Source organism: Fredinandcohnia onubensis, from assembly GCF_002734215.1.
Classification (GTDB): Bacteria; Bacillota; Bacilli; order Bacillales; family Bacillaceae_L; genus Ferdinandcohnia; species Ferdinandcohnia onubensis.
In genome coordinates, this window is sequence record NZ_NSEB01000028.1 from 289 (window position 1) to 57074 (window position 56786).

Consider the following 56786-nt stretch of genomic DNA (forward strand, 5'->3'; position numbering starts at 1 on the left):
ACGGTATATCGTCATATTGAAAAACAATAAGTGCTATACTGCAAACGTCCTAAACGGTATATCGCCATATTGAAAAACAATAAGTGCTATACCGCAAACAACCTAAACGGTAAATTGCCATATCGCAAAATGATAAAAGCTATACCGCAAACGGACTAAACGGTATATTGTCATATCGCAAAACAATAAGCGCTATACTGCAAACAGCCTAAACGGTATATTGCCATATCGCAAAACAATAAATGCTATACCGCAAACGTCCTAAACGGTATATCACCAACCCGAGAAACAATAAATGCTATACCGCAGATGTCTTAAACGGTATAGCAACATATCGCAAAACAATAAGTACTATACCGCAAACAGCCTAAACAGTATATCGCTAGCTCGCAAAACAATAAACGGTATATCGCAAACAGCATATAAACGATACACCAGCAGTACCGTCGAAGCCTCTATTGATTTACATTAAACATACTATCCAAAATACCTCAGCCCCCCCAAAAAAACACGCCCTTTTTAATCTTAACTCCCCATAACTATGTTAAATTTTACATGCAATATCATGAATTTGTATCAGATTGTTTATGATAAAAATGTCTTAGTTATAAGTATTAATTACTATTCTAAAAAAATGGGTCCTCAGAAATCATAATTTAATTGGTGAATCGTATACTTATAAAACACTAAATTTTTTTCTTGTTTAAAAAAGGGGATTTAGATTGCCTATCGAATACCTAATAAAAGGTTTTTGCATATATATAAAAGGGGAGGATGTAACATGATTGATTTTATTGCATCGTTCCAAACAGAAGAATTTTTAACGATGTCGATACGGATTTTTTTAGCGGCGTTATTGTGCGGGTTAGTTGGATTGGAGAGGGAAGTACATAAACACCCTGCTGGGTTTCGTACACATTTGCTAGTTGGGGTTGGCTCTTGTTTAATGATGTTAATGTCGATTTATGGGTTTCAGCCTTATTTAGAAATGAGTACAAATGTACGTTTTGATCCAGCACGGATTCCTTCCTATGTTATTAGTGGTATCGGATTTTTAGGTGCTGGTACCATTCTTGTTAGGGATGCAACGGTTCGGGGGTTAACGACTGCAGCTTCCATTTGGGTGGTTGCTGGTTTAGGTTTAATTATCGGATTAGGCATGTATGCTCCTGCCATATTAACAACAATAGTTGTTTTACTGAGCTTAATTTTCCTTAATCGGTTTGAGGAATTCTTCTTTAAATCCAGAAAAAGAAAAGTTATTCATATTATTATCAATGAAGATATATCGTCATTTTCTTCAATCTTACATCTATTTAAAGATAATGGTTTTCGGGTAAGGGATTTTAATATTAAGTACTCGAAGGATAAAATTAATAATAATTGCCAGTACACAATTGATGTTGAGGTCGGAAGTAAAAATGAACGTTTGCGATTGTATGAAGAAATGTCAAAACAAGAAATGGTGCAAAAAATTTTCTGATTTGGTGTTTAGAGGGGTACTAGAATTGGAAAGTATAGGATAGTAAATGCCTTAAAAATGATTGCCTAAATAATTTTGACGTTCAATTTGAAAAGCGAAACAGTTGAAAAATTAGTGCGGTCATTTTATATTATAGTTATAGTCAAATATAGTCAAAGTCAAGGTCAAGGTGAGGTGTGGTCATAATGAGGAATATATCTGATATCATCGAACACTATCTAAAAAGTGTTCTTGATACAAGTGATCGAGCTATAGTTGAAATTAAAAGAAGTGAGATTGCCGATAAATTTGAATGTGTCCCATCTCAAATTAACTATGTAATTAATACACGGTTTACGCTGGAGAGAGGATATTTAGTTGAAAGTAAACGAGGTGGTGGGGGTTATATTCGTATTATGAAGGTAAAGACGAATAATGATTCTCAGTTGATTAATCAACTCGTTCGCCTTATAGACAAACGGATCTCTCAAACGAGTGCGGAAGATGTGATTTTGCGCTTGGTTGAGGAGGAAGTAATCTCGAAAAGAGAGGCGAAGATCATGCTTAGTGTAATTGACCGTTCCGTCTTGTTTATTGAGCTTCCTCATCGGGATGAGTTGAGAGCACGAATGTTAAAGGCAATGCTAACATCCCTCATGTATAGATAATAAGGTTAGAAGTAGGAAGGTGCTTAACATGATATGCCAAGAATGCAATCAACGTCCTGCGACATTACATTTTACAAAGATTATTAACGGTGAAAAGACAGAGGTTCATATATGTGAACATTGTGCTCAAGAAAAAAGTGAGATGTTTATGTTTCCAGGCACATCTGGCTTTTCAATAGATAACTTATTAGCAGGACTTCTACAATTTGAACCACTTGCAGGTTCAAAACAAAATGCTTTTCAACAAGATGAGATTTTACAATGTAAAAACTGTAAAATGACTTTTCAACAATTTGCAAAGGTAGGTCGGTTTGGCTGCTCGCATTGCTATCCAACCTTTGAAAAACAACTTACCCCAATCTTAAAACGTCTGCATAGTGGTAATACACATCATACAGGGAAAATTCCAAAACGAATCGGAGGCTCCTTCCATATCCGGAAAGAGATTGAACAATTAAAGCAAAAGATGCAGGAATATATTTCCCTAGAGGAATTTGAAAAGGCTGCAGAAGTTCGTGACCACGTAAGGGCTTTAGAGAAAAAGCTAAGTGGTTACAAAGAGGGGGAGGTATAATCAATGTCACTTGAGCATTTTATCAATCAAGCCTTAAGCTCTTGGATGAGTCAAGAAGGGCCGGATTCGGATATTGTCTTAAGTTCAAGGATCAGGCTTGCTCGAAATTTGAAAAATGTCCCCTTTTCAACAGTGTATTCAAATGAAGAAGCTCAGCAAATTGTGGAAGTCTTCCAAAAGGGCTTTTCAGGGAAGAGTTTTCCGTCAATTGGAGAAATGGAATTATTAAAAATGATGGAGCTTCAACCAATTGAAAAGAGGGTGCTTGTTGAAAAACATTTGATAAGCCCGCATTTAGCTGAGGACTCTCCGTTTGGGGCTTGTCTTTTATCTGAAAATGAAGAAATTAGCATTATGATTAATGAAGAGGACCATATTCGAATACAATGTTTATTCCCAGGGTTACAATTATCTGAAGCGTTAAGGGTCGCAAACAATCTAGATGATTGGATTGAAGAGCATGTCGATTACGCATTTGATGAAACAAGAGGTTATTTAACCAGCTGCCCGACGAATGTAGGGACTGGGATACGTGCTTCTGTGATGATGCATCTGCCAGCACTTATCTTAACTCATCAAATGAGTCGAATTATCCCGGCAATCAATCAACTTGGCCTTGTTGTAAGAGGAATATATGGTGAGGGCAGTGAGGCGTTAGGAAATATTTTTCAAATTTCTAATCAGATTACGCTTGGAAAGACGGAAGAAGATATTGTTGAAGATTTAGAGAGTGTTGTTGCTCAGCTGATTGCGCAAGAACGTTCTGCACGAGAAGCTTTGGTAAAAACCTCTAATATTCAGTTAGAGGACCGAGTATTCCGTTCCTATGGGGTTTTAGCTAATAGTCGGATCATTGAATCGAAGGAAGCAGCAAAGTGTTTATCAGATGTCCGATTAGGTATAGATCTTGGCTATATAAAAGATATATCAAGAAGTATCCTTAATGAACTCATGGTTTTAACACAACCTGGATTCCTACAATCATATGCTGGTGGGGCATTAAGGCCAAATGAAAGAGACGTTAAAAGAGCGTCTATCATTCGAGAAAGATTGAAGCTAGAAAATAATAAGACTACTGACATGGAGGGTGATGGGTTATGATGTTTGGCAGATTTACTGAGCGTGCACAAAAGGTATTAGCTTTAGCTCAAGAGGAAGCTGTACGATTAGGGCATAACAATATTGGAACTGAACATGTATTATTAGGTCTTATTCGCGAAGGCGAAGGAATCGCTGCAAAGGCCTTACTTGCATTAGGATTAGGACCTGAAAAAATTCAAAAAGAGGTAGAAGCTTTAATCGGTCGTGGTCAAGAGGGGTCACAGACGATTCATTATACCCCACGTGCAAAAAAGGTAATCGAGTTATCCATGGATGAGGCTCGTAAGCTAGGTCACTCTTATGTGGGTACAGAGCATATCCTACTTGGATTAATTCGTGAAGGGGAAGGCGTCGCTGCACGAGTATTAAACAATCTTGGAGTGAGCTTAAATAAAGCCCGTCAGCAGGTTCTTCAGCTATTGGGAAGCAATGAGTCATCATCAGGACATCATGGTGGAGGCTCTACAAATGCCAATACCCCAACTCTTGATAGTTTAGCGCGTGATTTAACTTCGATTGCAAGAGAAGGTAGCCTTGATCCAGTTATTGGCCGTAGTAAAGAAATTCAACGTGTGATTGAGGTACTTAGCCGTCGTACGAAAAACAACCCAGTTCTAATCGGAGAGCCTGGTGTTGGTAAAACGGCAATTGCAGAAGGATTAGCCCAGCAAATTATCAATAATGAAGTACCAGAAACGCTTCGTGATAAGAGAGTAATGACCCTTGATATGGGTACTGTGGTTGCGGGTACTAAATACCGCGGGGAATTTGAAGACCGCCTAAAAAAGGTAATGGATGAAATTCGTCAAGCTGGCAATATCATTCTATTTATAGATGAACTTCACACCCTAATTGGAGCAGGTGGAGCAGAAGGGGCAATTGATGCGTCAAATATCTTAAAACCATCACTTGCTCGTGGTGAACTACAATGTATTGGTGCTACAACATTAGACGAATATCGAAAATATATTGAAAAGGATGCTGCTTTAGAGCGACGCTTCCAACCAATTCAAGTGGATGAACCAACTGTTGATGAATCTATTTTAATTTTAAAAGGATTACGCGATCGTTATGAAGCGCATCATAGAGTGTCAATCTCAGATGAGTCTATCGTTCAAGCTGTTAAACTGTCAGATCGCTATATTTCAGACCGCTTTCTGCCTGATAAAGCAATTGACTTGATTGATGAGGCTGGTTCAAAGGTTCGTCTTCGTTCATACACTGCACCACCAAATTTAAAGGAGCTTGAACAAAAGCTTGAAGAAGTTCGCAAGGAAAAGGATGCAGCGGTTCAAAGTCAAGAGTTTGAAAAAGCAGCATCATTACGTGATTCTGAGCAACGTCTTCGTGAGCAGTTAGAAGAAACGAAGAAAAACTGGAAGGAAAAGCAGGGGCAAGAGAACTCTGAGGTTACAGTGGATGATATCGCAATGGTCGTATCAAGCTGGACTGGGGTCCCTGTATCAAAGCTAGCACAAACAGAAGCGAATAAATTATTGAACATGGAAGAAATCCTCCATTCACGAGTAATCGGTCAGGAAGAGGCAGTTAAAGCCGTTTCCAAGGCAGTTAGACGTTCACGTGCAGGATTAAAAGATCCGAAGCGCCCAACAGGTTCATTTATTTTCCTCGGCCCAACGGGCGTAGGTAAAACAGAACTGGCTCGTGCTCTTGCTGAATCTATTTTCGGTGATGAAGATGCAATGATTCGTGTAGATATGTCTGAGTACATGGAGAAGCATTCCACATCTAGACTAGTGGGCTCACCTCCAGGGTATGTAGGCTATGAAGAGGGCGGCCAATTAACTGAGAAGGTACGTCGCAAACCATACTCCGTCATTTTATTAGATGAGATTGAAAAGGCACATCCAGATGTGTTTAATATATTACTTCAAGTACTTGAGGATGGTCGTTTGACAGATTCAAAAGGCCGCACCGTTGATTTTAGAAATACGATTTTAATTATGACTTCAAACGTCGGAGCTAGCACATTAAAGCGTAACAAATATGTTGGGTTTGCAATGGAAGATGAAAAGCAAGATTATAAGAACATGAAGGATAAGGTAATGGAGGAATTGAAGAAAGCATTCCGACCAGAATTCCTTAACCGTATTGATGAAATTATCGTCTTCCACTCACTAGAGAAGAAACATCTGAAGGAAATTGTAACACTCATGTCAGATCAGTTAACGAAACGTCTAAAAGAGCAAGACTTTGAGCTTGAGTTAACAGATGCGGCTAAAGACCGAATTGCTGAGGAAGGCTATGATCCTGAATATGGGGCACGTCCATTACGCCGTGCGATCCAAAAACAAATTGAAGACCGTTTGTCTGAAGAGCTATTACGCGGTAAAATAGAAAAAGGAAAGAAAATTGTTATGGACTTCGATAACGGAGAATTTGTTATTCAAACGAAGGAAGTCGAAGAAACAAAAGAAACAGTGAAATAACATGTAAATTGTAAAAGAGGTATACATTATATAGTCTGTGTATACCTCTTTTTTCTAAACAATGTCTAGCTCCTGGCGCCATCGGCTCGAGGTCACAAGCTAATCGCTTCTGAAGGCAAAAAGCGCCTTCTTTCAGCGCTTATCTTGTGCTTGTCGCCGATTAACGGGCGCCTTGCGCTTTTCTAATAAAGAAAGGATTAATGACGATGGCAAAAACAAAAACGAAATTCACCTGTCAATCCTGTGGCTATGAAACACCAAAATGGATGGGAAAATGTCCTGGATGTGGTGCGTGGAATTCATTAGTCGAGGAAACCTTGCATAAGCCAGCTAGAAAAGGTGCTTTTACTCATTCAAGTCCCACAGTTCAACGAACGCCTTCACCAATCACTTCAATCGAGTCAGAAAATGAACCAAGAATGTATACAGCAAACCAAGAATTTAATCGCGTACTTGGCGGCGGGATCGTCAGGGGTTCGCTTGTCCTAATTGGGGGAGACCCAGGTATAGGAAAGTCTACCTTACTGCTACAAGTATCCTCTCAATTAGCCAAACAAGACAAAGTTTTATATATTTCCGGAGAAGAATCGGTCAAGCAAACTAAGCTACGATCTGATCGCCTAGGTGTTTCCTCTGATCAATTGTATGTCTTAGCGGAAACGGACCTCGAATTTATTTCCCAGACAATTTCTGAGCTTAAACCTTCTTTTGTAGTCATTGACTCCATTCAGACGATTTATCACTCTGATATTGCCTCTGCTCCTGGTAGTGTGTCACAGGTGCGTGAATGTACAGCAGAGTTAATGCGAATTGCAAAAACAAATGGGATAGCTATTTTTATTGTTGGTCATGTTACGAAAGAGGGGAATATTGCAGGCCCACGTTTATTGGAACATATGGTTGATACGGTTCTTTACTTTGAGGGGGAACGTCATCATACATACCGAATACTACGTGCAGTGAAAAACCGTTTTGGTTCAACCAATGAAATGGGTATTTTTGAGATGAAGGAAACAGGCCTTGAAGAGGTTGCAAATCCATCTGAAATTTTTCTAGAAGAGCGTTCTGCAGGATCTGCAGGATCAACGGTTGTTGCCTCAATGGAAGGGACACGACCGGTTCTCGTTGAAATTCAGGCATTGATTTCACCAACTAGCTTTGGAAATCCACGACGAATGGCAACTGGGATTGACCATAACCGGGTATCGCTATTAATGGCTGTATTAGAAAAAAGAGCAGGTTTTCTTTTGCAAAACCAAGATGCCTATTTGAAGGTTGCAGGTGGAGTGAAATTAGATGAACCAGCAATTGATTTAGCTGTTGCTTTAAGTATTGCTTCAAGTTTCAGAGATCAAGCAACAAATCCGGCAGACGTTATTATTGGAGAGGTTGGTTTAACCGGTGAGGTAAGAAGAGTTTCTCGTATCGAGCAGCGGGTCCAAGAAGCAGCAAAGCTTGGTTTTAAGCGAGTAATCCTTCCTGAACGTAATCTTGGTGGATGGACCATTCCAAAGGGCATTGAAGTTATCGGCGTAAGTGATATAAGGCAGGCTATTCAACATACACTAGGATAGCTTAAATATTGGTATAAAAAAATCGAGTAAAAAATGAAACATCTTTGCTTCTTTTTACGTATAGTAAGTGTGAACAAATGGACATACCACTTTCTTGCCGTGTTGCGTATGCTTATAATATTTTTTTACAGGAGCAGTAATAATTTTAGTAGGATTTTAAAATAATATATAGGTATCGTTTACACGTCTATGTCATTCTGTTTACATTTTGAAAAAAGCTATTTATTGTAGGTTTCAATTATTATAAAGTGATTATAATGAATAGGAGGAGGTGAAGGAATGTTAAAACGTATTGTGCAGCTATTTTTTCTAATCGTCGGAGGTATGCTTGGAATTGTATATCTACCTGATTTACTTAAGCTGTTAAATATCGACAATATTCCATACTTAAATAACTCATATACGCTTGCGATTTTAGGTGCTATTATATTATTTATTGTTACTTTTTGGTTAGTAGATTATATCGTAGGTCTAATTAAATGGCTTGAAGAGTCATTGATCAAAGCTCCTGTTACAGATGTGTTATTTGGAAGCCTAGGTTTAATTTCAGGTTTAATTGTTGCATTTTTAATTGTGATTCCATTAGACCGGATTACATTTTCAGTTGTAAATACAGTGCTTCCTATTTTCATAACCCTGCTTTTGGGATACTTAGGATTCCAGGTTGGTTTCAAAAAGCGGGATGAGCTTGTGAACTTATTCTCTATTAACCGTGCTGGGAAGAAAAAAGGCTTAGAGGACGAGGAAGTTAACCAACAGGCCAAAAAGCTTAAAATTTTGGATACAAGTGTAATTATTGATGGACGTATTGCAGATATTTGCCAAACGGGATTTCTTGAAGGAACCATTGTCATTCCACGATTTGTTTTAGAGGAACTCCAGCATATTGCGGATTCTTCAGACGTGTTAAAGCGAAACCGTGGTAGAAGAGGTTTGGATATTTTAAACCGAATTCAAAAAGAACTATCAATCAAGGTAGATATTTACGAAGGTGACTTTGACGATATACAAGAGGTTGATAGTAAGTTAGTGAAACTTGCGAAATTAACGATGGGTGTAGTCGTGACAAATGACTTTAACCTTAACAAGGTTTGTGAGCTGCAAAATGTAGCAGTATTGAACATTAATGACTTAGCAAATGCTGTGAAACCAGTTGTGTTACCTGGTGAAGAATTGAGTGTGCAGGTCATTAAGGATGGAAAAGAACATAATCAGGGTGTTGCTTACTTAGATGACGGCACAATGATTGTCGTTGAAGAAGGTCGTGATTATATCGGAAAACGCATTGATGTACTTGTAACAAGTGTGTTACAAACATCAGCGGGTCGAATGATTTTCGCAAAGCCAAAGTTGCTTGAAAAAGCTTTATAATTGAATACTTAAACATCGATAGGGGCGCTACGTGGTGAATTATCAGGTTATAATTCCTGCTGCTGGTCAAGGAAAGAGAATGAATGCAGGAAAGAATAAACAATTCATCGAATTGCAATCAATACCAGTAATTGTTCATACATTAAGAGTTTTTGAACAGGATCCAATGTGTTCAGGAATCATTTTAGTGATCAATAAGGATGAACAGCTAATCTTTGAAGAATTGCTTCAAACATATCGCATTCAAAAGGTTGTTTCTTTGGTCCAGGGTGGCAGTGAGCGACAGTATAGTGTCTATAATGGCTTACTAGCAGCAAAAGATACAGATATTGTGTTGGTTCATGATGGTGCCAGACCTTTTCTGAAACAAAAGCATGTTCATGAATTAGTAAGTGTGGCAGCAGAAAAGGGAGCGGCTGTACTAGCAGTTCCCGTAAAGGATACAATTAAACGCGCCTCTAGTGATTTATATGTGGAAGAGACAGTTGAACGTTCTAGCTTGTGGGCAATCCAAACCCCACAAGCTTTTCATGTTTCTATCTTACAAGAAGCACATGAATTAGCTAGAAAAGAAGATTTTCTCGGGACGGATGAAGCGAGTCTCGTTGAAAGAATTCCGAAACAAGTTTATATTGTTAGAGGCGATTACTTAAATATTAAACTTACGACTCCAGATGACTTAATTTTTGCTGAAGCGATCTTACAAAACTGGACAAGCTAAATTATTTCTGGAGTAAACAACTTGATAAAAAGGGGGAGAACCCATGTTTCGTATTGGGCAGGGCTTTGATGTTCATCAATTGGTTGAAGGACGCCCGTTAATTATAGGTGGAATTACAATCCCATATGAAAAAGGATTATTAGGCCATTCTGATGCAGATGTATTGCTGCACACAGTATCTGATGCATGTCTTGGCGCGATTGGTGAAGGAGACATAGGCAAGCATTTTCCGGATACAGACCCGAATTTTAAGGATGCCGATTCTGCAAAACTTCAACAGCATGTATGGGGGCTGGTAAGGAGCAAAGGGTATAAGCTTGGAAATATCGACTGTACCATTATTGCTCAAAAGCCTAAAATGGCACCGTATATTGAACAAATCAGAGGACGAATTGCCGAATTGTTAGAAGCAGACCCTTCTCAGGTGAATGTAAAAGCCACAACAACTGAAAAATTAGGCTTTGCGGGTCGTGGTGAGGGAATTGCAGCACAAGCTACAGTGCTATTGTTAAAGGAAGATAACTAATTCTTTGACAGTAAACAAAGTGGTGTTAAAATATCAATGATACAAAGGTCGTAACGGAGGGTACATAAATGTCAAATAACGTTCGAGTGCGATATGCACCAAGTCCAACAGGACATTTACATATTGGAAATGCAAGAACGGCTTTATTTAATTATCTCTATGCTAGAAACCAAAATGGAAAATTCATTATCCGTATTGAAGATACAGATAAGAAAAGAAATATTGAAGGCGGAGAAGAGAGCCAGCTTAAATATTTAAAATGGCTTGGCATTGATTGGGACGAAGGACCAGATGTTGGTGGTGAGTATGGCCCATACCGTCAATCAGAGCGTAATGAGATTTATGAAAAGTATTATACAGAGTTACTAGATAAAGGACTCGCTTATAAATGCTATTGTACGGAAGAAGAGATTGAAAAAGAGCGTGAAGAGCAAATTGAACGTGGCGAGACTCCTCATTATTCAGGAAAATGTCGTCACTTAACAAAGGACCAACAACAAGCTTTAGAAAATGAAGGAAGACAACCAAGTATTCGTATCATCATTCCTGAAGGAAAGATGTTCACGTTTAATGACATGGTTAAAGGCGAGATTTCTTTTGAGTCTGAAGGCATGGGCGATTATGTTATCGTGAAAAAGGATGGAACACCTACTTATAATTTTGCCGTAGTAATTGATGATCACTTAATGGAAATTTCACATGTGTTACGTGGAGAAGATCATATTTCAAATACACCGAAGCAAATGGTGGTGTATGAGGCATTTAACTGGGATATTCCAACCTTTGGGCATATGACATTGATTGTAAACGAAAGCCGTAAAAAGCTTAGTAAGCGTGATGAGTCGATTATTCAATTTATTGAACAGTATGAAGAACTTGGATATCTTCCTGAAGCTTTATTTAACTTCATCACTCTATTAGGATGGTCACCGGTTGGAGAAGAAGAGCTTCATACAAAAGAGGAGTTTATTGAGATCTTTGATCCGGCACGTCTTTCAAAATCACCTGCTGTATTCGATACACAAAAGCTTACTTGGATGAACAACCAATATATGAAGAATATAGAATTAGATCGCTTAGTAGAACTATCATTGCCACACTTAATTAAAGCTGGTAGATTAAATGAGCCATTAAGTGACATTGACAAGCAATGGGCACAAGATTTAATTGCGCTTCATCAAGAAAAAATGAGCTACGGCGCTGAGATTGTTGAATTAACAGAGCTTTTCTTTAGAGAAGAGTTAACGATTGAAGAGGATGCGAAGGAAGTTCTTGCAGGTGAAACAGTTCCTGAAGTATTAAAGGCGTTTTTACAAGAGGTTGAAGGTCTTGAAACATTCGGCGCTGCTGAAATTAAGGCGGCGATTAAAGCTGTTCAAAAAGGAACTGGACAAAAAGGGAAGAATCTTTTCATGCCAATTCGTGCGGCCGCAACAGGTCAACTTCATGGACCTGATCTGCCACAAGCAATTCATCTACTAGGAAAAGAAAAAATAATTTCACGCCTAAATAGTTTAATTAGTTAACATCTTGTTGAAAATGTAATATAGTATAGTTAATCAATTATATAATCTAAAAGTGTTGATAAGGAGAGTAAATAAGTGGTTGACATTAAGTATTTGCACGACTCGGGCAAATATGAACAGAGAGAACCATCACCGGCTGAAAGTGGTTTATGGGAAACGCTTATTGAAATGCACCTTTGAGTCTTTTATCGAACCATTTATGTAGTAGATAAAAGCGGAGTCTCACCGTTACGAGATTAAGTTGAGGTAATGGATACCATTGATTGCCTAAACAGAGTGGAACCGCGCGATTGAGCGTCTCTGTGTTTTTACACAGGGGCGCTTTTTATTTTGACAAAAAGGTAATGTCTAGCTTCAGCGCCTAACCCCTCGAGGTTACAATCCAATCGCTTCTGAAGGCAAAGAGCGCCTTCTGTCAGCGCTTGACTTGTGCTTGGCGGGGCTGAGCAAGGCGCTCGCGCTTTTCTTATAAGGAGGGTTGATTGTGTTTAAGCGAATGAAAGAGGATATCGAAGTTGTGTTTGAACAGGACCCAGCTGCAAGAACTCATTTTGAGGTGATGCTGACTTACTCCGGATTGCATGCAATTTGGTCACACCGAGTGGCACATTTTCTTTTTAAACGGAAATTGTTTTTCTTAGCTAGAACTGTTTCGCAAATAAGTCGTTTCTTCACAGGAATTGAAATTCACCCTGGTGCTAAAATTGGCCGTCGATTTTTCATTGACCATGGGATGGGCGTAGTGATTGGTGAGACCTGTGAAATTGGGGACAATGTGACAGTGTTTCAGGGGGTAACCCTTGGTGGAACAGGGAAAGAAAAAGGAAAGCGGCATCCAACGATTAAGGATAATGCACTGATTGCAACAGGAGCCAAAGTATTAGGATCGATTACAATTGGAGAGAATTCAAAAGTAGGAGCGGGTTCGGTTGTTCTGCAAGATGTTCCTCCGAATTCCACCGTCGTCGGTATCCCCGGTAGGGTTGTAATCCAGGATGGTATTAAAGTAAGAAATAGCAAGGATTTAAATCACCGCGATTTACCAGATCCGGTTTTAGATAAAATTAGAGAACTAGAAAACGAAATTGAAAGCCTAAAAAAAGTAATCCAACATAAGGAAGGAGCAAAGGATAATGTCCATTCACCTTTATAATACGCTAACTCGTAAGAAGGAAGAGTTTAAACCACTTGAGGCAAATAAAGTAAAAATGTATGTGTGTGGTCCAACCGTTTATAACTATATCCATATTGGAAATGCACGGCCTGCCATAGTATTTGATACAGTTCGTCGTTATTTTGAATTTAGAGGCTATGATGTTCATTATGTATCTAATTTTACAGATGTTGACGATAAATTGATTAAAGCAGCAAATGAGTTAGGTGAAGAGGTGCCAACTATTGCGGAACGTTTTATCGATGCTTATTTTGAGGACGTGTCTGCATTAGGATGCAAAAAGGCGGATGTTCATCCAAGGGTTACAGAGAATATGGATATTATTATTGATTTTATCCAGGCTCTTATCGAGAAAGGCTTTGCCTATGAATCAGAAGGTGATGTTTACTATCGTACGAGGGAATTCAAGGAGTATGGAAAGCTTTCGCACCAGTCCATTGACGAACTACGCGTAGGTGCGAGGATTGAAGTGGGAGATAAGAAGCAGGATGCCCTTGACTTTGTCTTATGGAAAAGTGCGAAGCCTGGAGAGATCTATTGGGAAAGCCCGTGGGGTAATGGTCGCCCAGGTTGGCACATCGAGTGCTCGGCAATGGCTAAAAGATACTTAGGTGAAACAATTGATATTCACGCAGGTGGTCAAGACTTAGCGTTTCCACACCATGAAAATGAAATTGCACAATCCGAAGCTGTGAATGGAAAAACGTTTGCAAATTATTGGATGCACAACGGCTATATTAATATCGATAATGAAAAAATGTCAAAATCTCTTGGTAACTTTGTATTGGTTCACGATATTATCAAAGACGTGGACCCACAGGTATTACGCTTTTTCATGCTGTCTGTCCATTATCGACACCCAATTAACTATAGTGTTGAATTACTAGAAAGCACAAAAAATGCATTAGAACGATTACTCACTTCATACGCAAACTTAAATCATCGTCTTCAAAGCAGTACGAATCTAACGAATGATGATGAAACATGGCTAGAAAAAATCACAGCTTTTCGCAATGATTTCATTGAGGCAATGGATGATGATTTTAATACGGCAAATGCAATATCTGTTTTGTTTGAGTTGTCGAAACAGGCCAATTATTATTTACAGGAAAAAAATACGGCCGAAAAGGTGATCGAAGCCTTTATCCATGAATTCGAGGTATTATTTAATACACTAGGTCTTAAATTAGAAGATGAACAATTACTTGATGAGGAAATCGAAGAACTAATTGCAAAGCGAATCCAAGCACGAAAAGATCGCGACTTTGCTTTATCTGACCAAATTCGTGACCAATTAAAGGCAATGAATATTATTCTAGAAGACACTCCTCAAGGTACAAGATGGAAAAGAGGATAATGAATGAAGTTTTTATCAGACAACCAAATTGATAGTCATCAATTAAATAGTCTTGCCCTAGCTTATATGGGGGATGCCGTATACGAAATGTATGTACGGCATTACCTCTTACAAAAGGGGAGTGTTAGACCCAATCAACTCCATAATCAGGCGAAGCATTATGTATCGGCTAAAGCACAGTCGGCCGTAATCCATGAGATGCTTGATGAAGAGTTTTTTTCAGAGGAAGAAAAAGCAGTAATCAGAAGGGGTCGCAACGCAAAGAGTGGAACAGTTCCTAAAAATACAGATGTCCAGACATACCGATACAGTACAGCGTTTGAAGCGTTACTTGGTTTTCACTTTTTACAAAATGATACAGACAGAATCCATTCGATTATTGAAGAGGCTTTTCGAATCATCGAATCCTAAGAAAGGAGGAAAAAGAAATGGCTAGTGATTATATTATTGGAAAAAACCCCGTAATTGAAGCATTGAAATCTGAGCGTGATATCAATAAAATTTGGATTGCAGAGGGGTCCAACAGAGGGCAAATGAACCAGATTACTTCCCTTGCAAAAGAGGGTAACGTAATGGTTCAATTTGTTCCGAAAAAAAAGATTGACCAGATGGTTGAAGGCAACCACCAAGGCGTTGTTGCACAGGTAGCGGCGTATGAGTATGCAGAAGTTGATGATATTTTAGCAGCTGCCGAAAAGCGAAACGAAGCTCCTTTTATCATCTTGTTAGATGAATTAGAGGACCCTCATAACCTTGGTTCAATCCTTCGTACAGCTGATGCAGTTGGAGCACATGGTGTAATTATTCCCAAAAGAAGGGCAGTAGGATTAACAGCAACCGTTGCAAAGGCTTCAACAGGAGCGATTGAGTATATTCCAGTTGCACGAGTAACGAACTTAGCGAGAACGATTGATGAATTAAAGGACCGTGGGGTATGGATTGTTGGTACAGATGCGAAGGGAAAAGAGGATTATCGAAATGTCGACGGTAAAATGTCAATTGGCTTAGTTATTGGCAGTGAGGGTAGAGGCATGGGACGCCTTGTAAAAGAAAAATGTGATTTTCTTTTACATTTACCGATGCAGGGAAAAGTAACCTCTTTAAATGCTTCTGTTGCTGCTAGTCTACTTATGTATGAGGTTTATCGTAAGCGGAATCCGTTAGGAGAGTAAATCAAATGGATATCCTGCTGGTAGATGGCTACAACATTATAGGTGCATGGCCAGAACTACGTCATCTTAAAACAAAGGACTTTTCAGCAGCGCGTGATTTGTTAATCGAGAAGATGGCTGAATATCAGGCGTACACAGGATATAAGGTGATCGTTGTATTTGATGCACACCTCGTACCAGGAATTGAATCAAAAATGAAAAGTCGAAAAATCGAAGTTATTTTTACGCGTGAAAATGAGACGGCAGATGAACGGATAGAAAAGCTAGCACAACAATTAAATAATATTAAAACACAAATCCATGTAGCAACTTCTGATTTTACCGAGCAATGGCAGATATTTGGACAAGGGGCCTTAAGGAAATCGGCTCGAGAATTACTGACTGAGATGGAAGTAGTAGAGTCTGGAATTCAAAAGGACGTCAAGAAAACCTATCAAGAAAAAAGTGTTTCAAAAATTCCACTTTCTGACGAAATTGCAGAAATATTTGAAAAATGGCGTCGTGGACAGCAATGAGCGGGTTGACGCTTGGAAAAGCACTCCTGTATAATATTTCTAGATAAAGAATTTTACGAACATTACGTATTAACTTTATTCATTAGGGTTTTTGGTAGGAAACAACTTCTAAGGTAGGTCGGAGGGATCGGTGTGAGTTCAAGCTTCGATGATTATGGCAACAGATTATATTATGACCGACTAGAGGATGAGGAAGTCGTGGAGTTGGTCCATGCTGGTGAAAGTGAAGCATTGGACTATTTAATTAATAAGTATAGAAATTTTGTGCGTGCAAAAGCCAGATCATACTTTTTAATAGGAGCAGATCGCGAAGATATTGTTCAAGAAGGTATGATCGGGCTATACAAAGCAATTCGTGATTTTAAGGAGGACAAACTTTCCTCTTTTAAAGCGTTTGCAGAACTTTGTATTACACGTCAGATTATTACTGCGATTAAAACCGCGACAAGACAGAAGCACATACCTCTTAATTCTTATGTTTCGTTGGACAAGCCGATATATGATGAAGAATCTGACCGTACATTAATGGATGTTATTTCAGGTGCGAAGATTTTAGATCCTGAAGAATTAATCATCAACAGGGAAAAGTTTGATGACATTGAATTAAAAATGGCAGAGCTCCTAAGTGATTTAGAGCGTAAGGTGTTATCCTTATATCTAGACGGAAGGTCCTATCAGGAAATCTCAGAGGATTTAAATCGTCATGTGAAATCTATAGATAATGCGCTCCAACGTGTAAAACGTAAATTAGAACGGTATTTAGAAATTCAAGAGATTAAGTTATAAAAGAAACCGTTTTTAACCAATATTTACAGTCAGGGCCTAGTATTGACATATAAATCAAGCCTGTGTTACATTTTTAAGGAAATTGAGACATTTATCATAAATAAAGATGCAAGCTGCATTTTAACTTTATTCAGAAGGCCCTATCTTTTTAAGTTAAGGGACGATATAGTAATGATAATCAATGCAGTGGGATACACGTACCATGGCTGAATAAAGTTATGCCTCCGGCGGATGCCACGATTTTTCAAAGGTAACTTTTCGAGCGTAAGATCAAAGACTAAGAGCGCAACATCCTGTTGCAACGTCTTTGTGACCCACATCGTGTGGGCCTAAAAAATCGGGCGCAAATACGCCAAGGGTATTTGATAGTGTAGGTGATAAAATGCGTAAAAAGGTAATTTTAGCCTGTGTGGAATGTGGTAGTAGAAATTATACGACCATGAAGAATAGCTCTTCAGCTGAACGGCTTGAAATGAAGAAGTTTTGTAAGACCTGCAATTCTCACACGAATCATCGTGAAACGAAATAGATTAGGATTGTTCTGATAAAGTTGGAGGTTACATGGATGAAAAACATAACCAAGTTTTTTCGTGAAATAGTTCGAGAAATGAAGAAAACAAGCTGGCCGAAAAGAAAAGAACTTACACGTTATACAATTGTTACATTAACAACGGTAATTTTTGTATCTGTATTTTTCGCGGTGGTTGATCTTGGAATTTCTGAATTAATTCGTTTAGTACTTGAATAAACCCTGTTCACTCATGGTATAATGATGAATAGAGAACAAAGAGTGTTTACGAGAAAGCCCGGTTACGGGTTTTTTTAATTGCATAAAATATAGAATGTCAAGACGGTGTTAGAACCCAGTAAAGGGAGGGAAGGACAAGCAGTCCTAACTTATGGAAAAGAATTGGTATGTTGTTCATACGTACTCAGGGTATGAAAATAAAGTAAAAGCAAATTTAGAGAAACGTGTCGAAACAATGGGCATGCAAGATAAAATCTTCCGCGTTATTGTTCCGGAAGATGAAGAAACTGATATCAAGAACGGAAAAAAGAAAATCGTTAAGAAGAAGGTATTCCCTGGTTATGTTTTAGTTGAAATAATCATGACAGATGATTCTTGGTATGTAGTACGTAACACACCTGGAGTTACAGGTTTCGTTGGTTCAGCGGGTTCAGGCTCAAAACCAACACCACTTTTACCAGAAGAAGTAACATTCATCCTTAAGAGAATGGGAATGGATGAAAGACCTATTGATGTTGATTTTGAATTAAAAGAAACAGTTCGTGTGAAAGAAGGTCCATTCACAAACTTCACAGGTGCAATCGAAGATCTAGATCTCGATAAGCAAAAGGTAAAAGTTCTTGTCAACATGTTCGGGCGTGAAACCCCAGTTGAATTAGACTTTACACAAATTGAAAAAATCTAATGAAGAAAAACTTGATATTGTAAATCAAAAGTGGTAATATTGCATAGGTCAGTATGTCTCAAAATATTGAGACTAACTATGCTAACGTTCTTTATGGATTATAAAGAATAGATGAGTGGGAGGGTAAAACCCTATTACCACATCACGGACTTTAAGGAGGTGTGTCTCGTGGCTAAAAAAGTAATTAAAGAGGTTAAATTACAAATTCCAGCGGGTAAAGCAAACCCAGCGCCACCGGTTGGACCAGCATTAGGTCAAGCAGGTGTTAACATTATGGGATTCTGTAAAGAGTTCAACGCTCGTACAGCAGAACAAGCTGGTTTAATTATTCCTGTTGTAATCACAGTTTATGAAGATCGTTCATTTACATTTATTACAAAAACTCCTCCTGCTGCAGTTCTTTTAAAGAAAGCGGCTGGAATTGAGTCTGGTTCTGGTGAACCAAACCGTAATAAAGTTGCAACAGTTAAGCGTGATAAAGTACGCGAGATTGCAGAAACAAAAATGCCTGATTTAAATGCAGCAAATGTTGAATCTGCAATGCGTATGGTTGAAGGTACTGCTCGTAGCATGGGAATTGTCATCGAAGACTAATTCCAATTTGTTACAATTTGTTCGGGGTTGCGGATGGAACATCACTTTTCTTTCGTTCGCAACCTTTGTTCTGTCTAGCGTCAGTGCATAAATGTGCTGTCACGCTTGGCGTGGGAGGTTATTCCGTTAAAACCACAATTGAGGAGGAAATTAAAATGGCAAAAAGAGGTAAAAAGTACGTAGAAGCTGCTAAATTAGTAGAACGTACAAAAGCTTACTCAGTTGCAGAAGCAATTGAATTAGTAAAGAAAACAAGCACAGCTAAATTTGATGCGACTGTAGAAGTTGCATTCCGTTTAGGAGTTGACCCTAAGAAAGCTGACCAACAAATTCGTGGTGCAGTTGTTCTACCAAACGGTACTGGTAAAACTCAACGTGTATTAGTTTTCGCTAAAGGTGAAAAAGCAAAAGAAGCAGAAGCTGCTGGAGCTGATTATGTTGGCGATAGCGAGTTCATCAACAAAATCAACCAAGGTTGGTTTGATTTCGATGTAATCGTAGCTACTCCTGACATGATGGGTGAAGTTGGTAAGCTTGGTCGTGTATTAGGGCCAAAAGGTTTAATGCCAAACCCGAAAACAGGAACTGTTACTTTTGATGTAACAAAAGCAATTAATGAAATCAAAGCTGGTAAAGTTGAATACCGCATTGATAAATCTTCTAACATTCATGTTCCGATTGGTAAGATCTCATTCGATGATCAAAAACTAATTGAGAACTTCACTACAATTTATGAAACTATGCTTAAGGTTAAACCATCTGCAGCAAAAGGAACTTATATGAAAAACGTTGCTGTATCTTCTACAATGGGACCTGGCGTAAAAGTTGACGCTTCTACATTCTAATTAGAAAATAGTGGATATTGACTTTTACAAGAGCATTTCATATAATAGATTTTGTTGTTAACAAATGAATAGCATTTGTACCGTAGACAGTAGGTGCTTTGATAGCTTAATTTCCTACCGAGGTGTAGTATATATTACTTGATCATTACTACCTCTGTGTCTACTTGGCATAGAGGTTTTTTAATCTAGAAACGTGTTCTTCATGAACGCCATCTAACACCGAACGGTTTCAAGTGTTGCGAAATAACTCACAGGAGGTGTAAAAGAATGAGTCATGCAGTAGAACAAAAGAAACAAATCGTAACTGAAATTGCAGACAAATTACGTGAAAGTAAATCAACTATCGTTGTTGACTATCGCGGTCTATCTGTTGCAGAAGTAACAGAACTACGTAAGCAACTTCGTGATGCAGGCATTGAATTTAAAGTGTACAAAAACACATTAACTCGCCGCGCTGCAGAACAAGCTGAGCTTGCTGGTTTAAATGATGCATTAACAGGACCAAACGCAATTGCATTCAGTAATGAAGACGTAGTTGCTCCTGCTAAAATTCTTAATGATTTTGCGAAAAAGCATGAAGCATTAGAAATCAAAGCGGGTGTTATCGAAGGAAATGTTGCAACTCTTGAGGAAGTTAAAGCTCTTGCTGATCTACCATCACGCGAAGGTTTACTTTCTATGTTGCTTAGCGTACTTCAAGCTCCAATTCGTAACCTTGCACTTGCTACTAAAGCAGTTGCAGAACAAAAAGAAGAGCAAGGCGCTTAATCGTAATACAATTATACAATTCGAAATTCAAATAGGATAATTATTTAAGGAGGATTTTCTAATGACTAAAGAACAAATCATTGAAGCAGTTAAAAGTATGACTGTTTTAGAACTAAATGACCTAGTAAAAGCAATTGAAGAAGAATTTGGTGTAACTGCTGCTGCTCCTGTAGCTGTAGCTGCTGGTGGCGGAGCTGAAGCTGCTGCTGAGCAAACTGAATTTGATGTTGTATTAACAGACGCTGGTGCACAAAAAATTAAAGTTATCAAAGTTGTACGTGAAATCACTGGTCTTGGCTTGAAAGAAGCTAAAGAACTTGTTGACAACACTCCAAAAGCAATCAAAGAAGGCGTTTCTAAAGAGGATGCTGAAGAAGTTAAAGCTAAACTTGAAGAAGTTGGAGCTGGCGTAGAAGTTAAGTAATCTTAAGTAACGTATGAAAAAGCTCGCTATCAAGCGAGCTTTTTTTATCAAGTATGAATGAAATGGGTATACTGTTCATATACTCTTATGTTGGGAGATATATTGATGGCCGAACATTATTATACTAGTAAACCCACTGTGGCAAGTAATCAAAAAACTCAAGTATTTGTCTTAAAAGGAAATTCGTTTTCTTTTACAAGCGATAGTGGAGTTTTTTCAAAAAATGAAGTTGATTTTGGATCTCGGTTATTAGTGGAGGAGTTTGTAGCTCCAGAAGTTACTGGTCCATTTTTAGATGTTGGTTGTGGGTATGGGCCGATTGGTCTTGCACTCGCAAAAGTACATAATGAACGTCTTGTTGAAATGATCGACGTGAATGAACGGGCAATCGAGCTTTCGATAAAGAATGCGGAAATAAATAAGGTCACAAATGTTGATATACATCAAAGTGATTTATTTACAAATGTAGAAAAACGAGGCTTTGCGGCTATTATTTCAAATCCTCCAATTCGCGCAGGGAAAAAAGTGGTACATCATATTTTAGAAGAGAGCTATCAATATCTAGTTCCTGGCGGTGAATTGTGGGTTGTGATTCAAAAGAAGCAAGGAGCTCCGTCTGCGATTGAGAAGCTTGAGATGATTTTCGAAGAAGTAGAGATTGTCGAAAGAAAAAAAGGCTACCATATTATTAAAGCTAAGAAAGCGAAATAATTCAAAAGGAAATTTCCACTTGACAAATGAAAAAATGAGTTGACTGGGTATTTCGCGTGTGGTAGCATTATATAATGCCGATATATAATTTTTCCATGTATAACTAAAAAATTAAATATATGTATAAATATAGTATGTATGGAAAAACTGATAAAATCAATAGTTTGTTTTTAGAATTGTGGTTTTCATAGTAGAAACCCTTTTTCTTTTTGTCTATAAAAAAGGTTATTTTTCGGCTTAAAATAGCTTGTAAACATCTTTCTAGACAAAGAAGATCAGTATTTGTTTGGCTTGAAAAAGTCGGATTTGATAGGCTGCTATACGTGTCCTATCATTTTGATTTGCGGTTTACTTCTTACTATTTATATTGGTTTATAGGTAGGCTTTTATAATTAGTAAGTATTTATAAAATAGCAAGATTAATAACGCTTGATATGAGGGGTGAATGGGTTGATAGGTCAACTAGTTCAGTATGGACGACACCGCCAACGAAGAAGTTATGCTCGTATTAGTGAAGTTTTAGAATTACCAAATCTTATTGAGATTCAAACCTCTTCTTATCAGTGGTTTCTTGATGAGGGTCTTAGGGAAATGTTCCAAGATATTTCCCCGATTGAAGATTTTACAGGTAACCTATCTCTAGAGTTCATTGATTACAGTTTAGGTGAGCCAAAGTATTCTGTAGAGGAATCAAAGGAAAGAGATGTTACTTATTCGGCGCCACTTAGAGTAAAGGTGCGTTTGATCAATAAAGAAACTGGTGAAGTAAAAGACCAAGATGTATTTATGGGTGACTTCCCACTCATGACAGAAACAGGTACGTTTGTTATCAATGGTGCAGAACGTGTAATTGTTTCACAATTGGTTCGTTCACCGAGTGTTTATTTCAGTGGCAAAGTTGATAAGAATGGTAAACGCGGCTTTACAGCAACGGTAATACCAAACCGTGGTGCATGGTTAGAGTATGAAACAGATGCGAAGGATGTTGTGTACGTTCGTATCGACCGTACTCGTAAATTGCCGGTAACGGTCCTTTTGCGCGCGCTTGGGTTTGGCTCTGATCAAGAAATCATCGATTTATTTGGTGAAAATGAATATTTACGTAACACGCTTGAAAAAGACAACACAGAAAGCACAGAAAAAGCATTACTAGAAATATATGAACGTCTACGTCCTGGAGAACCGCCAACAGTCGAAAACGCAAAAAGTTTATTGGAATCACGCTTTTTTGATCCAAAGCGTTATGACCTTGCGAGTGTAGGACGCTACAAAATCAACAAAAAACTTCATATTAAGAACCGTTTGTTTAATCAGCGTATTGCAGAAACACTTGTTGATCCTGAAACTGGTGAGATTATCGTGGAAAAAGACACGCTTCTCGATCGCAGAACGCTAGACCGTATCATTCCATATTTAGAGAATGGTATTGGTTTTAAATCACTTCAGCCAGCAGCTGGCGTTATAGATGAAGAAATCACACTTCAGTCTATAAAGATTTATGCTCCAAATGACCCAGATGGCGAACAAGTCATTAATGTCATTGGTAATGCCTATATCGAAGAAGGCGTTAAGAATATAACACAAGCGGATATTCTTTCTTCAATTAGCTATTTCTTTAACTTGTTACATCAAGTTGGAGATACAGATGATATCGACCATTTAGGTAATCGTCGTCTGCGTTCAGTTGGTGAGCTTCTACAAAACCAATTCCGTATTGGATTATCAAGAATGGAACGTGTTGTTCGTGAGAGAATGTCAATTCAAGATACGAATACGATTACTCCACAACAATTAATCAATATCCGTCCAGTGATCGCTTCTATTAAAGAGTTCTTTGGTAGCTCTCAGCTTTCACAATTTATGGACCAGACAAATCCATTAGCAGAATTAACACATAAACGAAGATTATCAGCATTAGGACCTGGTGGTTTAACACGGGAACGTGCAGGATTTGAAGTTCGTGACGTTCATTACTCTCACTATGGTCGTATGTGTCCGATTGAAACACCAGAAGGTCCAAACATCGGTCTAATTAACTCATTATCATCTTATGCAAAGGTGAATCGATTTGGGTTTATCGAAACTCCGTATCGAAGAGTTGATCCTGAAACAGGCAAAGTTACAGATAGAATTGACTACTTAACAGCAGACGAAGAGGATAACTATGTTACTGCTCAGGCAAATTCTCGTTTAGGTGAAAATGGTGAATTTTTAGATGAAGATGTAGTTGCTCGTTTCAAGGGTGAGAACACTGTTGTACACCGTGACCGAATTGACTACATGGATGTATCGCCAAAGCAAGTTGTTTCTGCAGCGACTGCATGTATTCCTTTCTTAGAAAATGATGACTCAAACCGTGCACTAATGGGTGCGAACATGCAACGTCAGGCTGTTCCTCTAATGCAGCCGGAAGCGCCGTTCGTCGGTACAGGTATGGAGTATGTATCTGGAAAGGACTCAGGTGCCGCAGTAATTTGTAAACACCCTGGTATTGTTGAGCGAGTTGAAGCAAAACAAATCTGGGTACGTCGCTATCAAGAAGTTGATGGTCAAAAGGTGAAAGGCGACCTTGATAAATACCGTCTACTAAAATTTATTCGTTCGAATCAAGGCACATGTTATAACCAACGCCCGATTGTTACAGAAGGGGACGAAGTTGTTAAAGGAGAAATCCTTGCAGATGGTCCTTCTATGGAAAAGGGTGAACTAGCGTTAGGACGTAACGTTCTTGTTGGTTTTATTAACTGGGATGGATATAACTATGAAGATGCCATCATCATGAGTGAAAGACTTGTAAAAGATGATGTGTATACATCTATTCATATTGAAGAATATGAATCTGAATCACGTGATACAAAATTAGGACCAGAGGAAATCACACGTGATATTCCAAACGTTGGAGAAGACGCATTACGCAACCTCGACGAGCGTGGTATTATCCGTGTTGGTGCCGAGGTAAAAGACGGTGATTTACTTGTAGGTAAAGTTACACCAAAAGGGGTAACGGAACTTACAGCTGAAGAACGTCTATTACATGCAATCTTTGGTGAAAAAGCACGTGAAGTGCGCGATACTTCTCTTCGTGTACCACATGGTGGCGGAGGAATTGTTCTTGATGTGAAGGTATTCAATCGAGAAGATGGAGATGAATTACCACCAGGTGTAAACCAGCTTGTTCGTGTATATATCGTTCAAAAACGTAAAATACACGAAGGAGATAAGATGGCTGGTCGTCACGGAAACAAAGGGGTAATTTCAAGAATTCTTCCGGAAGAAGATATGCCATACCTTCCAGACGGAACGCCAATCGACATCATGTTAAACCCACTAGGGGTTCCTTCACGTATGAACATCGGTCAGGTTCTAGAGCTACACTTAGGTATGGCTGCTAGACAACTGGGTATTCACGTTGCGTCACCAGTATTTGACGGTGCAACTGAAGAAGATGTTTGGGATACTTTAGAAGAGGCTGGAATGTCTCGTGATGCGAAAACAGTTTTATATGATGGAAGAACGGGTGAACCGTTTGATAATCGAGTATCTGTTGGTATTATGTATATGATTAAACTAGCACATATGGTTGATGACAAACTTCATGCTCGTTCAACTGGACCTTATTCTCTTGTTACACAGCAACCACTTGGTGGTAAAGCTCAGTTCGGAGGACAACGTTTTGGTGAGATGGAAGTTTGGGCGCTTGAAGCTTATGGTGCTGCATACACGTTACAAGAGATCCTTACAGTTAAATCCGATGATGTTGTTGGTCGAGTGAAGACATATGAAGCGATTGTTAAGGGTGAAAACGTTCCTGAACCAGGTGTTCCTGAATCGTTCAAAGTATTAATTAAAGAACTACAGTCACTGGGATTAGATGTGAAGATTCTCTCGGGTGATGAAGAAGAGATTGAAATGCGTGATTTAGAAGATGACGAGGAAGCAAGTCAATCAGAGGGAATATCTCTTGATTCTGACAAACAAATCGACTCAGAACTAGAAAAGAACGCAGTAGTTAAGGAATAGAGCTAACAGTCATGAAAAGCAAAGGTCAATAAGGGTAATCCTGTAGATCAAAAGGGAGGTAGGCCCCTTGCTAGATGTTAATAATTTTGAATACATGAGCATTGGCCTCGCTTCTCCAGATAAGATCCGTTCATGGTCTTTCGGTGAAGTGAAGAAGCCAGAAACAATTAACTATCGTACATTAAAACCAGAAAAAGATGGGTTATTCTGTGAACGAATCTTTGGTCCACAAAAGGACTGGGAATGTCACTGTGGTAAATATAAACGTGTTCGCTACAAAGGTGTAGTCTGTGATCGATGCGGCGTAGAAGTTACTCGTGCAAAAGTTCGTCGTGAACGCATGGGGCATATTGAACTTGCAGCACCTGTATCACATATTTGGTACTTTAAAGGAATTCCAAGCCGAATGGGACTTGTCTTAGACATGTCCCCTCGGGCTCTTGAAGAAGTAATTTACTTTGCTTCTTACGTTGTAACAGAAACCGGAGATACTCCTTTAGATAAAAAGCAATTGCTTTCTGAAAAGGAATATCGTGCATACCGTGAAAAATACGGGAACACATTCCACGCTGCAATGGGAGCTGAAGCGATTAAAAAGCTTCTACTCGATATCGATCTAGAAAAAGAAGTAGACGGCTTAAAAGAAGAGTTGAAAACTTCTCAAGGACAAAGAAGAACTCGTGCAATTAAGCGACTTGAGGTACTAGAGGCATTCCGTAACTCAGGCAATGAGCCTTCATGGATGATTCTTGATGTACTACCAGTTATTCCTCCTGAACTACGACCAATGGTTCAGCTTGATGGTGGTCGTTTTGCTACTTCAGATTTAAACGACTTATACCGTCGTGTAATTAACCGTAACAATCGCTTAAAGCGTCTTTTAGATTTAGGCGCACCAAGCATCATTGTTCAGAATGAAAAGCGCATGCTTCAAGAAGCGGTTGATGCACTTATTGACAACGGACGTCGTGGCAGACCTGTTACAGGACCTGGTAACCGTCCACTAAAATCACTTTCACACATGTTGAAAGGTAAGCAAGGTCGTTTCCGTCAAAACCTATTAGGTAAACGTGTTGACTATTCTGGTCGTTCCGTAATTGTTGTAGGTCCGAACCTTAAGATGTATCAATGTGGTCTACCAAAGGAAATGGCGTTAGAACTATTCAAACCATTTGTGATGAAAGAGCTAGTTGAAAAAGGGCTTGCTCATAACATAAAGAGTGCGAAAAGAAAGATTGAACGTGTGCAACCTGAAGTTTGGGATGTGCTTGAGTCAGTAATTAAGGAGCATCCGGTCCTCTTAAACCGTGCCCCTACATTACACCGTTTAGGTATTCAAGCATTTGAACCTACATTAGTTGAAGGACGCGCAATCCGTCTTCACCCACTCGTATGTACTGCATATAATGCAGACTTTGACGGTGACCAAATGGCGGTTCACGTACCACTTTCTTCTGAGGCGCAAGCTGAAGCAAGACTATTAATGTTGGCAGCACAAAACATTCTAAATCCGAAAGATGGAAAGCCAGTAGTTACACCATCGCAGGACATGGTATTAGGTAACTATTACTTAACTATGGAGCGTCCTGGCGCTGTCGGAGAAGGAATGATTTTCAAGGACACAAATGAAGCTATTCTAGCTTATCAGAATGGATATGCGCATCTTCATACAAGAGTTGCGGTACATGCTAGTTCCTTAAAGAACCCAACATTTACAGAAGAACAAAATAGTATGTTGCTAATGACAACAGTAGGTAAGTTGATTTTTAATGAGATTTTACCAAGATCATTCCCATATATTAACGAACCTACAAAAACAAACTTAGAAGAGAAAACACCTGAAAAGTATTTCGTTCCTAAGGGTGCAAATGTTAAAGAACTAATTCAAAGTCAAGAACAGATAGATCCGTTCAAGAAGAAAATACTCGGTAATATTATTGCTGAGATCTTTAAACGTTTTAAAATTACTGAAACCTCTAAAATGCTTGATCGCATGAAGGATCTTGGATTTAAGTATTCAACAAAAGCTGGTATTACTGTTGGTGTAGCAGATATTGTTGTATTAGCTGAAAAAGAAGAGATTTTAGCGCAAGCTCAAGCAAAGGTTGATAACGTATTAAAACAATTTAGACGTGGTTTAATTACAGAAGATGAGCGTTATGACCGTGTTATCTCAATCTGGAGTGCGGCGAAAGATACCATTCAAGGCAAGCTAATGGCTTCACTTGATAAGCGAAACCCAATCTTCATGATGAGTGATTCTGGTGCCCGTGGTAACGCATCTAACTTTACACAGTTAGCTGGTATGCGTGGACTTATGGCGAACCCGGCTGGTCGTATCATTGAACTTCCAATTAAATCTAGTTTCCGTGAAGGTTTAACAGTATTAGAGTACTTCATTTCTACGCACGGTGCTCGTAAAGGTCTTGCAGATACTGCCCTTAAGACAGCTGACTCTGGTTACCTAACAAGACGTCTAGTTGACGTAGCTCAAGACGTAATTGTACGTGAGGACGACTGTGGTACAGATCGCGGCTTACTTGTTAGATCGTTAAAAGAGGGAACAGAAGTTATCGAACCTCTCGAAGAGCGCCTCGATGGCCGTTATGCGAGAAAGAAAGTTGTTCACCCTGAAACAAATGAAGTGTTAGTAGCAGAAAACGAACTAATAACAGAAGATATCGCAAAGATAATTGTTGATGCTGGTGTCGAAGAAGTTACAATTCGCTCTGCGTTCACATGTAACACACGCCACGGCGTATGTAAAAAATGTTATGGCCGTAACCTAGCAACTGGATCAGAGGTTGAAGTTGGTGAAGCAGTTGGTATCATCGCTGCTCAATCAATCGGTGAACCAGGAACTCAGCTTACAATGCGTACATTCCATACTGGTGGGGTTGCAGGAGACGATATAACTCAAGGTTTACCTCGTATTCAAGAATTATTTGAAGCGAGAAATCCAAAAGGTCAAGCCGTTATTACAGAAATCAACGGTGTTGTTACCGCAGTTAATGAAATAAAAGACAGACAGCAAGAAGTTGTAATCCAAGGTGACGTTGAATCTCGTTCTTACACTGCACCATATGGCGCTCGCTTGAAGGTCGCTGAAGGTCAACAAGTTGAGAGTGGTCAGGTGTTAACTGAAGGTTCTGTTGATCCAAAAGAATTATTAAAGGTTACTAATACTACTGCTGTTCAGGAATACCTCTTAAAAGAAGTTCAAAAAGTATATCGTATGCAGGGTGTTGAAATTGGTGATAAACACGTCGAAGTGATGGTAAGACAAATGCTTCGTAAGGTTAGAGTTACTGATGCGGGTGAAACAGATGTATTACCAGGTTCATTACTTGATATACATCAATTCACGGATGCTAACACGAAAGTATTACTTGAAGGTAAAGCTCCTGCTACTGGTAGACCGGTACTTCTAGGTATTACTAAAGCATCGCTAGAAACTGATTCATTCCTATCTGCTGCGTCATTCCAGGAGACAACTCGTGTCCTAACTGATGCTGCAATTAAAGGGAAACGTGATGAGTTACTAGGGCTAAAAGAGAATGTAATTATTGGGAAACTTGTTCCTGCAGGTACAGGTATGAATCGTTATCGACGAGCAGAACCAGTAGTTGTAGAGCAACAAGAAGACACTGTTGGTGTTGAATAAAGGTTAAAAGAGCATATCTAAGATAGTGGATGTCTACTACGAGCCTAAATAATTTTATTTACTTGTAGTTGACATCCTTCTCTTAGGGTGTTAATATATCTAAGGTGCTCCTTAATCCTGTTGCTTTGGAGGATATTTTAGATGTCTTATGAAAAAGTATCACAGGCAAAGAAGATAATTATAGGTACTAAGCAGGCAGTAAAGGCTATTCAAACCGATAAGGTAACGGAGATAGTTGTGGCAGAAGATGCCGATCGGCGTGTGATCAACAAAGTATTACAATTAGCCGAGGCACAACAAATTCCAATATCAAAGGTAGATTCGATGAAAAGGCTAGGTAAAGCTTGTGGAATCGAAGTAGGAGCTTCTGCTGTTGCGATAATTAATTAAAAACTGTTTTTGTGGAGAAGTGAATCTACAAGAACTTTGTTTTTTGTAAAAAGATGAACCACCTGGATATGTGGTCTTGATGAAAGAAGAAGGGAGGAAACAAATAATGCCTACTATTAACCAATTAATTCGTAAGGGTCGCGAAAGCAAAGTTCAAAAATCCGACTCTCCAGCATTAAATAAAGGTTACAACAGCTTCAAAAAGTCACAAACTAATGCTACTTCACCTCAAAAGCGTGGTGTTTGTACACGTGTTGGTACTATGACTCCTAAGAAGCCGAACTCAGCACTTCGTAAGTATGCTCGTGTACGTTTAACTAACGGAATTGAGGTTACTGCTTACATCCCAGGAATTGGTCACAACTTACAAGAGCACAGTGTTGTACTAATTCGTGGTGGACGTGTTAAGGACTTACCGGGGGTACGTTATCACATCGTTCGTGGTGCACTTGACACTGCTGGTGTTAATAACCGTGCGCAAAGTCGTTCTAAATATGGTACTAAGAGACCAAAAGCTGCTAAGAAATAATAGACTAACACATTTATGACCGAAAGGAGGAAATATCAATGCCTCGTAAAGGACCTATTACTAAAAGAGATGTATTACCAGATCCAATTTACAATTCAAAGCTTGTAACTCGTTTAATCAACAAAATGATGGTTGATGGAAAAAGAGGTAAATCTCAAGCGATTTTATATAATGCGTTTGATTTAGTTCAACAACGTTCAGGTAAAGATGCAATGGAAGTGTTTGAACAGGCACTTAAAAACATTATGCCTGTCCTAGAAGTAAGAGCACGTCGTGTAGGTGGTGCAAACTATCAAGTTCCTGTTGAAGTTCGCCCGGATCGTCGTTCTACTTTAGGATTACGTTGGTTAGTAAACTACGCTCGTCTTCGTGGTGAAAAAACAATGGAAGAGCGTTTAGCTAACGAGATTCTTGATGCAGCCAACAACTCTGGTGCATCTGTTAAGAAACGTGAAGATACTCACAAAATGGCAGAAGCAAACAAAGCATTTGCTCACTATCGTTGGTAATAATTTGATTCAGCTTTTTGCTGAATTAAATTATAACTACGAAGAAAGCTATTAAACTAAACAGCTCTGTTAAGTTGATTAACAGAGCCGTTCTTACAATAAAAAATTATACTTAACATTAGGAAGGAGAAAGACCCAAATGGCAAGAGAGTTCTCCTTAGAAAAGACTCGTAATATTGGTATCATGGCTCACATTGATGCTGGTAAAACAACAACAACTGAGCGTATCCTTTATTATACTGGTAAAATCCATAAAATCGGTGAAACACATGAAGGTGCTTCTCAAATGGACTGGATGGAGCAAGAACAAGAACGTGGTATTACGATCACTTCTGCAGCTACAACTGCATCTTGGAAGAATCACCGCGTTAACATCATCGACACTCCAGGACACGTAGACTTCACAGTTGAGGTTGAACGTTCACTTCGTGTACTTGATGGTGCAGTAACAGTTCTTGATGCACAGTCAGGTGTTGAGCCACAAACAGAAACAGTTTGGAGACAGGCTACTACTTATGGTGTTCCACGTATTGTATTCGTAAACAAAATGGACAAGATTGGTGCTGACTTCCTATACTCTGTAGGCACATTACACGATCGTCTACAAGCGAATGCACACCCGATTCAATTACCAATTGGTGCAGAAGATCAATTCAGAGGTATCATTGACCTCGTTGAAATGAATGCAACGTTATATGGTAATGACTTGGGTACTGATATCGAAGTAGTTGAAATTCCTGAGGAATTTCAAGACCTAGCAAATGAATATCGCGAAAAGCTTGTAGAAGCGGTAGCGGAATTAGATGAAGAATTGATGGAAAGATATCTTGGTGGAGAAGAAATCTCTAACGAGGAATTACGTGCAGCTATTCGTACAGCTACACTTAAGGTAGAATTCTACCCAGTAACATGTGGTACAGCATTCAAAAACAAAGGTGTTCAAAAAGTACTTGATGCGGTTATCGATTATCTACCAGCTCCAACAGATGTTGCATCTATTCAAGGTCACCTTCCAGAAACAGGTGAAGAAGTTGAACGTCATTCTGATGACAGCGAGCCATTCTCTGCTCTTGCGTTTAAAGTAATGACTGACCCATATGTTGGTAAATTAACTTTCTTCCGTGTATATTCAGGAACATTAAATTCTGGTTCATATGTACAAAACTCAACTAAAGGGAAGCGTGAACGTATCGGACGTATCCTTCAAATGCATGCGAATAGCCGTGCGGAAATCTCAACTGTTTATGCAGGGGACATCGCTGCAGCTGTAGGTTTAAAAGATACAACAACTGGTGATACATTATGTGATGAGAAAGAATTAGTAATTCTTGAATCTATGACATTCCCAGAACCAGTTATTCAACTTTCTGTTGAGCCAAAATCAAAAGCTGACCAAGACAAAATGTCTACAGCTTTACAAAAGCTTCAAGAAGAGGATCCGACATTTAGAGCACATACTGACCAAGAAACAGGTCAAACGATTATTGCAGGTATGGGTGAGTTACACTTAGACATCCTAGTAGATCGTATGAAGCGTGAGTTCAAAGTAGAAGCCAATGTTGGTGCACCACAAGTTGCGTATCGTGAAACTTTCCGTCAATCTGCACAGGTTGAAGGTAAATTCGCTCGTCAATCTGGTGGACGTGGACAATACGGTCACGTTTGGATTGAATTCTCACCAAACGAAGAAGGTAAAGGTTTCGAATTTGAAAACGGAATTGTTGGTGGGGTAGTTCCACGTGAATACATCCCTGCTGTACAAGCTGGTCTAGAAGACGCTCTAGATAGAGGGGTTCTAGCTGGTTATCCATTGGTTGATATTAAAGCTAGACTTTATGATGGTTCATACCATGATGTTGACTCAAGTGAAATGGCGTTTAAAATTGCCGCATCTATGGCACTTAAGAACGCTGCATCAAAATGTCAGCCTGTAATTCTTGAGCCTGTTATGAGGGTTGAAGTTGTTATTCCTGAGGAATACATGGGAGACATTATGGGTGGTATCACTTCTCGTCGTGGACGTGTTGAAGGTATGGAAGCACGCGGTAATGCGCAAGTAGTACGTTCGATGGTTCCACTATCTGAAATGTTTGGATATGCTACTTCTTTACGTTCTAACACACAAGGTCGTGGGGTATTCACAATGCACTTCGATCATTATGAAGAAGTACCAAAATCAATTTCTGAAGAAATTATCAAAAAAAATAAAGGTGAATAATTGATTTTCGCCTTTACATCAAGTATAACTACTTATGTAGGCTCTGAAAGTGGGACTAACCCACTTTCGGGATATCATACTTACTATAAAAATAACTAATACTTAAGGAGGCTTTTCAAATGGGAAAAGAGAAATTTGACCGTTCGAAACCACATGCTAATATTGGTACAATTGGACACGTTGACCATGGTAAAACAACTTTAACAGCAGCTATCACTTCTGTTCTTGCTAAAAGAAGCGGAAAAGGTACTGCAATGGGCTATGACCAAATCGATGGAGCGCCTGAAGAGCGTGAGCGTGGAATCACAATCTCAACTTCACACGTTGAGTATGAAACTGACAACCGTCACTATGCACACGTTGACTGCCCAGGACACGCTGACTATGTTAAGAACATGATCACTGGTGCTGCTCAAATGGATGGTGGGATCCTAGTAGTATCTGCTGCTGATGGCCCAATGCCACAAACTCGTGAACACATCCTTCTTTCTCGTCAAGTAGGTGTTCCATACCTAGTAGTATTCATGAACAAATGTGATATGGTTGACGATGAAGAATTATTAGAATTAGTAGAAATGGAAGTACGTGACCTTCTTTCTGAATATGAATTCCCTGGTGACGACATTCCTGTAATCAAAGGTTCTGCTCTAAAAGCTCTTGAAGGAGAAGCTGAGTGGGAAGAAAAAATCATCGAATTAATGGCGGCTGTTGACGAGTACGTTCCAACTCCAACTCGTGACACTGAAAAGCCATTCATGATGCCAGTTGAGGATGTATTCTCAATCACTGGTCGTGGTACAGTTGCTACAGGTCGTGTTGAGCGTGGACAAGTTAAAGTTGGTGATGTAGTTGAAATCATCGGTTTAACTGAAGAACCAAAATCAACTACTGTAACAGGTGTTGAAATGTTCCGTAAGCTTCTTGACTATGCTGAAGCTGGTGATAACATCGGTGCACTACTTCGTGGTGTTGCTCGTGAAGATATCCAACGTGGTCAAGTACTTGCTAAGCCAGGTACAATCAAGCCACACACTAAGTTTAAAGCAGAAGTTTATGTATTATCAAAAGAAGAAGGTGGACGTCACACTCCATTCTTCTCTAACTACCGTCCTCAGTTCTACTTCCGTACAACTGATGTAACTGGTATTTGTAACCTTCCAGAAGGTGTAGAAATGGTAATGCCTGGCGACAACATCGAAATGACTGTTGAACTAATCGCTCCAGTTGCAATCGAAGAAGGAACTAAGTTCTCTATTCGTGAAGGTGGACGTACAGTAGGCGCTGGCGTTGTTGCTACAATCCAAGAGTAATAATCCCAATATGTTTTCAAAACAGGCGGATCATACCGCCTGTTTTTTTATGAGATATTTTCTATATAGAATAGAAGAAAGATCACAATAAATTAGTTTCCAAAATCTAACGTAAAAATATATTAGGACTTTTGTTGAAATGTATACTGATGCTGTGTATAATTGAAAAAGTGCGAAAGACATGCATAAAACAAAGATTTATGTTGCATTTCGTATTTGGTTTCTGTATAATAGACAATGTTGGTCTTTGACTGCGATGATGTGGAAGGTTGCTGATACACCCGGCCGCTTTGCCATGGCGAGTGTAAGGAAATTTCCACGGAGAATGTCTATTTTAAAAGTAGGCGATAAAGGAGGGAAAATAATGGCAAAACAAAAAATTCGTATTCGTTTAAAAGCTTATGATCACAGAATTCTTGATCAATCTGCAGAAAAAATCGTAGAAACAGCAAAACGATCTGGGGCAGCTGTATCTGGTCCTATTCCACTTCCAACTGAGAAGTCTGTTTATACGATTCTTCGTGCTGTTCACAAGTATAAAGATTCTCGTGAACAATTCGAAATGCGTACACATAAACGCTTAATCGACATCGTTAACCCAACACCACAAACTGTTGATTCATTAATGCGTTTGGATTTACCATCTGGTGTTGACATTGAAATCAAACTTTAATTTTAAAATGAAATAAATTGTAAATATATTAGGAGGTGTGACTAATGACCAAAGGAATCTTAGGAAGAAAAATTGGTATGACTCAAGTTTTCGTAGGTAATGGTGAGCTTATCCCTGTAACTGTAATCGAAGCTGCTCCGAACGTAGTTCTTCAAAAGAAATCAGTTGAAACTGATGGCTATGAAGCAGTTCAAATCGGTTTTGACGATAAGAGAGAAAAGCTTTCAAACAAACCTGAAAAGGGTCATGCTGCAAAAGCAAACACTGCACCTAAGCGCTTCGTACGTGAATTACGTGGAGTTAACTTAGGTGAGTTTGAAGTTGGTCAGGAAGTCAAAGTTGATATCTTCGCAGAGGGAGATATTGTAGATGTAACAGGAATTTCAAAAGGTAAAGGATTCCAAGGTGCGATTAAGCGCCACGGACAATCTCGCGGACCTATGAGTCACGGTTCACGTTATCACCGTCGTCCTGGTTCAATGGGACCTGTAGCTCCAAACCGTGTATTCAAAAACAAACTTCTACCTGGTCGTATGGGTGGAGAACGTATCACAGTACAAAACTTAGAGATCGTGAAAGTAGATACAGAGCGTAATCTTCTTCTAGTAAAAGGTAATGTGCCTGGTGCGAGAAAATCTGTTATTACAGTAAAAAGTGCTGTAAAAGTAAAATAATTTGCTGGAAAGGAGGACATTTGAATGCCTAAAGTATCATTGTATAACCAATCTGGTTCAGCTGTAGGAGAAATTGAATTAAACGATTCTGTATTCGGTGTTGAACCAAACAAACAAGTATTATTCGATGCAGTAATTATGCAAAGAGCTTCCTTACGTCAAGGAACTCACAAAACAAAAATTCGTTCTGAAGTAGCTGGCGGAGGACGTAAACCATGGCGTCAAAAGGGTACTGGTCGTGCTCGTCAAGGTTCTATTCGTTCACCACAATGGCGTGGCGGTGGAACAGTATTTGGTCCAACTCCAAGAAGCTATAGCTATAAATTACCTAAAAAAGTACGCCGTTTAGCAATCAAATCAGCATTATCTACTAAGGTATTAGAGGAAAATATTCTAGTATTAGAAAATCTAGTATTAGAAACTCCTAAAACTAAAGAAATGGTTGCGGTACTGAAAGGATTAAACGTTGATCGTAAAGCGTTAATCGTAACTGCAGATGCAAATGAAGCAGTAGAACTTTCAGCACGTAATATTCCTGGAGTAACAGTTGTTGTTGCTAATGGAGTAAATGTTCTTGATGTTCTTAACCATGATAAGCTTGTGATTACTAAAGCTGCGGTGGAAAAAGTAGAGGAGGTGCTCGCATAATGAAAGATCCTCGTGATATTATTAAGAGCCCTGTTATTACTGAACGTTCATCAGACCTTATGGCTGAAAAAAAATACACATTTGATGTTGACGTGAAAGCTAATAAAACCGAAGTAAAAGATGCTATTCAGCAAATTTTCGGTGTGACAGTTGAAAAAGTAAACATCATGAACTACAAAGGTAAGTTCAAACGTGTAGGACGTTACAGTGGATATACAAATCGTCGCAGAAAAGCAATAGTTAAGTTAACTGCAGATAGCAAAGAAATCGAATTCTTTGAAGTTTAATTTTATAGAGAAGGAGGGAAATTGAGATGGCGATTAAAAAATATAAACCAACCTCTAACGGTCGTCGTGGTATGACAACATTAGACTTTGCTGAAATTACTACTGACAGACCAGAGAAATCGTTACTTGCGCCTTTACACAAAAAAGGTGGACGTAATAACCAAGGTAAAATCACAGTACGTCATCAAGCTGGCGGACACAAGCGTCAATATCGTGTGATTGACTTCAAACGCGATAAAGATGGTATACCAGGACGCGTTGCTACGATCGAATATGATCCAAACCGTTCAGCAAATATTGCTTTAATTAACTATGCAGATGGAGAAAAACGTTACATTCTTGCTCCTAAAAACCTACAAGTAGGTATGGAGGTGGTGTCAGGTTCAGACGCCGACATTAAAGTAGGTAACGCACTTCCATTAGTTAACATCCCAGTAGGTACAGTAATCCACAACATCGAATTAAAGCCTGGTAAAGGTGGACAATTAATTCGTTCAGCTGGAACTTCTGCACAAGTACTTGGTAAAGAAGGTAAATATGTTCTTGTTCGTTTAAATTCAGGTGAAGTTCGCATGATTCTAGCTACTTGCCGCGCGACAGTAGGTCAAGTAGGTAACGAACAACATGAACTAGTTAACATTGGTAAAGCAGGTCGTTCACGCTGGTTAGGTAAACGCCCAACAGTTCGTGGATCTGTAATGAACCCTAATGATCACCCACACGGTGGTGGTGAAGGTAAATCACCAATCGGACGTAAATCACCTATGACTCCATGGGGTAAACCAACTCTTGGATTCAAGACTCGTAAGAAGAAGAACAAATCAGATAAGTTTATCGTACGTCGTCGTAAAAAATAACGGGATTGTGCTACGGTTCATCGGAACCGTAGGTCAATCACGAAGGGAGGTTCACTTATGGGACGCAGTTTGAAAAAAGGACCTTTTGTAGATGATCACTTAATGAAAAAGGTAGAAAATCAAAATGGATCTGAGAAGAAACAAGTAATTAAAACTTGGTCACGTCGCTCAACGATTTTCCCTCAATTCATCGGTCATACAATTGCGGTATATGATGGTCGTAAACATGTACCAGTCTATGTTACTGAAGATATGGTAGGTCATAAACTTGGTGAATTCGCACCAAGCCGTACTTACAAAGGTCACGCAAATGACGATAAGAAAACAAGACGTTAATGAGAGGAGGATTATCTATGCAAGCTAAAGCTGTTGCGAGAACAGTTCGTATTGCTCCTCGTAAGGTTCGTTTAGTAGCAGATCTAATTCGAGGCAAGCAAGTAGGTGAAGCAATCGCGATCCTACGACACACACCAAAGGCTGCTTCTCCTGTTGTAGAAAAGGTATTAAATTCTGCGATTGCGAATGCAGAGCATAACTACGAAATGGACGCTAATAACCTAGTTATTACTGAAGCATATGTAAATGAAGGTCCAACATTAAAAAGATTCCGTCCAAGAGCTATGGGACGTGCAAGTCAGATTAATAAGCGTACTAGCCACATTACAATCGTGGTATCAGAAAAGAAGGAGGGATAAGTAGTGGGTCAAAAAGTTAATCCAGTCGGACTGCGTGTCGGCATCATTCGTGATTGGGAGTCAAAATGGTACGCAGGCAAAGACTATGCAGATTTATTACACGAAGACCTTAAAGTTCGCGAATACATCGCAAAGCGTTTAAGTGATGCTTCTGTATCAAAAATTGAAATCGAACGTGCAGCTAATCGTATTAACGTTACTGTCCATACTGCAAAACCAGGTATGGTTATTGGTAAAGGTGGTACGGAAGTTGAAGCACTTCGTAAAGCATTAAACCAATTAACTGGTAAGAGAGTACACATCAACATCCTTGAAATCAAGAGAGCTGATGTCGATGCAACTCTTGTAGCTGAAAATATTGCTCGTCAATTAGAAAATCGTGTTTCATTCCGTCGTGCACAAAAGCAAGCTATACAACGTGCTATGCGTGCTGGTGCTCAAGGTATTAAAACACAAACTTCAGGTCGTTTAGGCGGAGCTGATATCGCTCGTGCAGAACACTACAGTGAAGGTACAGTTCCACTTCATACACTTCGTGCAGATATCGACTATGGTACTGCAGAAGCTGATACAACTTATGGAAAGATCGGCGTAAAAGTATGGATCTATCGTGGAGAAGTCCTTCCTACTAAGAAGAAGACTGTGGAAGGAGGAAAATAATATGTTATTACCAAAACGTGTGAAATACCGCAGAGAACACCGTGGAAAGATGCGTGGTCAAGCAAAAGGTGGTACTGAAGTACATTTCGGAGAATACGGTTTACAAGCTCAAGAAGCATCTTGGATTACAAACCGTCAAATCGAAGCTGCTCGTATCGCAATGACACGTTATATGAAACGTGGCGGTAAAGTTTGGATTAAAATTTTCCCATCAAAACCATATACAGCAAAACCTCTTGAAGTACGTATGGGTTCCGGTAAAGGTGCTCCTGAAGGATGGGTAGCTGTTGTTAAGCCTGGAAAAGTTTTGTTTGAAATTGCTGGTGTATCTGAAGAGATCGCTCGTGAAGCTCTACGCCTAGCAGCTCATAAACTACCAGTTAAAACTAAGTTCGTAAAACGTGAAGAAATTGGTGGTGAATCAAATGAAAGCTAATGAAATTCGTGACCTTACCACTGCCGAAATAGAACAAAAAGTAAAATCATTAAAAGAAGAGTTATTTAACCTTCGCTTTCAATTAGCTACTGGCCAGCTTGAGAATACTGCACGTATTCGTGAAGTACGTAAATCAATCGCTCGTATGAAGACAGTAGTCCGCGAAAGAGAAATCGGTCGTAAATAATCGATAACCAGGAAGGAGGTCTACGATAGTGAGTGAACGTAACCAACGTAAAGTCTACACTGGACGTGTTGTATCTGACAAAATGGATAAAACAGTAACTGTTCTAGTAGAAACCTATAAGAAACATTCTCTTTACGGTAAACGCGTAAAGTATTCTAAAAAGTTCAAAGCACATGATGAAAACAATGTTGCAAAAATCGGCGACGTCGTTAGAATTATGGAGACACGCCCATTATCTGCTACAAAACGCTTCCGTCTTGTTGAAGTAGTAGAGAAAGCAGTTATTATCTAAATATATATTGTTCGGATCAATCAATAATCCGAAGGGAGGTTTCATGAATGATTCAACAAGAAACTCGTTTGAAAGTTGCTGACAATTCTGGAGCACGTGAAGTACTAACTATTAAAGTATTAGGTGGTTCAGGTCGTAAAACAGCAAATATCGGTGATGTTATCGTATGTACAGTAAAACAAGCAACACCAGGTGGCGTTGTCAAAAAAGGTGATGTTGTTAAAGCTGTAATCGTACGTACTAAACGTGGTGTACGTCGTAATGACGGTACTTACATCCGTTTTGATGAAAATGCCTGCGTTATTATCCGTGATGACAAGAGTCCACGTGGAACTCGTATCTTCGGTCCTGTGGCACGTGAATTACGTGATAGCAACTTTATGAAGATTGTTTCATTAGCTCCAGAAGTATTATAATTCGAAATCGATTAGCCTTTAAGGAGGTGCGAAATAGATGCATGTAAAAAAGGGTGACAAGGTACAGGTTATTTCAGGTAAAGATAAAGGTAAACAAGGTGTGATCCTTGAAAGCTTTCCAAAGAAAGACCGTGTTCTTGTAGAAGGCGTTAATATCGTAAAGAAACACTCAAAACCGTCTCAAGTGAATCCACAAGGTGGAATCATTAGCCAAGAGGCACCTATTCATGTATCAAATGTAATGCCATTAGATCCTAAATCTGGTACTCCAACACGTGTTGGTTACAAAGATGTTGATGGCAAAAAGGTACGTGTAGCAAAAAAATCTGGTGAAGTTTTAGATAAATAGTAAACAAAGAAAGGAGGTACTTACATGAACCGCCTAAAAGAAAAATTTCAAAAAGAAATCACACCTGCTCTAATGAGCAAGTTTAACTATAAGTCTGTTATGCAGGTTCCGAAAGTAGAAAAAATCGTGATCAACATGGGTGTTGGTGACGCAGTACAAAACTCTAAAGTTTTAGATAACGCAGTAGAGGAATTAGCTGCTCTAAGTGGTCAAAAGCCAGTTGTAACTAGAGCTAAGAAATCAATCGCTGGTTTCCGTCTTCGTGAGGGTATGCCAATCGGTGCGAAAGTTACATTACGTGGTGAACGTATGTATGATTTCCTAGATAAGCTTGTTTCTATCTCACTTCCGCGTGTACGTGACTTCCGTGGTGTATCAAAGAAATCTTTTGATGGTCGTGGTAACTACACTTTAGGTGTAAAAGAACAATTAATTTTCCCTGAAATTGATTACGATAAAGTAAGTAAAGTTCGTGGTATGGATATCGTTATCGTAACAACTGCAAATACTGACGAAGAAGCTCGTGAGTTATTAACAGCGTTCGGTATGCCGTTCCAAAAGTAAAGGAGGCGAAAACGTGGCTAAAAAATCAATGATTGCGAAACAAAAACGCACACAGAAATTTAAAGTACAAGAGTACACTCGTTGCGAACGTTGCGGCCGTCCACACTCTGTATTACGTAAATTTAAATTATGCCGTATTTGTTTCCGTGAACTAGCTTATAAGGGTCAAATTCCTGGTGTAAAAAAAGCAAGTTGGTAAACCCCGAATTGGGAAGGAGGTAAAAATACTATGGTGATGACAGATCCAATTGCAGATATGCTTACTCGCATCCGTAATGCGAACATGGTTCGTCATGAGAAGCTTGAAATCCCTGCATCAAATATCAAAAGGGAAATCGCTGAAATTTTAAAGCGTGAAGGTTTCGTTCGTGACGTTGAATATATTGAGGATGATAAACAAGGTATTATCCGTATCTTCTTAAAGTACGGTGCAAACAATGAGCGCGTAATTACTGGTCTTAAGCGTATTAGTAAGCCTGGACTACGTGTTTATGCAAAATCTAACGAAGTACCACGTGTGTTAAACGGTTTAGGAATCGCGATCGTTTCAACTTCACAAGGTGTATTAACTGATAAAGAAGCTCGTCAAAAGCAAGCCGGCGGAGAAGTATTAGCTTACGTTTGGTAATAGCTTGAAAAGAATGGAGGTGTAGTACATGTCACGTATTGGTAAAAAACCAATCGAAATACCATCAGGTGTTACTGTAACTTTCAACGGTAATACTGTTACTGTTAAGGGACCAAAGGGCGAATTAACTCGTGCTTTCCATCCTGATATGCAAATCAATGTTGAAGAGAACGTAATTAGCGTTACTCGTCCAACTGATAATAAAGAACACCGTGCTCTTCATGGCACAACTCGTAGTCTTTTAGGAAACATGGTTGAAGGTGTATCCAAAGGTTTTGAAAGAGGTTTAGAGCTAATCGGGGTCGGATACCGTGCTCAAAAATCTGGCAATAAACTTGTCCTAAACGTTGGATATTCTCATCCAGTAGAAATCGTTCCAGAGACTGGCGTAGAAATCGATGTACCATCTAACACAAAGATCATTGTTAAAGGTATCGACAAAGAACGCGTTGGAGCGTTAGCTGCTAATATTCGTGGTGTACGTCCGCCTGAGCCTTATAAAGGAAAAGGTATTCGCTACGAAGGTGAATTTGTTCGTCGTAAGGAAGGTAAAACTGCGAAGTAAGCCTTTTTAGGTAAAAGAAAGGAGAGACGTAAATGATTACGAAACAGGATAAAAATGCAGTTCGTAGAAAAAGACATGCTCGTGTTCGTTCTCGTGTTTCAGGAACTGCTACTCGTCCTCGCTTAAATGTGTTCCGCTCAAATAAACACATTTACGCTCAATTAATCGATGATGTGAACTCAGTAACAATCGCAAGTGCTTCTACATTAGATAAAGAACTTTCTGTTGAAGGTGCTGGAAATGTAGATGCAGCTACAAAGGTTGGCGAACTAGTTGCAAAACGTGGAATTGAAAAAGGAATCAAAGAGGTTGTATTCGACCGCGGAGGTTACTTATATCACGGACGTGTTAAAGCACTAGCAGATGCTGCTCGTGAAGCTGGACTACAATTTTAATAAAAAAGGAGGGACATTATAGATGCGTCGCATTGATCCAAACAAATTAGAACTTGAAGAACGCGTAGTTACCGTTAACCGTGTAGCTAAGGTTGTTAAAGGTGGTCGTCGTTTCCGCTTTGCAGCACTAGTTGTTGTCGGTGATAAGAACGGACATGTTGGTTTTGGAACTGGTAAAGCTCAAGAAGTTCCAGATGCAATTCGTAAAGCAATTGAAGATGCTAAAAAGAATCTTGTTTCTGTACCAATGGTCGGAACAACAATTCCACACCAAGTAATTGGTCAATTTGGAGCAGGTGAAGTACTATTAAAACCTGCATCTGAAGGTACTGGAGTTATCGCTGGTGGACCAGTTCGTGCGGTATTAGAACTTGCTGGTGTTGGTGATATCCTTTCTAAGTCATTAGGAACAAATACTCCTGTAAATATGATTCGTGCTACAATAGAAGGATTAACTCAATTAAAGCGTGCTGAAGAAGTAGCTAAGTTACGTGGTAAATCAGTAGAAGAACTGTTAGGATAGGAGGGAAAACACATGTCAAATAAATTAGAAATCACCCTCACTCGCAGTGTCATTGGACGTCCTGAAGACCAACGTGTAACTGTTCGTACTCTTGGATTGAAAAAATTACATCAAACTGTTGTTCATGATGATAATGCTGCGATTCGCGGTATGATTAATAAAGTTGCTCACCTAGTTACGGTTAAAGAACAATAATCGAATTTTTTTCTGAAATAAGGAGGTGCCCAAATGAAACTTCATGAATTACAACCGGCTGAAGGTTCACGTAAAACACGTAACCGTGTAGGACGTGGAACTGGTTCAGGTAATGGTAAAACATCTGGTAAAGGTCATAAAGGTCAAAAAGCGCGTTCTGGTGGCGGTGTTCGTCCTGGATTTGAAGGTGGTCAAACGCCTCTATTCCAACGCCTACCAAAACGTGGTTTTACAAACATCAATCGCAAAGACTTTGCAATTGTTAACCTTGAAACATTAAATCGTTTCGAAGACGGAACAGAAGTTACACCTGAACTTTTAATTGAAACTGGCGTTGTAAGTAAACTTAATGCTGGTGTTAAGATCCTTGGAAAAGGTACTCTTGACAAAAAGCTAACAGTTAGAGCTCACAAATTCTCCTCTACTGCTCAACAAGCTATTGAAGCTGCTGGCGGAAAAACTGAGGTGATTTAATGTTTCAAACAATCTCCAATTTTATGCGCGTTGGTGATATAAGAAACAAGATTATATTCACCTTACTAATGTTAGTAGTATTTCGAATCGGCACCTTTATTCCAGTACCAAATGTAAATGCCGATGTTTTAAAAGCGACTGACAGCAATACAGCGTTTGGCCTTTTAAATACATTTGGTGGTGGAGCACTGTTTAACTTCTCAATCCTTGCAATGGGGATCATGCCTTACATTACTGCTTCAATTATTATTCAATTGTTGCAAATGGACGTTGTTCCTAAATTTACGGAATGGTCTAAGCAAGGAGAAGTTGGACGTCGTAAATTGGCTCAATTTACTCGTTATGGCACGATCGTGCTTGGCTTTATCCAAGCATTAGGTATGTCAATCGGTTTTAACAACATGTCAAACGGGATGTTAATTGAAAATCCAAACATTGGTACTTACCTACTAATTGCTGTAGTTCTAACTGCCGGAACAGCATTTTTAATGTGGTTAGGTGAACAGATTACAGCTAAAGGTGTTGGTAACGGAATTTCAATTATTATCTTTGCTGGTATTGTTGCCGCAATTCCTACGGCTGTAAATCAATACTATGTACAGCAGTTTCAAGATGCTGGAGACCAGTTATTCTTACGTATCATTACTGTTGTATTGTTGTTAATTGCCGTTATAGCTGTTGTTGTAGGTGTAATATTTGTACAACAAGCTTTACGAAAAATTCCAATCCAATATGCAAAGCGATTAGCTGCTAATAGCCCGGTTGGAGGACACTCTACTCATTTACCGTTAAAAGTAAATGCGGCTGGTGTTATTCCTGTAATCTTTGCAGTTTCCTTCATTATTACGCCACCAACGATTGCTTCGTTCTTTGGTCCTAATGCGGTAACTGAATGGATTCAAAAATATTTTGATTATACTCAGCCTGTTGGGATGATCATATATATCGCACTAATCATTGCGTTCACATATTTCTATACATTTGTTCAAGTTAATCCTGAGCAAATGGCAGATAATTTGAAAAAGCAAGGCGGCTATATTCCAGGGATTCGCCCAGGAAGAAATACGCAAGAGTATGTAACGAAAATTCTGTATCGATTAACATTTGTTGGTTCTATTTTCTTAGCAGCTATTTCTGTTCTTCCTGTATTCTTTATAAAATTTGCGAATTTACCGGAGTCTTTACAAATTGGTGGAACGAGCTTGCTCATCGTTATCGGTGTTGCACTGGAAACAATGAAGCAACTTGAAAGTCAACTTGTAAAACGCCATTATAAAGGATTTATCAAATAAGGTACTGGGAATACAATTTCCCAGCACCTCTAAGATAAAGAGGCTGAGGGGGCAAATCACTTGAACTTAGTATTAATGGGGCTTCCGGGTGCTGGTAAAGGTACTCAAGCTGAAAAAATAGTAGAAAAGTACAATATCCCTCATATCTCTACGGGAGATATGTTCCGTGCTGCAATAAAAGATGGAACAGAACTAGGGCTTCAGGCAAAGTCTTTTATGGATAAAGGTGAGCTTGTTCCTGATGAAGTTACGATCGGAATTGTCCGTGAGCGATTAAGCAAAGAAGATTGCAATAATGGTTTCTTACTTGATGGATTTCCACGTACCGTTCCACAAGCAGAAGCACTTGAGACAATTCTTACTGATCTCGATAAAAAAATTGACTATGTGATTAACATTGATGTCAATTCTGAAATCTTACTTGAGAGATTAACAGGTCGACGAATTTGTAAGGAATGTGGTTCTACGTACCACTTAGTATTTAACCCACCTACTCAGGAGGGTAAATGCGATAAGTGTGGCGGTGAACTTTATCAACGTGCAGATGATAATGCGGAAACAGTTGGAACTCGTCTACAAGTAAATATCGAGCAATCTAAGCCACTTCTTGACTTTTATCAGGAAAAGGGATATCTTCGCAATATCAATGGACAACAAGAAATAAACAAAGTTTTTGGTGATGTAGAGGAGCTTCTTGGGGGATTAAAGTAAATGATTATTTGCAAGTCACCAAGAGAGATCGAAATTATGCGCGAGGCTGGAAAGATCGTTGCATTGACACACCAAGAATTACAACAATATATTACTCCAGGGATTTCTACGGAAGAACTGGATACAATTGCTGAAAAGTTTATTCGTGGATTTGATGCAATTCCTTCTTTTAAAGGGTATAATGGTTTTCGCGGTAGTATCTGTACCTCTGTTAATGAAGAGTTGGTACATGGCATGCCAGGTAATCGCGTTTTACAAGATGGAGATATCATTAGTATCGACATCGGAGCGCAATACAACGGCTATCATGGTGACTCAGCTTGGACATATCCAGTAGGTACGATTCATAACGAAAATCAAAAACTTCTCACTGTAACCGAAGAATCCCTTTATCGAGGATTAGAGGAAGCAAAACCTGGTGTGCGTCTTTCAAATATTTCTCATGCAATCCAAGTTTATGTCGAAGCGAACAATTTCTCGATCGTACGAGAATATGTTGGTCACGGTGTGGGCAAAGAATTACATGAGGAGCCGCAAATTCCACATTACGGTCCTCCTAATAAAGGACCACGTTTAAAACCAGGAATGGTACTTGCCGTTGAACCGATGGTAAATGCAGGTAGTCGATACGTGAAGACGTTAGCAGATAACTGGACTGTTGTAACAGTCGATGGCAAAACGTGTGCGCATTTTGAACATACGATTGCTATTACAGAAACAGGGTATGAGATCTTAACAAAATTGTAAGGCACAAACCCTATTCATTAGAATAACATTCATCTAATTTTTGATTACGTATCTCCGGAAGTTCAGAGCAGTATTAAGGAAACTGGTCGATGGCAAACGTAAAGCAATGTTAGTGTGTATCGAAGTTTGTCAATGAGCAAGTTACTGATTTGAAGAAGGGAGAACATTCCAATGGCGAAAGACGATGTAATTGAAGTTGAAGGTACTGTTGCTGAAACATTACCTAATGCAATGTTTAAAGTTGAATTAGAGAATGGTCATACTGTTTTGGCCCATGTTTCTGGTAAAATTCGCATGCACTTTATTCGTATTTTACCCGGAGACAAGGTAACGGTTGAATTATCACCTTATGACTTGACTCGCGGTAGGATTACGTACCGTTTTAAATAAATGCGCTCCGAACTATCAAGGAGGTTTGAAAAATGAAAGTGAGACCATCAGTAAAACCTATCTGCGAAAAGTGTAAAGTTATTCGTAGAAAAGGTAAAGTAATGGTAATTTGTGAAAACCCAAAACATAAACAAAAACAAGGCTAAATAATAAGGAGGTGTACGTCTAAATGGCACGTATTGCTGGTGTTGATATTCCGCGTGAAAAACGTGTGGTTATATCTTTAACATATATTTTTGGAATCGGACGTCCAACTGCACAAAAGATCCTAGCAGAAGCTGGTGTTTCTGAAGATACACGAGTTCGTGATCTTACAGAAGACGAATTAAACAAGATCCGTGACATCGTTGACCGTTACAAAGTAGAAGGTGACCTTCGTCGTGAAGTATCACTTAACATCAAACGTTTAATCGAAATCGGTTCTTACCGTGGTCTACGTCATCGTCGTGGATTACCTGTAAGAGGTCAAAATACAAAAAATAACGCTCGTACACGTAAAGGACCTCGTCGTACTGTAGCAAACAAGAAGAAATAGTAAGGGAGGTAATGGATAAATGGCACGTAAAACGAATACTCGTAAACGTCGTGTAAAAAAGAATATTGAATCTGGTGTTGCACACATCCGTTCAACATTCAACAATACGATCGTAACAATTACAGATGCACACGGAAATGCAATTTCTTGGTCAAGTGCTGGTGCTCTTGGTTTCAGAGGTTCACGTAAGTCTACTCCATTCGCTGCACAAATGGCTGCTGAAACAGCTGCAAAAGCATCAATGGAACATGGTATGAGAACTCTTGAAGTAACTGTAAAAGGCCCTGGTGCAGGACGTGAAGCTGCAATTCGTGCTCTTCAAGCTGCTGGTCTTGAAGTTACAGCTATTAAAGATGTTACTCCAGTACCACATAACGGATGTCGCCCACCAAAACGTCGTCGTGTATAACATAATTACAAATACGACAAGACGTATTTGATCTTTTTCTGTATAAGATTTTTTATCCATGGCTATAATGGATTAATGGGTTTTGATAAACTTTTTTACTGTGTAAGGAAGCTTCAAATACTTTCTTATCTTATAAGTGTAACAAAGGCGTGAGTGAGTATTACTTACAAATCGCCGTGTTTTCTTTATAAGTTCTTTACAGAATAATCGAGTTGTTGTGCACAGTTAGGGAACTTAACTTTTGGGAATTTCGGTTAGACGTCTTTGATCATGGTCTAGCCGAGGTTTCGACGTTTTGAAGGAGGGTTTATAAATGATCGAAATTGAAAAACCAAAAATCGAAACGGTTGAAATCAGCGAAGATGCCAATTATGGTAAATTCGTCGTCGAGCCACTTGAGCGTGGATATGGAACAACTTTGGGTAACTCCTTACGTCGTATCCTATTATCTTCTCTCCCTGGTGCCGCTGTTACGTCTATCCAAATAGATGGGGTACTGCATGAGTTCTCAACAATCGAAGGCGTCGTCGAAGATGTAACATCTATTATCTTAAATGTGAAGAAATTAGCTCTTAAAATCTACTCAGATGATGAGAAGACTCTTGAGATTGATGTTCAAGGTGAAGGTCCAGTTAAAGCTTCTGATATCACGCATGACAGTGATGTTGAAATCTTAAACCCAGATCTACACATTGCAACTCTTGCTAAGGATGCACATTTTCGTGTGAGATTAACTGCAAAGCGCGGACGAGGATATTCTCCAGCTGATGCAAACAAGCGTGATGATCGACCAATCGGTGTTATTCCGATTGACTCCATCTATACACCAGTTGCACGTGTTAATTACCAAGTGGAAAATACACGTGTTGGACAGGTCGCGAACTTTGACAAACTGACTTTTGATGTTTGGACAGACGGCAGTACTGGTCCGAAAGAAGCGATTGCACTAGGTGCGAAAATCCTTACAGAACATTTAAATATTTTTGTAGGATTAACAGATGAAGCTCAAAATGCAGAAATTATGGTTGAAAAAGAAGAGGATCAAAAAGAGAAAGTCCTCGAGATGACAATTGAAGAATTGGATCTCTCTGTTCGTTCATATAACTGCTTAAAGAGAGCAGGAATCAATACGGTTCAAGAGCTTGCTCATAAAACTGAAGAAGATATGATGAAGGTACGTAACCTTGGTCGTAAATCTTTAGAAGAAGTTAAGGCTAAACTAGAAGAGCTTGGTTTAGGCTTACGTAAAGATGACTGACTCGGTTTGAATTATGCGAATTAGAGGCATCTTTCTCATCACGAAAGTCTATTGTTACAAGAGCCTAGTTATCTAATGCTTTGTCTTTCATAATAATTCAACAAAGGAGGGAATACCTCATGTCATACCAAAAATTAGGACGTACAAGCGCGCAACGTAAGGCGTTATTACGTGACCTTACTACTGACTTAATCATCAACGAGCGTATTGAAACTACTGAATCTCGCGCGAAGGAATTAAAATCAGTTGTAGAAAAAATGATTACATTAGGTAAGCGTGGTGATCTTCACGCTCGTCGTCAAGCTGCATCTTACATCCGTAACGAAGTAGCAAACGAAGAGACTGGTCAAGATGCGCTACAAAAATTATTCAGTGACATTGCAACTCGTTATGAAGAGCGTCAAGGTGGATACACTCGTATCATGAAAATCGGACCTCGTCGTGGTGACGGTGCTCCAATGGTTATCATTGAATTAGTTTAATTTTTATTTACTTATAAGGGCGGGACAGTTTTACAAACTGGTCTAAGCCCTTTTTATTTTACATTCATTATTTTTCAAAAAAGATAGAATTATCCATAAATAATATATTGCAATCCTTTTTAAACGAACACAATGCATAGCATTTCACCTTGAGGATAGGAATAACGCGTTCTTATTCCCTTGACAGATAAGGTAGAAACGAATAATTTTTTAGGTAGTAAGTTGGATTAAGAAATAGTATTATTTCTATGGAAATAATTTTTATTCAGTCTTTTGTTTGTGAATAAGTTTAAGGCGTCCAGCGGATGTTACAGATTTGAGCAAGTTCAATAATTTTTGGGTAAAATACGCTTTGGTGTATTTTGATAAGAAGGTAGAGGGGGATGAGAATGAGCGAGAACCTTTTAGTCGTTGATCAGATAAGCTATCAATATGCAGAAAATGCGAGTCCCGCGCTAGAAAATCTATCATTCTCTGTTCAAAAAGGAGAGTGGCTTGCGATTGTAGGTCACAACGGTTCTGGAAAATCAACCCTAGCACGTATTCTCAATGGGCTATTGTTGCCTCAGACTGGAGTAGTAACAATTGAGGGAGTACAGCTAAATGAAGATTCAATTTGGGATATTCGAAGGAAGATTGGGATGGTGTTTCAAAATCCGGATAATCAGTTCGTTGGAACAACTGTAAAAGATGATATTGCCTTTGGAATGGAAAACAACGGGATCCCACGAGAAACGATGGCCTCTCGAATTGAAAGAGTTATTGATATGGTAAATATGAGAGATTTTCTAGAGCATGAACCGCATCAGCTTTCAGGTGGACAAAAACAAAGAGTTGCAATTGCTGGTGTTCTTGCTGTCCAACCGGATTTAATCATCTTGGATGAGGCTACTTCAATGTTAGATCCAATCGGTCGCACTGAGGTTCTAGAAACGATAAGAGAAATTAAAAATGAGAGTCAGATTACGGTTATGTCAATTACCCATGACTTAGAGGAAGCAGCAAGAGCCGATCGAATTATTGTAATGAATCAGGGACAATTGTTCGCAGAAGGAAAACCCGAGGAGATTTTTGCGTTAGATGAAAAGCTTGTAGAAATTGGTTTGGATTTACCCTTTTCTGTAAAAGTATCTAAAAAACTACGAGCAATCGGTGTTCCTCTCTCTAAGAATCATATAACAGAAGAAGGCTTGGTGGATGAGTTATGGACATTACAATCGAGAATTTAGAACATCGCTATCAGATTCGTTCACCATTTGAAAGACTAGCCTTATATGATGTTAATGCGCAAATCAAATCTGGTTCATATACCGCTATAATCGGGCATACGGGTTCTGGAAAATCAACTATCCTCCAGCATTTAAATGGTCTCTTACAGCCAACCTCAGGTTCTATCACCATTGGAGAACGTACAATTAGTTCCAAACAAAAAGAAAAAAACCTTAAGTCGTTACGAAAGAACGTTGGAGTTGTATTCCAATTTCCCGAACATCAACTTTTTGAGGAAACAGTCGAGAAAGATATTTGTTTTGGACCACTAAATTTTGGGGTTCCATTAGAAGAAGCTAAAGAAAGAGCTAGACAAACCATAAAAATGGTCGGACTATCTGATGAATACTTAACGAAGTCACCTTTTGATTTAAGTGGAGGTCAAATGCGGCGGGTTGCGATTGCAGGGATTTTGGCGATGAACCCACAGGTTTTAGTCTTGGATGAGCCTACTGCAGGGCTAGACCCTAGGGGACGGTTTGAAATTATGGAGATGTTTTATAAACTCCATAAAGAAAACGGTCTGACAACAATCCTTGTAACGCATAGTATGGAGGATGCTTCCCGTTACGCTGATCAAATACTTGTCATGGAAAAAGGAACGATAAAATTTCAAGGAAGTCCTGTAGAGATATTCTCAAAACCTGAACAAGTTCTTCATTTAGGTTTGGATGTCCCTGAGGCAGTTAGATTAAAAGGACTGCTCGAAGAAAAGTTAGGAATTGAGATTCCAAGATCAGCTAGTCTGTCGGTGGATGAAATTGTTCAATATGTAGGAAATGCCCTTAACGATAAGGGGGTATTGAAATGAACATTATTATAGGTCGATATATACCTGGTCATTCGCTAATTCACCAAATGGATCCTAGAGCAAAGCTATTATTAATTTTCTTCTATGTGTTTATTGTTTTTTTAGCCAATTCAGTTCTTACCTATGCATTATTAGGGATTTATACTTTAGGAATTGTGTTATTAACAAAAGTCCAATTACGCTACATTTTGTCAGGATTGAAACCAATTTTATGGGTTATTCTCTTTACATTTATCCTTCATGTCTTTTTAACCAAAGAAGGAGACTTGTTAGTTGACCTTGGATGGCTTCAAATTTATGAAGGTGGCGTAACACAAGGGATTTTTATTTCATTACGGCTATTATTTTTAATTATTATGACTACAATATTAACATTAACAAGTACTCCGATTGAAATCACCGATGGCATGGAAAGCTTATTAGCTCCATTTAAAAAAATCGGTCTCCCAACACATGAGCTTGCGTTAATGATGTCGATTTCACTTCGGTTTATACCGACGTTAATGCAAGAAACAGAGAAAATAATGAAGGCACAGGCTGCAAGAGGAGTCGAATTTACGAGTGGACCGATAAAAGATCGCATGAAGGCTGTTGTTCCTTTATTAATTCCATTGTTTATAAGTTCATTTAAACGGGCAGAAGAACTTGCTATTGCGATGGAAGCAAGAGGTTATCGAGGTGGAGAAGGACGTACTAAATTACGTGTGCTACAATGGCGTGGTCTTGATACACTTATGTTAGTATTACTTTTTGCAATGGCAATGGTATTATTTTTACTACGAGGATAATGAGGGAAAAAATGAGTCGTTACAAATGCACCATTTCCTATGATGGAACCCATTTTTCAGGGTACCAGGTACAACCAAATAAACGAACAGTACAATCTGACTTCGAACTTGCTTTACAGAAAATGCATAAAGGAGAACAGGTGAAGACAGTAGCTTCTGGTCGAACAGATGCAACTGTACATGCACGTGGACAGGTTGTTCATTTTGATTCACCATTATCTATTCCAGTCGAAGGGTGGAAACGAGCTCTAAATTCGATGCTCCCTGAAGACATTCGCGTTCGTTCTGTTGAGGAAGTGGATCCAGACTTTCACGCACGTTTTGATGTGAAGGCGAAGGAATATCGCTATCGATTGTTAATGAGTGAAGAACCTTGCGTTTTTAAACGTCATTATACTCATTATTATACTTTCCCAATAGATCTTCTTGCGATGAGAGAAGCTTCGTTACGATTATTAGGTACACATGATTTTACGAGTTTCTGTGCTTCAAAAACGGAAGTACAAGATAAAATAAGAACCATATACGAGATTAATATTGAAAAACATGATGATGAACTTATTTTTTCGTTTATAGGAAATGGGTTCTTATATAACATGGTAAGAATATTAGTAGGCACTTTATTAGAAGTCGGAAGAGGTCAAAAAGACCCAACTATGATGGATTCGATCCTTTCCGGAAAGGACAGATCGCTTGCAGGAAAAACCGCGCCAGGTCAGGGATTATACCTTTGGCAGGTGTACTACGAAAAGTGGAAGGAATAGGAAACCCCCATATTGCTATAACAACTAATCCTGGTGTAACATTTCCTTGACATTACATCCTGAAAGTTATATTATATTTTAGTATGATATTTAAACACCACGTTAAAGCCCCGGAACTTTAATCGTGATTAAATACAAAATGAAACGTTAGTGAAATTAGGAGGGAAATTCATGCGTACAACATTTATGGCTAATGCTAGCAATATAGAGCGCAAATGGTATGTTGTAGATGCTGCAGGCAAAACTTTAGGTCGTTTATCAACTGAAGTTGCAACATTACTTCGTGGAAAACACAAACCAACTTACACACCACATGTTGACACTGGTGATAATGTAATCATTATCAATGCTGAAAAAATCGAATTAACTGGTAATAAATTAAATGACAAGATTTACTACCGTCACAGTCAATTCCCAGGCGGATTAAAATCAAGAACGGCATTAGAAATGCGTACAAACTATCCAACAAAAATGCTTGAACTTGCAATCAAAGGAATGCTTCCAAAAGGTTCACTTGGTCGTCAAATGGGTAAGAAGTTGCACGTTTATGCTGGAAGCGAACATCCACATCAAGCACAACAACCTGAAGTTTACGAACTTCGCGGTTAATTAATAAGGAGGGTATTAATTTGGCACAGGTACAATATTATGGCACTGGTCGTCGTAAAAGCTCTGTTGCGCGTGTACGTTTAGTTCCTGGCGACGGACGCATTGTAATCAACGGTCGTGACATTGCAGACTATATTCCATTCGAAGCTTTAAGAGAAGTTGTAAAACAACCTCTAAACGCTACTGAAACTTTAGGTAATTATGACGTTCTTGTTAACGTTAATGGCGGAGGATACACTGGTCAAGCTGGAGCTATCCGTCACGGTATCGCTCGTGCATTGCTACAAGCTGATCCTGAATTCCGTCCAGCATTAAAATCTGCAGGACTATTAACACGTGATCCGCGTATGAAAGAACGTAAAAAATACGGTCTTAAAGGCGCTCGTCGTGCACCTCAGTTCTCAAAACGTTAATTTTGGCGTTTCAAGGCTCTTTTCACTTTTGTGGAAAGGGTCTTTTTTGTGTTTTGGTTTAATGAAGTGGAATTCATACATCGTTACTCGAAGGAGTTCGATTTGAACAGGTTCTATTCGGACACGAGCCCCCAGTTTTTCATCAAGCGGTGTACGAATCAAGTACGTATTATGACAGAGCCTTTGGATATTTTCGAGGATGAGTCAGAATGAAGGCTGTATTTAGACACGAATCCCAGTATTCCATTAAGCTGTGTCCCAATCAAGCGCGTATTCTGACAGAGAGTATTGGATATAGTTGAGGATGAGTCAGAATCAAGAGGGTATTTAGACACGCCCGCCAGTATTCCATCAAGCAGTGGCCGAATCAAGTGCGTATTCAGACAGAGCCCTTGGATATTTTTGAGGATGAGTCAGAATCAAGAAGGTATTAAGACACGCCCGCCAGAATTTCATTAAGCAGTGTCGGAATCAAGTCTGCATTCTGATGAGGGTATTGGATATAGTCGAGAATGAGTCAGAATCAAGGTGGTATTTGGACACGGTCCCCCAAGATTTCATCAAGCAGTGTCCGAATCAAATACCTATTCGAAAATCAGCTTTGGATCCTACTAAACATCCTATAAGAGTAGCTATAATATAACTCGACGATACGGTGTACCAATAAGATTGGATTTAAAAAGTCGACAGTTATGGGAATAATACCATTAGACTTATTAGATTAGCGAGGATTATTATTAAAGAGAACACTCAAAAAATCTAAATACATTTATCGGGATGAGGTCACTAGTAAAAAAGTCTCCACTTTTTAATTTTGGTAGTTCTTACATTGACCAACTTTCATGAATGTTATGTATAATGAATGTTAAAGGCTTGTAAATAGGAGGTATGAAATATGAGTGGGTTTCCTAAAGATGCGATGCGTATGCTAAAAGAGACGAGTCGTACATTTTATATACCGATTACATTCTTGCAGAAGGAATTAAAGTATTCGGTTGCATCTGCTTATTTAGTATTTCGTGCGATTGATGAAATTGAAGACCATGAAGAGATAGACAATGATGTGAAATATACAGTTTTAGCAAAGTTAAGTGATTTATTCAAACAACCATTTGATAATGAAGAATATCTAAGAATACTTGGACCAATAAAAGATAAAATGCCTGAAGTGACAATTCGTTTAGAAGAATGGCTAGAGGCATGTCCGAAGGATGCTTTGACGATCGTTACAAATGCTGCTTGTGAGATGGCATCGGGAATGGCAAAATGGTCAAAAGCAAATTGGAGTATTCGTACACGTGAAGATTTGGATGACTATACATATTACGTTGCAGGACTTGTTGGAGTGATGCTATCAGACCTTTGGGAGCATTACGGCGGAGAAAAGACAGATCGGGAATTAGCAATTGGTTATGGTCGTGGACTTCAGGCTGTAAACATTTTGCGGAATCAGAAGGAAGATTTGGACGAACGTGGTGTAAGCTTTGTTCCTGACGGTTGGAATCGTGCCGATTTATTCGAATACGCTGAGGAAAACTTGGCAAAAGCCGATTTGTATATGAAATCTCTTAAAAGAAAAAGCATTATATTATTTTGTCGTTTACCTCTTGCCTTGGCACATAAAACGTTACAAGCATTGAAAGATGGTCGGGAGAAAATGACGCGTGCTGAAGTAGAGCAAACAGTGGAAGAAGTACAGACCAAATAGCATAATGTTATTAAGTCTAGAGACCTTGTCTGCTGTGACGTAACATGAGTGTGTGAATTTAGAATAAGGGCAGGTGTTAGTGATGGCCAACTCAATTGAGCAAAGAAAATCTCAACATATTCAAATTACTCTGAACGAAAAAGTTACAGGAGAATCAATTTCAACAGGTTTAGAGCAGCTTGTGTTCATTCATAATGCACTCCCTGAAATTGATTTTGATGATATCTCTATTAAAACCACATTCCTTGGCTTTGAATGCCAAACTCCGTTTCTCATCAGTTCGATGACGGGTGGGACAGGCCTAGCGGAGGCGATTAACCGAAACTTGGCTATAGCTGCTGAGGAAAGGGGTTGGGCTCTAGCACTCGGATCAACTCGGGCGCTACTCGACAGTGACGGACATGCTTCCTCTTTTCAGGTGAGGGAATATGCACCAAGCGTCCCAATTATAGCTAACTTAGGAGCGGTTCAGTTAAATTTCGGATATGGAGTCGAGGAATGCAGGCGAATTATCGAGATGACCGATTCGGATATGCTCGTTCTTCATTTGAACAGTATCCAGGAAGTGATTCAAGATAATGGAGATACGAATTTTAAAGGGTTATTAAAGAAGATTGAACAACTATGCAAAACACTGGGGGTACCTGTCGGGGTTAAAGAAGTCGGATGGGGAATTGATGATAAAACAGC

The 56786-nt window shown here is 39.1% G+C and carries 69 protein-coding genes, 1 pseudogene and 2 other annotated features (1 of these 72 running past the window's edge); all 70 genes and pseudogenes read left to right on the plus strand.

The window, feature by feature from the left end; all coding sequences use genetic code 11:
- The first annotated feature begins 781 nt into the window (after positions 1 to 781).
- Positions 782 to 1483 (plus strand): MgtC/SapB family protein, encoded by a 702-nt coding sequence (locus CKK03_RS22785; RefSeq protein WP_099364793.1) that lies wholly within the window; start codon positions 782 to 784, stop codon positions 1481 to 1483.
- Positions 1484 to 1668: 185 nt separating this feature from the next.
- Complete coding sequence (locus tag CKK03_RS22790; RefSeq protein ID WP_099364794.1) at positions 1669 to 2130, plus strand: CtsR family transcriptional regulator; 462 nt, start codon at positions 1669 to 1671, stop codon at positions 2128 to 2130.
- A gap of 28 nt (positions 2131 to 2158) precedes the next feature.
- Entirely contained in the window at positions 2159 to 2704 is a 546-nt protein-coding gene (gene mcsA / locus CKK03_RS22795; protein WP_099364795.1) for a protein-arginine kinase activator protein McsA, read from the plus strand.
- 3 nt (positions 2705 to 2707) lie between these two features.
- Positions 2708 to 3805: a protein-arginine kinase McsB gene (mcsB, locus tag CKK03_RS22800; protein ID WP_099364796.1), complete on the plus strand. Its 1098-nt coding sequence runs from the start codon at positions 2708 to 2710 to the stop codon at positions 3803 to 3805.
- Positions 3802 to 6255, plus strand: a complete 2454-nt coding sequence (clpC, locus tag CKK03_RS22805) for an ATP-dependent protease ATP-binding subunit ClpC (protein ID WP_099364797.1) — start codon at positions 3802 to 3804, stop codon at positions 6253 to 6255. The genes mcsB and clpC overlap by 4 nt, the downstream gene beginning before the upstream one ends.
- Positions 6256 to 6461: 206 nt before the next feature.
- The gene (gene radA / locus CKK03_RS22810; RefSeq protein WP_099364798.1) at positions 6462 to 7829 is read left to right on the plus strand and encodes a DNA repair protein RadA; all 1368 of its coding nucleotides are present in this window, start codon (positions 6462 to 6464) and stop codon (positions 7827 to 7829) included.
- A 279-nt stretch (positions 7830 to 8108) separates the two neighbouring features.
- Positions 8109 to 9200, plus strand: coding sequence for a PIN/TRAM domain-containing protein (locus CKK03_RS22815; RefSeq protein WP_099364799.1), 1092 nt, complete (start codon positions 8109 to 8111; stop codon positions 9198 to 9200).
- 34 nt (positions 9201 to 9234) lie between these two features.
- On the plus strand, positions 9235 to 9921 hold the full coding sequence (gene ispD, locus CKK03_RS22820) for a 2-C-methyl-D-erythritol 4-phosphate cytidylyltransferase (RefSeq protein ID WP_099364800.1): 687 nt from the start codon (positions 9235 to 9237) through the stop codon (positions 9919 to 9921).
- Between the two features lie 43 nt (positions 9922 to 9964).
- On the plus strand, positions 9965 to 10447 hold the full coding sequence (ispF, locus tag CKK03_RS22825) for a 2-C-methyl-D-erythritol 2,4-cyclodiphosphate synthase (protein ID WP_099364801.1): 483 nt from the start codon (positions 9965 to 9967) through the stop codon (positions 10445 to 10447).
- Positions 10448 to 10515: 68 nt separating this feature from the next.
- Positions 10516 to 11973 carry a glutamate--tRNA ligase gene (gene gltX / locus CKK03_RS22830; RefSeq protein WP_099364802.1) on the plus strand — a complete coding sequence of 486 codons (1458 nt, stop codon included), beginning with the start codon at positions 10516 to 10518 and terminating at the stop codon, positions 11971 to 11973.
- 46 nt (positions 11974 to 12019) lie between these two features.
- Positions 12020 to 12278: a binding site (T-box leader), on the plus strand.
- Between the two features lie 179 nt (positions 12279 to 12457).
- Positions 12458 to 13126 (plus strand): serine O-acetyltransferase EpsC, encoded by a 669-nt coding sequence (gene epsC, locus CKK03_RS22835; RefSeq protein ID WP_099364803.1) that lies wholly within the window; start codon positions 12458 to 12460, stop codon positions 13124 to 13126.
- On the plus strand, positions 13107 to 14504 hold the full coding sequence (cysS, locus tag CKK03_RS22840) for a cysteine--tRNA ligase (RefSeq protein ID WP_099364804.1): 1398 nt from the start codon (positions 13107 to 13109) through the stop codon (positions 14502 to 14504). The genes epsC and cysS overlap by 20 nt, the downstream gene beginning before the upstream one ends.
- A gap of 3 nt (positions 14505 to 14507) precedes the next feature.
- Entirely contained in the window at positions 14508 to 14915 is a 408-nt protein-coding gene (locus tag CKK03_RS22845) for a Mini-ribonuclease 3 (RefSeq protein ID WP_099352722.1), read from the plus strand.
- Between the two features lie 17 nt (positions 14916 to 14932).
- Positions 14933 to 15676: a 23S rRNA (guanosine(2251)-2'-O)-methyltransferase RlmB gene (gene rlmB, locus CKK03_RS22850; protein WP_099364805.1), complete on the plus strand. Its 744-nt coding sequence runs from the start codon at positions 14933 to 14935 to the stop codon at positions 15674 to 15676.
- Between the two features lie 5 nt (positions 15677 to 15681).
- On the plus strand, positions 15682 to 16191 hold the full coding sequence (locus tag CKK03_RS22855; RefSeq protein ID WP_099352724.1) for an NYN domain-containing protein: 510 nt from the start codon (positions 15682 to 15684) through the stop codon (positions 16189 to 16191).
- 132 nt (positions 16192 to 16323) lie between these two features.
- Positions 16324 to 16977, plus strand: coding sequence for an RNA polymerase sporulation sigma factor SigH (gene sigH, locus CKK03_RS22860; RefSeq protein ID WP_010284984.1), 654 nt, complete (start codon positions 16324 to 16326; stop codon positions 16975 to 16977).
- Positions 16978 to 17359: 382 nt separating this feature from the next.
- Entirely contained in the window at positions 17360 to 17506 is a 147-nt protein-coding gene (gene rpmG, locus CKK03_RS22865; RefSeq protein WP_099364806.1) for a 50S ribosomal protein L33, read from the plus strand.
- A 36-nt stretch (positions 17507 to 17542) separates the two neighbouring features.
- Positions 17543 to 17725, plus strand: a complete 183-nt coding sequence (gene secE, locus CKK03_RS22870; RefSeq protein ID WP_099364807.1) for a preprotein translocase subunit SecE — start codon at positions 17543 to 17545, stop codon at positions 17723 to 17725.
- 151 nt (positions 17726 to 17876) lie between these two features.
- Positions 17877 to 18410, plus strand: a complete 534-nt coding sequence (nusG, locus tag CKK03_RS22875; protein ID WP_099364808.1) for a transcription termination/antitermination protein NusG — start codon at positions 17877 to 17879, stop codon at positions 18408 to 18410.
- Between the two features lie 168 nt (positions 18411 to 18578).
- Positions 18579 to 19004: a 50S ribosomal protein L11 gene (rplK, locus tag CKK03_RS22880; protein WP_010285014.1), complete on the plus strand. Its 426-nt coding sequence runs from the start codon at positions 18579 to 18581 to the stop codon at positions 19002 to 19004.
- 155 nt (positions 19005 to 19159) lie between these two features.
- A complete protein-coding gene (rplA, locus tag CKK03_RS22885) occupies positions 19160 to 19849 on the plus strand; it encodes a 50S ribosomal protein L1 (protein ID WP_099364809.1) in 690 nt (229 codons plus the stop codon).
- 62 nt (positions 19850 to 19911) lie between these two features.
- Positions 19912 to 20040 (plus strand) — a sequence feature (ribosomal protein L10 leader region).
- Between the two features lie 76 nt (positions 20041 to 20116).
- Positions 20117 to 20617, plus strand: coding sequence for a 50S ribosomal protein L10 (gene rplJ, locus CKK03_RS22890; RefSeq protein WP_099364810.1), 501 nt, complete (start codon positions 20117 to 20119; stop codon positions 20615 to 20617).
- 61 nt (positions 20618 to 20678) lie between these two features.
- A complete protein-coding gene (gene rplL, locus CKK03_RS22895; protein WP_099364811.1) occupies positions 20679 to 21041 on the plus strand; it encodes a 50S ribosomal protein L7/L12 in 363 nt (120 codons plus the stop codon).
- 105 nt (positions 21042 to 21146) lie between these two features.
- Positions 21147 to 21752 carry a class I SAM-dependent methyltransferase gene (locus CKK03_RS22900; protein WP_099364812.1) on the plus strand — a complete coding sequence of 202 codons (606 nt, stop codon included), beginning with the start codon at positions 21147 to 21149 and terminating at the stop codon, positions 21750 to 21752.
- Positions 21753 to 22202: 450 nt separating this feature from the next.
- Positions 22203 to 25772, plus strand: a complete 3570-nt coding sequence (gene rpoB / locus CKK03_RS22905; RefSeq protein ID WP_099364813.1) for a DNA-directed RNA polymerase subunit beta — start codon at positions 22203 to 22205, stop codon at positions 25770 to 25772.
- A gap of 67 nt (positions 25773 to 25839) precedes the next feature.
- Entirely contained in the window at positions 25840 to 29436 is a 3597-nt protein-coding gene (gene rpoC, locus CKK03_RS22910; protein WP_099364814.1) for a DNA-directed RNA polymerase subunit beta', read from the plus strand.
- A gap of 141 nt (positions 29437 to 29577) precedes the next feature.
- Positions 29578 to 29826: a 50S ribosomal protein L7ae-like protein gene (locus CKK03_RS22915; RefSeq protein WP_099364815.1), complete on the plus strand. Its 249-nt coding sequence runs from the start codon at positions 29578 to 29580 to the stop codon at positions 29824 to 29826.
- A 106-nt stretch (positions 29827 to 29932) separates the two neighbouring features.
- A complete protein-coding gene (rpsL, locus tag CKK03_RS22920) occupies positions 29933 to 30355 on the plus strand; it encodes a 30S ribosomal protein S12 (RefSeq protein WP_099364816.1) in 423 nt (140 codons plus the stop codon).
- A 38-nt stretch (positions 30356 to 30393) separates the two neighbouring features.
- Positions 30394 to 30864 carry a 30S ribosomal protein S7 gene (gene rpsG / locus CKK03_RS22925; RefSeq protein ID WP_099364817.1) on the plus strand — a complete coding sequence of 157 codons (471 nt, stop codon included), beginning with the start codon at positions 30394 to 30396 and terminating at the stop codon, positions 30862 to 30864.
- A 139-nt stretch (positions 30865 to 31003) separates the two neighbouring features.
- Positions 31004 to 33082 (plus strand): elongation factor G, encoded by a 2079-nt coding sequence (fusA, locus tag CKK03_RS22930; RefSeq protein ID WP_099364818.1) that lies wholly within the window; start codon positions 31004 to 31006, stop codon positions 33080 to 33082.
- Between the two features lie 119 nt (positions 33083 to 33201).
- Positions 33202 to 34392: an elongation factor Tu gene (tuf, locus tag CKK03_RS22935; protein WP_099364819.1), complete on the plus strand. Its 1191-nt coding sequence runs from the start codon at positions 33202 to 33204 to the stop codon at positions 34390 to 34392.
- 364 nt (positions 34393 to 34756) lie between these two features.
- Entirely contained in the window at positions 34757 to 35065 is a 309-nt protein-coding gene (gene rpsJ, locus CKK03_RS22940; protein WP_003354783.1) for a 30S ribosomal protein S10, read from the plus strand.
- Positions 35066 to 35109: 44 nt separating this feature from the next.
- Entirely contained in the window at positions 35110 to 35739 is a 630-nt protein-coding gene (rplC, locus tag CKK03_RS22945) for a 50S ribosomal protein L3 (protein ID WP_099364820.1), read from the plus strand.
- Between the two features lie 24 nt (positions 35740 to 35763).
- The gene (gene rplD / locus CKK03_RS22950) at positions 35764 to 36387 is read left to right on the plus strand and encodes a 50S ribosomal protein L4 (RefSeq protein WP_099364821.1); all 624 of its coding nucleotides are present in this window, start codon (positions 35764 to 35766) and stop codon (positions 36385 to 36387) included.
- Complete coding sequence (gene rplW, locus CKK03_RS22955) at positions 36387 to 36674, plus strand: 50S ribosomal protein L23 (RefSeq protein WP_099364822.1); 288 nt, start codon at positions 36387 to 36389, stop codon at positions 36672 to 36674. The genes rplD and rplW overlap by 1 nt, the downstream gene beginning before the upstream one ends.
- Positions 36675 to 36700: 26 nt before the next feature.
- A complete protein-coding gene (rplB, locus tag CKK03_RS22960) occupies positions 36701 to 37531 on the plus strand; it encodes a 50S ribosomal protein L2 (RefSeq protein ID WP_099364823.1) in 831 nt (276 codons plus the stop codon).
- Between the two features lie 57 nt (positions 37532 to 37588).
- Entirely contained in the window at positions 37589 to 37867 is a 279-nt protein-coding gene (rpsS, locus tag CKK03_RS22965) for a 30S ribosomal protein S19 (RefSeq protein WP_099352744.1), read from the plus strand.
- Between the two features lie 17 nt (positions 37868 to 37884).
- The gene (gene rplV, locus CKK03_RS22970) at positions 37885 to 38226 is read left to right on the plus strand and encodes a 50S ribosomal protein L22 (protein ID WP_010285059.1); all 342 of its coding nucleotides are present in this window, start codon (positions 37885 to 37887) and stop codon (positions 38224 to 38226) included.
- Between the two features lie 3 nt (positions 38227 to 38229).
- Entirely contained in the window at positions 38230 to 38886 is a 657-nt protein-coding gene (rpsC, locus tag CKK03_RS22975) for a 30S ribosomal protein S3 (RefSeq protein WP_099352745.1), read from the plus strand.
- A 1-nt stretch (position 38887) separates the two neighbouring features.
- Entirely contained in the window at positions 38888 to 39322 is a 435-nt protein-coding gene (gene rplP / locus CKK03_RS22980) for a 50S ribosomal protein L16 (protein ID WP_099364824.1), read from the plus strand.
- Positions 39312 to 39509 carry a 50S ribosomal protein L29 gene (gene rpmC, locus CKK03_RS22985; RefSeq protein WP_010285065.1) on the plus strand — a complete coding sequence of 66 codons (198 nt, stop codon included), beginning with the start codon at positions 39312 to 39314 and terminating at the stop codon, positions 39507 to 39509. Before rplP ends, rpmC begins: the two co-directional genes overlap by 11 nt.
- A gap of 28 nt (positions 39510 to 39537) precedes the next feature.
- Complete coding sequence (gene rpsQ, locus CKK03_RS22990) at positions 39538 to 39801, plus strand: 30S ribosomal protein S17 (RefSeq protein WP_099352747.1); 264 nt, start codon at positions 39538 to 39540, stop codon at positions 39799 to 39801.
- A 47-nt stretch (positions 39802 to 39848) separates the two neighbouring features.
- Positions 39849 to 40217 (plus strand): 50S ribosomal protein L14, encoded by a 369-nt coding sequence (rplN, locus tag CKK03_RS22995; RefSeq protein ID WP_058000134.1) that lies wholly within the window; start codon positions 39849 to 39851, stop codon positions 40215 to 40217.
- 37 nt (positions 40218 to 40254) lie between these two features.
- Positions 40255 to 40566, plus strand: coding sequence for a 50S ribosomal protein L24 (gene rplX / locus CKK03_RS23000; RefSeq protein ID WP_099364825.1), 312 nt, complete (start codon positions 40255 to 40257; stop codon positions 40564 to 40566).
- A 24-nt stretch (positions 40567 to 40590) separates the two neighbouring features.
- Entirely contained in the window at positions 40591 to 41130 is a 540-nt protein-coding gene (rplE, locus tag CKK03_RS23005) for a 50S ribosomal protein L5 (protein ID WP_099352749.1), read from the plus strand.
- A 13-nt stretch (positions 41131 to 41143) separates the two neighbouring features.
- The gene (gene rpsN / locus CKK03_RS23010; protein WP_010285078.1) at positions 41144 to 41329 is read left to right on the plus strand and encodes a 30S ribosomal protein S14; all 186 of its coding nucleotides are present in this window, start codon (positions 41144 to 41146) and stop codon (positions 41327 to 41329) included.
- Between the two features lie 30 nt (positions 41330 to 41359).
- Positions 41360 to 41758, plus strand: a complete 399-nt coding sequence (gene rpsH / locus CKK03_RS23015; protein ID WP_099352750.1) for a 30S ribosomal protein S8 — start codon at positions 41360 to 41362, stop codon at positions 41756 to 41758.
- 28 nt (positions 41759 to 41786) lie between these two features.
- A complete protein-coding gene (gene rplF / locus CKK03_RS23020) occupies positions 41787 to 42323 on the plus strand; it encodes a 50S ribosomal protein L6 (protein ID WP_099364826.1) in 537 nt (178 codons plus the stop codon).
- Positions 42324 to 42355: 32 nt separating this feature from the next.
- Positions 42356 to 42718: a 50S ribosomal protein L18 gene (rplR, locus tag CKK03_RS23025; RefSeq protein ID WP_099364827.1), complete on the plus strand. Its 363-nt coding sequence runs from the start codon at positions 42356 to 42358 to the stop codon at positions 42716 to 42718.
- A gap of 22 nt (positions 42719 to 42740) precedes the next feature.
- Positions 42741 to 43241, plus strand: coding sequence for a 30S ribosomal protein S5 (rpsE, locus tag CKK03_RS23030; RefSeq protein ID WP_099352753.1), 501 nt, complete (start codon positions 42741 to 42743; stop codon positions 43239 to 43241).
- 12 nt (positions 43242 to 43253) lie between these two features.
- Positions 43254 to 43436, plus strand: a complete 183-nt coding sequence (gene rpmD, locus CKK03_RS23035; protein WP_099364828.1) for a 50S ribosomal protein L30 — start codon at positions 43254 to 43256, stop codon at positions 43434 to 43436.
- 33 nt (positions 43437 to 43469) lie between these two features.
- Positions 43470 to 43910 (plus strand): 50S ribosomal protein L15, encoded by a 441-nt coding sequence (gene rplO, locus CKK03_RS23040; RefSeq protein WP_099352754.1) that lies wholly within the window; start codon positions 43470 to 43472, stop codon positions 43908 to 43910.
- A complete protein-coding gene (gene secY / locus CKK03_RS23045) occupies positions 43910 to 45202 on the plus strand; it encodes a preprotein translocase subunit SecY (protein ID WP_099364829.1) in 1293 nt (430 codons plus the stop codon). Before rplO ends, secY begins: the two co-directional genes overlap by 1 nt.
- Before the next feature lie 60 nt (positions 45203 to 45262).
- Positions 45263 to 45913, plus strand: coding sequence for an adenylate kinase (locus tag CKK03_RS23050; protein WP_099364830.1), 651 nt, complete (start codon positions 45263 to 45265; stop codon positions 45911 to 45913).
- On the plus strand, positions 45914 to 46660 hold the full coding sequence (gene map / locus CKK03_RS23055) for a type I methionyl aminopeptidase (protein WP_099364831.1): 747 nt from the start codon (positions 45914 to 45916) through the stop codon (positions 46658 to 46660). It begins immediately after the preceding gene.
- A gap of 30 nt (positions 46661 to 46690) precedes the next feature.
- A pseudogene (locus CKK03_RS24085) lies at positions 46691 to 46854 on the plus strand (KOW domain-containing RNA-binding protein); the annotation flags it as partial.
- Positions 46832 to 47050 (plus strand): translation initiation factor IF-1, encoded by a 219-nt coding sequence (gene infA / locus CKK03_RS23065; protein ID WP_010285101.1) that lies wholly within the window; start codon positions 46832 to 46834, stop codon positions 47048 to 47050. The pseudogene CKK03_RS24085 and the gene infA, both read left to right, overlap by 23 nt.
- Positions 47051 to 47082: 32 nt before the next feature.
- Complete coding sequence (gene rpmJ / locus CKK03_RS23070) at positions 47083 to 47196, plus strand: 50S ribosomal protein L36 (protein ID WP_003156543.1); 114 nt, start codon at positions 47083 to 47085, stop codon at positions 47194 to 47196.
- Between the two features lie 23 nt (positions 47197 to 47219).
- The gene (rpsM, locus tag CKK03_RS23075) at positions 47220 to 47585 is read left to right on the plus strand and encodes a 30S ribosomal protein S13 (RefSeq protein WP_010285107.1); all 366 of its coding nucleotides are present in this window, start codon (positions 47220 to 47222) and stop codon (positions 47583 to 47585) included.
- Positions 47586 to 47604: 19 nt separating this feature from the next.
- Positions 47605 to 47994, plus strand: coding sequence for a 30S ribosomal protein S11 (gene rpsK, locus CKK03_RS23080; RefSeq protein ID WP_010285108.1), 390 nt, complete (start codon positions 47605 to 47607; stop codon positions 47992 to 47994).
- Between the two features lie 313 nt (positions 47995 to 48307).
- Positions 48308 to 49252 carry a DNA-directed RNA polymerase subunit alpha gene (locus CKK03_RS23085; RefSeq protein ID WP_099352760.1) on the plus strand — a complete coding sequence of 315 codons (945 nt, stop codon included), beginning with the start codon at positions 48308 to 48310 and terminating at the stop codon, positions 49250 to 49252.
- A 119-nt stretch (positions 49253 to 49371) separates the two neighbouring features.
- Positions 49372 to 49734: a 50S ribosomal protein L17 gene (gene rplQ, locus CKK03_RS23090; protein ID WP_099364832.1), complete on the plus strand. Its 363-nt coding sequence runs from the start codon at positions 49372 to 49374 to the stop codon at positions 49732 to 49734.
- Positions 49735 to 50123: 389 nt separating this feature from the next.
- A complete protein-coding gene (locus CKK03_RS23095) occupies positions 50124 to 50963 on the plus strand; it encodes an energy-coupling factor ABC transporter ATP-binding protein (RefSeq protein ID WP_099364833.1) in 840 nt (279 codons plus the stop codon).
- Positions 50939 to 51814: an energy-coupling factor ABC transporter ATP-binding protein gene (locus tag CKK03_RS23100; RefSeq protein WP_099364834.1), complete on the plus strand. Its 876-nt coding sequence runs from the start codon at positions 50939 to 50941 to the stop codon at positions 51812 to 51814. The genes CKK03_RS23095 and CKK03_RS23100 overlap by 25 nt, the downstream gene beginning before the upstream one ends.
- The gene (locus tag CKK03_RS23105; protein WP_304220135.1) at positions 51811 to 52602 is read left to right on the plus strand and encodes an energy-coupling factor transporter transmembrane component T family protein; all 792 of its coding nucleotides are present in this window, start codon (positions 51811 to 51813) and stop codon (positions 52600 to 52602) included. The genes CKK03_RS23100 and CKK03_RS23105 overlap by 4 nt, the downstream gene beginning before the upstream one ends.
- A gap of 11 nt (positions 52603 to 52613) precedes the next feature.
- Positions 52614 to 53366, plus strand: coding sequence for a tRNA pseudouridine(38-40) synthase TruA (gene truA, locus CKK03_RS23110; protein WP_099364836.1), 753 nt, complete (start codon positions 52614 to 52616; stop codon positions 53364 to 53366).
- A gap of 171 nt (positions 53367 to 53537) precedes the next feature.
- Complete coding sequence (gene rplM, locus CKK03_RS23115) at positions 53538 to 53975, plus strand: 50S ribosomal protein L13 (RefSeq protein WP_099352766.1); 438 nt, start codon at positions 53538 to 53540, stop codon at positions 53973 to 53975.
- 20 nt (positions 53976 to 53995) lie between these two features.
- Complete coding sequence (gene rpsI / locus CKK03_RS23120; RefSeq protein WP_099352767.1) at positions 53996 to 54388, plus strand: 30S ribosomal protein S9; 393 nt, start codon at positions 53996 to 53998, stop codon at positions 54386 to 54388.
- An 895-nt stretch (positions 54389 to 55283) separates the two neighbouring features.
- Positions 55284 to 56096 carry a squalene/phytoene synthase family protein gene (locus CKK03_RS23125; RefSeq protein WP_099364837.1) on the plus strand — a complete coding sequence of 271 codons (813 nt, stop codon included), beginning with the start codon at positions 55284 to 55286 and terminating at the stop codon, positions 56094 to 56096.
- 82 nt (positions 56097 to 56178) lie between these two features.
- A protein-coding gene (gene fni / locus CKK03_RS23130) for a type 2 isopentenyl-diphosphate Delta-isomerase (RefSeq protein WP_099364838.1) crosses the window boundary here: on the plus strand, positions 56179 to 56786 show its 5' portion. It continues 421 nt past the right edge of the window; only the first 608 of its 1029 coding nucleotides appear in the window; it begins with the start codon at positions 56179 to 56181; its stop codon lies beyond the right edge, outside the window.

Excerpts from the sequence above, each read along its gene's own strand:
- CKK03_RS22785 (WP_099364793.1), top strand. The coding sequence starts at position 782 with ATGATTGATTTTATTGCATCGTTCCAAACAGAAGAATTTTTAACGATG.
- CKK03_RS22790 (WP_099364794.1), top strand. The coding sequence starts at position 1,669 with ATGAGGAATATATCTGATATCATCGAACACTATCTAAAAAGTGTTCTT.
- mcsA (WP_099364795.1), top strand. The coding sequence starts at position 2,159 with ATGATATGCCAAGAATGCAATCAACGTCCTGCGACATTACATTTTACA.
- mcsB (WP_099364796.1), top strand. The coding sequence starts at position 2,708 with ATGTCACTTGAGCATTTTATCAATCAAGCCTTAAGCTCTTGGATGAGT.
- clpC (WP_099364797.1), top strand. The coding sequence starts at position 3,802 with ATGATGTTTGGCAGATTTACTGAGCGTGCACAAAAGGTATTAGCTTTA.
- radA (WP_099364798.1), top strand. The coding sequence starts at position 6,462 with ATGGCAAAAACAAAAACGAAATTCACCTGTCAATCCTGTGGCTATGAA.
- CKK03_RS22815 (WP_099364799.1), top strand. The coding sequence starts at position 8,109 with ATGTTAAAACGTATTGTGCAGCTATTTTTTCTAATCGTCGGAGGTATG.
- ispF (WP_099364801.1), top strand. The coding sequence starts at position 9,965 with ATGTTTCGTATTGGGCAGGGCTTTGATGTTCATCAATTGGTTGAAGGA.
- gltX (WP_099364802.1), top strand. The coding sequence starts at position 10,516 with ATGTCAAATAACGTTCGAGTGCGATATGCACCAAGTCCAACAGGACAT.
- cysS (WP_099364804.1), top strand. The coding sequence starts at position 13,107 with ATGTCCATTCACCTTTATAATACGCTAACTCGTAAGAAGGAAGAGTTT.
- CKK03_RS22845 (WP_099352722.1), top strand. The coding sequence starts at position 14,508 with ATGAAGTTTTTATCAGACAACCAAATTGATAGTCATCAATTAAATAGT.
- rlmB (WP_099364805.1), top strand. The coding sequence starts at position 14,933 with ATGGCTAGTGATTATATTATTGGAAAAAACCCCGTAATTGAAGCATTG.
- CKK03_RS22855 (WP_099352724.1), top strand. The coding sequence starts at position 15,682 with ATGGATATCCTGCTGGTAGATGGCTACAACATTATAGGTGCATGGCCA.
- rpmG (WP_099364806.1), top strand. The coding sequence starts at position 17,360 with ATGCGTAAAAAGGTAATTTTAGCCTGTGTGGAATGTGGTAGTAGAAAT.
- secE (WP_099364807.1), top strand. The coding sequence starts at position 17,543 with ATGAAAAACATAACCAAGTTTTTTCGTGAAATAGTTCGAGAAATGAAG.
- nusG (WP_099364808.1), top strand. The coding sequence starts at position 17,877 with ATGGAAAAGAATTGGTATGTTGTTCATACGTACTCAGGGTATGAAAAT.
- rplA (WP_099364809.1), top strand. The coding sequence starts at position 19,160 with ATGGCAAAAAGAGGTAAAAAGTACGTAGAAGCTGCTAAATTAGTAGAA.
- rplJ (WP_099364810.1), top strand. The coding sequence starts at position 20,117 with ATGAGTCATGCAGTAGAACAAAAGAAACAAATCGTAACTGAAATTGCA.
- rplL (WP_099364811.1), top strand. The coding sequence starts at position 20,679 with ATGACTAAAGAACAAATCATTGAAGCAGTTAAAAGTATGACTGTTTTA.
- CKK03_RS22900 (WP_099364812.1), top strand. The coding sequence starts at position 21,147 with ATGGCCGAACATTATTATACTAGTAAACCCACTGTGGCAAGTAATCAA.
- CKK03_RS22915 (WP_099364815.1), top strand. The coding sequence starts at position 29,578 with ATGTCTTATGAAAAAGTATCACAGGCAAAGAAGATAATTATAGGTACT.
- rpsL (WP_099364816.1), top strand. The coding sequence starts at position 29,933 with ATGCCTACTATTAACCAATTAATTCGTAAGGGTCGCGAAAGCAAAGTT.
- rpsG (WP_099364817.1), top strand. The coding sequence starts at position 30,394 with ATGCCTCGTAAAGGACCTATTACTAAAAGAGATGTATTACCAGATCCA.
- fusA (WP_099364818.1), top strand. The coding sequence starts at position 31,004 with ATGGCAAGAGAGTTCTCCTTAGAAAAGACTCGTAATATTGGTATCATG.
- tuf (WP_099364819.1), top strand. The coding sequence starts at position 33,202 with ATGGGAAAAGAGAAATTTGACCGTTCGAAACCACATGCTAATATTGGT.
- rpsJ (WP_003354783.1), top strand. The coding sequence starts at position 34,757 with ATGGCAAAACAAAAAATTCGTATTCGTTTAAAAGCTTATGATCACAGA.
- rplC (WP_099364820.1), top strand. The coding sequence starts at position 35,110 with ATGACCAAAGGAATCTTAGGAAGAAAAATTGGTATGACTCAAGTTTTC.
- rplD (WP_099364821.1), top strand. The coding sequence starts at position 35,764 with ATGCCTAAAGTATCATTGTATAACCAATCTGGTTCAGCTGTAGGAGAA.
- rplW (WP_099364822.1), top strand. The coding sequence starts at position 36,387 with ATGAAAGATCCTCGTGATATTATTAAGAGCCCTGTTATTACTGAACGT.
- rplB (WP_099364823.1), top strand. The coding sequence starts at position 36,701 with ATGGCGATTAAAAAATATAAACCAACCTCTAACGGTCGTCGTGGTATG.
- rpsS (WP_099352744.1), top strand. The coding sequence starts at position 37,589 with ATGGGACGCAGTTTGAAAAAAGGACCTTTTGTAGATGATCACTTAATG.
- rplV (WP_010285059.1), top strand. The coding sequence starts at position 37,885 with ATGCAAGCTAAAGCTGTTGCGAGAACAGTTCGTATTGCTCCTCGTAAG.
- rplP (WP_099364824.1), top strand. The coding sequence starts at position 38,888 with ATGTTATTACCAAAACGTGTGAAATACCGCAGAGAACACCGTGGAAAG.
- rpmC (WP_010285065.1), top strand. The coding sequence starts at position 39,312 with ATGAAAGCTAATGAAATTCGTGACCTTACCACTGCCGAAATAGAACAA.
- rplN (WP_058000134.1), top strand. The coding sequence starts at position 39,849 with ATGATTCAACAAGAAACTCGTTTGAAAGTTGCTGACAATTCTGGAGCA.
- rplX (WP_099364825.1), top strand. The coding sequence starts at position 40,255 with ATGCATGTAAAAAAGGGTGACAAGGTACAGGTTATTTCAGGTAAAGAT.
- rplE (WP_099352749.1), top strand. The coding sequence starts at position 40,591 with ATGAACCGCCTAAAAGAAAAATTTCAAAAAGAAATCACACCTGCTCTA.
- rpsH (WP_099352750.1), top strand. The coding sequence starts at position 41,360 with ATGGTGATGACAGATCCAATTGCAGATATGCTTACTCGCATCCGTAAT.
- rplF (WP_099364826.1), top strand. The coding sequence starts at position 41,787 with ATGTCACGTATTGGTAAAAAACCAATCGAAATACCATCAGGTGTTACT.
- rplR (WP_099364827.1), top strand. The coding sequence starts at position 42,356 with ATGATTACGAAACAGGATAAAAATGCAGTTCGTAGAAAAAGACATGCT.
- rpsE (WP_099352753.1), top strand. The coding sequence starts at position 42,741 with ATGCGTCGCATTGATCCAAACAAATTAGAACTTGAAGAACGCGTAGTT.
- rpmD (WP_099364828.1), top strand. The coding sequence starts at position 43,254 with ATGTCAAATAAATTAGAAATCACCCTCACTCGCAGTGTCATTGGACGT.
- rplO (WP_099352754.1), top strand. The coding sequence starts at position 43,470 with ATGAAACTTCATGAATTACAACCGGCTGAAGGTTCACGTAAAACACGT.
- secY (WP_099364829.1), top strand. The coding sequence starts at position 43,910 with ATGTTTCAAACAATCTCCAATTTTATGCGCGTTGGTGATATAAGAAAC.
- map (WP_099364831.1), top strand. The coding sequence starts at position 45,914 with ATGATTATTTGCAAGTCACCAAGAGAGATCGAAATTATGCGCGAGGCT.
- infA (WP_010285101.1), top strand. The coding sequence starts at position 46,832 with ATGGCGAAAGACGATGTAATTGAAGTTGAAGGTACTGTTGCTGAAACA.
- rpmJ (WP_003156543.1), top strand. The coding sequence starts at position 47,083 with ATGAAAGTGAGACCATCAGTAAAACCTATCTGCGAAAAGTGTAAAGTT.
- rpsM (WP_010285107.1), top strand. The coding sequence starts at position 47,220 with ATGGCACGTATTGCTGGTGTTGATATTCCGCGTGAAAAACGTGTGGTT.
- rpsK (WP_010285108.1), top strand. The coding sequence starts at position 47,605 with ATGGCACGTAAAACGAATACTCGTAAACGTCGTGTAAAAAAGAATATT.
- CKK03_RS23085 (WP_099352760.1), top strand. The coding sequence starts at position 48,308 with ATGATCGAAATTGAAAAACCAAAAATCGAAACGGTTGAAATCAGCGAA.
- rplQ (WP_099364832.1), top strand. The coding sequence starts at position 49,372 with ATGTCATACCAAAAATTAGGACGTACAAGCGCGCAACGTAAGGCGTTA.
- CKK03_RS23095 (WP_099364833.1), top strand. The coding sequence starts at position 50,124 with ATGAGCGAGAACCTTTTAGTCGTTGATCAGATAAGCTATCAATATGCA.
- CKK03_RS23100 (WP_099364834.1), top strand. The coding sequence starts at position 50,939 with ATGGACATTACAATCGAGAATTTAGAACATCGCTATCAGATTCGTTCA.
- CKK03_RS23105 (WP_304220135.1), top strand. The coding sequence starts at position 51,811 with ATGAACATTATTATAGGTCGATATATACCTGGTCATTCGCTAATTCAC.
- truA (WP_099364836.1), top strand. The coding sequence starts at position 52,614 with ATGAGTCGTTACAAATGCACCATTTCCTATGATGGAACCCATTTTTCA.
- rplM (WP_099352766.1), top strand. The coding sequence starts at position 53,538 with ATGCGTACAACATTTATGGCTAATGCTAGCAATATAGAGCGCAAATGG.
- CKK03_RS23125 (WP_099364837.1), top strand. The coding sequence starts at position 55,284 with ATGAGTGGGTTTCCTAAAGATGCGATGCGTATGCTAAAAGAGACGAGT.